Genomic DNA, 57,671 nt, shown 5'->3' with positions numbered 1-57,671 from the left:
GGCTTCGAGCAACCGGGCGCGACCCAGCCATTCATGAGGCTACACTATAACCTGCCGTTCGTTGGAGAGGTCCAGTTCTTCTCCGGTTTTCAGCTCGACCGCAAGGAGACCCTGTTTGCCCTGAGCCTTGTGTTCCTCTTGCTAGTCGTCATCAACGGCCTGTTCAAATTCTACATCAACACCTACAAGGGCCGCCTCGGCGAACGCATGCTGCGGCGTATCCGCTTCGATCTGGTCGACCGTGTGCTGCGTTTTCCGCCGGTTTATTTCAAGCGGGTGAAATCCGCCGAAGTGGCGACCATGGTGAAGGACGAGGTGGAGCCGCTGGGCGGCTTCATCGGCGACGCCTTCCTGCAGCCGGTACTGCTCGGCGGCCAAGCGCTGACGGCCATGCTGTTCATCATGATCCAGAACGTCTGGCTCGGAATGATAGCGGTCGTGATCGTGGCGATCCAGATCGTGCTCATCCCGCGAATGCGGCGGCGGCTGATCGTGCTCGGGCGCCAACGGCAGTTGACCGCGCGCGCGCTTTCGGGCCGGGTTGGCGAAATCGTCGACGGCATCGGCGCGGTTCACGTCCACGATACATCAAACTACGAGCGCGCCGACATAGCTGCCCGGCTCGGGCTCATCTTCAAGATCCGCTTCGATCTTTACCAATGGAAATTCATGGTGAAGTTCCTCAACAATTTTCTCGCGCAGCTCACGCCCTTTCTGTTCTACATGATCGGCGGGTATCTGGTCCTCGAGGGGCGGCTGGACGTCGGCCAGCTCGTGGCTGTGATCGGCGCCTACAAGGACCTGCCCGGACCGATGAAGGAACTGATCGACTGGGATCAGGATCGGCAGGATGTCCAGGTCAAATATCAACAGGTCGTTGAACAGTTCACCGTCGAGGGTCTCATCGCGCCGAAAATCGGGGCATTGACGATCGACGATCCCGATCCGATGACCAAGCCGCTGTCGGCGATCAATCTGTCCGTAGCAGACGATGGCGGTGCAATGCTCCTCAACCGTATCTCCCTCCAGGTCAAGCCGGGTGAGACGGTGGCACTGGTCAGTACCGCAACAGGTGGAGCGGAGGCGCTTGCAGAAGCCTTCGCGCGGCTGACCTGGCCGGACAGCGGAAGGGTCGCTTCGGGCACCGACGACCTGCTTGAACTCCCCGAAGCAGTAACCGGCCGGCGCATGTCGTATGCCTCGTCGGATGTTTTCCTGTTCCAGGCAAGCCTCCGCGACAACCTGCTCTACGGGTTGAAGCATGCACCGCTGACATCGGTGCCTTATGACGGTGCTGCGGCAGATCAGCAACGCTGGAACATTCACGAGGCGCGCCGGTCGGGCAATCCGGATCTTGATATCCACAGCGACTGGATCAACTATGCTTCCGCTGGCGCTACCGGCCCGCACGACCTCTTTGAAGCCGTGCGCCGGGTGCTCGACGCGGTTGTTCTGTCGCGTGACATTCTGGATCTCGGCTTGCGCTCTTCGGCCGACCTCACGCGTCACACGGAGCTTGCCAGGCGGATCGTCGAACTGCGTGCGGCGCTGCGGACCCGGCTGGAACAAGAGGGGCTGAGCGGACTGGTGGTTCCTTTCGAACCGGGCGCCTACAACAAGGAAGCAACGATCGGCCAAAACCTGCTCTTCGGTGCTGCCGCCGGCCCCGAACTGGCCGACAGGGCCCTGGCGGCCAATCCCTATTTTGCTTCCGTGCTGAGGCAAGCCGGCCTCGACCGAACGCTCTACGAAATGGGCTTGGAGATCGCCAAACAGGCGATCGAGCTGTTTGCCGACCTGCCGCCCGATCACCAGTTCTTCCAGCAGCTCGCCTTCATGAGCGCGGAGGAGATACCCGCCTACGAAACCTTGCTGCAACGACTCAAGAACCGTCCCTACGAGGCGGTTTCGGAAAACGATCGCGCCATGATCGTTACCTTGAGCTTTGCCTACATCGAGCCCCGGCACCGCTTCGGCCTGCTGAGCGACGAGCTGATGAGCAAGATCGTCGCTGCACGCAACCGGTTCTATGAAGACCTGCCGCCCGAGCTGCACAATGCGGTCGAACGGTATGATCCTGCCAAATACATTGCCGCGGCCACCGTCATGGATAATGTCCTGTTCGGGCGTGTGGGCAACAATCATCCGGACGCGCCCGACCGCATACGCTCCATCGTCTATGACATTCTTGACGAACTGGGGCTTTATGGCGAACTTCTGGATGTCGGCCTGGACTTCAACGTCGGCTCCGGCGGCAGGCGCCTGACCGGTGGACAGCGACAGAAGCTCGATGTTGCCCGGGCCTTGCTCAAGCGTCCCGATTTTCTCATTCTCAACCGGCCGCTGTCGGCGCTCGATCAGCGCATGCAGGATAAGGTGCTGCGAAATGTGCTCGAGGAAGCCAGGCGCGACGGCCATTCGCCGGCAATTGTGTGGGTCGTGACGAGTCCGGCAATGGCGATGATGTTCGATCGCGTTATCGTCTTCGACTCGGGTCAATTGGCGGAAGACGGAACACACGAGACACTTTTGGCAGGGAACGGTATCTTCAAGGAACTGTTGTCATAGAGCAACGGATATTCAGATGGGATCATTCTGCCGGTGCACGACATCCGGCTCGCCACCTTTCGCGTGGTTTGTCTCGCCATCCCGGAAAGAGAATTGATTCCATCGGGGCGTCCGTTGCTCTAGTCTGGCAAACGCGAATTTTGGAAGGTTTGCGACAATGCTGCTCAAGGATGAAGTTGGAATGCTGCAACGCGTTCCCTTGTTCTCTGCCATCGAGCCGACAAAGCTCAAGCTGCTTGCGTTCACATCCGATCGTGTGAGCTACAGCGCCGGCCAGATCCTTTTCCGGCAGGGCGACGAGGGAGACGCCGCCTATGTCATCCTTTCAGGCAGAGCGGATATTCTTGTCGATTCCGACAGCGGACCGATAAAAGTTGCCGAACTGGAGCCAAATTCGATCGTTGGCGAGATCGCCATATTGTGCAACAGCTCCCGCACTGCCACCGTCAGAGCGGCAAGTCCGCTGGAAGCCCTGAGAATCCGCAAGGATCATTTCCTGAGGCTTATGAGGGAGTTCCCGGAAATGACCATCGAGATATTGCGGGTTCTTGCCGATCGCCTAAGCCATACGACCGCGGATCTGATCGACGCACGAAGCGCCAAATAACGAAGGACGTGCGCTCGATCCTCGCCGTCGTGACGGCACTGTCCTCTCGCTGAGAAGATCACCCGGAGAAAGCCTGTCTGTCTCGCCTAGCAGCAGTTGTTTGGATATGATGGGCGAAGGGGTAGCATGGACGACAACGTTTTCCTGGTCAGGTTTTGGGGTGTCCGCGGCAGCATTTCGGTATCAGGCCCAGAATTCTCTCGCTATGGCGGCAACTCAATCTGCGTCGAGATGCGATGCGGTAAGCACACGCTTCTGTTCGACGCAGGCTCTGGCCTACGGCCTGCCGGCGCGGCGCTTCAGGCGTTGGGCGTGACCGATTTCGACCTGCTTTTCACCCATTGCCATTACGATCACATCATCGGGCTGCCGTCTTTTGCGCCGATCTATGATCGGGGCGCCAAGGTTACGCTTTGGTCCGGGCATCTTGCAGGACACATGACGACCCGGCAGATGGTCGATGAGTTCATGCGGCCGCCGTGGTTTCCGGTGAAACTGGAGGCCTGCAAGGCAAGCCTCGACTATCGCGATTTCGTATCCGGAGACGTGCTTCGCCCGCGCGAAGGGGTGGTGGTCCGAACCGGCAGTCTTATGCATCCGGGCGGCTGCATAGGCTACCGGGTCGAATGGGGTGGCGGCGTCGTGGCGGTGATCACAGACACTGAGCACGACCCGGACAAACTCGATCAGACGGTGCTCGGCCTGATCGAAGATGCCGACCTTGTCATCTACGATTGCACCTACACCGAGGAGGAAATGGAACGCCGCCGCGGTTACGGGCACTCGACGTGGCAACAGGGCGTCAAACTCTGTGAGGCGGCAGGTGCGCGGAGGCTTGCGCTGTTTCACCACGATCCGACACGCACCGACAAGGAACTGGACAAGATCCAGAAACTGGCCAAGGACAGGTTTACCGGCGCTTTTGCCGCGCGGGATGGCCAGACGCTCAACATTCCAGTCTCATTGCGCAAAAAGCGCTGAGCTATTTTCCTCTATCTCTTTGTCTTGACGCAATTCCGGACGGAAACCGTTCACACTTTCCTGGAATTGTTCCACCGGCGCTGCGCCCGATCAATGTCCTGATCGGAAGCCATGCGCAGGCTTCAGTCTTTGCGGTGACTGTGAACAGCCGTTCGAGGAAGAGCCAGGCCGATTCATCATGTACGAGATGGTGGGTGAGCAGGCCCACCGGTTCGCCCCTATCGAATGCATGCTGCAAGTGCGCGATGATAGCCTGAACCAATAGGCCATGATCGCGGCAGCCGTGCGTGCCATGCCAATCCATGATGTCGACATTGCTGTTGATGACCGCAAGTGAAGCCGGCCTTGGCGGCCCATAGACCGACAATGCCGAAAATCCTATCGATCCAAGGTCGGATACCAAGCCGGCGTCGATCCTGTTCCAGGGTGGTACCAGCATCGGAACAGCACGTGCGCCGTGCAGGCCGGTTACGTGCGCCAGCCCGCGAGCCAGATCATCGAGCACCGCCTCGCGTGGCCGATGCGCGCCGAGCTCCTGCTTCTTCTGGTCCTCGGGCGCATGATTTCGGTGCGCCCAGCCATGGATGGCGACCGTGGCATGCGGCGCCTCGTCAAGCCGAACGACAAGCTTCTCGTCAGTCAGGGCGGGAATGACGGCCAGAGTCACCGGAACCGCGAATTCACCGGTGAGGTCGAGCAACCGATCAAGCGCAGGCGTCGGATCCACGGCGTCATCGTCGCGCAGCCAGAACTCTGCCTTACGGTCCGCCCGTTGCCGGCTCGCCAGTTCCTCCACCAAGGGTTGCCAGATCTGATCGGATGTCATGAGACCGGGATCTTTGCAAGAAGTTCGGCCAGACGCGCCGCCGCAGCACCGATAGAACGTTCTTCGAGGATGAAACGTCTGGCTTCTGCGGCCATGATGGATCTTTCGTCGTTACGGGCCAGAAGCCTTTCAATGGCAGAAGCGAACGCCGCCACATCGCCCGGCGGGGTGAGAAACCCGGCCTGGCCATCCCGCACGACCTCCGGCACGCCGGCGATGTCCTGAGCCACAACCGGAAGGCCGGCGGCCTGTGCTTCAAGATAGGCAACGCCATAGGCCTCGCCGAAACCCGGCCAGACGTAAATTCCCCCACTGTAGAGGACATCCGGCACGGCGGCTGGCTCAATCGCGCCAAGCCATTCGATACGGTCGGCGGGCAAGCCGGCGAATTGCGCTTTGATCTCCTCGCGGGCAGGTCCGTCCCCGACGACCGACATCGTCCAGGGCAGGTGACCGATCGAACCGAGCGCCTGCGCCAGCATGCCATAGCTTTCGACTTTGTCGCCCGGGCGCATCATGGCGACGGTAACGAGGCGCGACGGACAACCCCGCGCCGGCGTTTCCCGGAATAGCGATGTGTCGATGAAGGGCGAAAGCATGCCGAAAGCGGCGTCGGGTACCGCATCTGCCAGTCCCTGACGATCCCTTTGCGTGAAGCAGATGTTCAGCGCCGCCTGTTCGACGGCTCGCGCCACCAACGCTTGCGTATCGGCCCACAAACCGGTGTTGCGCCGCCTCGAATAGGAGGCTTCCGCTGTCACATAGGGGACACCAAAGGCCAACGCCAGTTCGGGCCCGATCAGGTCGGGTGCCTTGTAATAGGGATGATAGGTGAACCACAGATCGGGCTTGCCGTCACGATCCCAAAGCCTTGCCAGCCGCGCGGCTTCCTCCCGGGCCTCGATCTTGAGCGCATCGAAACTTTTCGAATCCGGTTCGCGTAGATAGAAGCGCAATTCGGATGCCAATTCGACGCTATGCCTTCCATGCTCCAGTGCCTTGACCAGCATCCGTGCCATCTGGCGGTCGCCGGAGGCAACGGGATGATTGGGCGACTTCAGCGGCGCATAGAAGGCAATTCGCATCGCCGGACCCTATCATCGGAAAGCCTGCGCAAGTCAAATTCGAAGCATGATCGACTTCACCCTCAAGCACTGGAATGTGCTATCTGATACTCATGGAAACAGCTGCCGCGTCCGATCCGTTTGTTGCTTCTCTGCCGGTCTTCGCAAAGTTCGAAAGCGTTGCCGATATCGATAACTATCGGCCTCTCCCCGATGGCTGGGCGCTGGCCACCGCAGACATCGTCGGCTCGACCAAGGCGATCGAGGCGGGGCGCTATAAAACCGTCAATATGGCCGGTGCCAGCGTCATTTCGGCGCTGCTCAATGCGCTGGGTAGGCAAGATCTTCCCTTTGTCTTCGGCGGCGACGGTGCGCTCGTGGCGTTTCCCGGCTCGGCGCTGGAGATCACCCGCAACGCGCTGGCGGCTGTCCAGAGATGGGTGGCGGACGAACTGGACCTGACCTTGCGTGCCGCAATCGTGCCGATAAAGGATATAAGAGCGCAAGGCCTCGACGTTCGCGTGGCGAGGTTCCAGGCCTCCGATGCGGTCTTCTATGCCATGTTCGCCGGAGGTGGCGGCAGTTGGGCGGAAGCCGAGATGAAAGCGGGGCGCTACCGCATCGATCCTGCGCCGGCCGGCGCGCGGCCGGACCTGACCGGCCTCTCGTGTCGCTGGAACCCGATCGAAGCCCGGCATGGCGAAATCGTCTCGATCATAGCCATACCGGGGGCGTCGCGCGACTTGCGCGGTTTTCAGTTTCTGGTTTCCGACATCATCGCCCTTGCCGGCAGGCAGGAACGCGATGGCCACCCGGTGCCGGTGAACGGGCCGGACTACAGTTTGCTGCCCGCCGGCCTCGATATCGAGGCGCGGGCCACGGCGCCGGCAGGACGGCGGTGGCTGTCGAAGCTGTGGATAGTGTTCCTGATGACGCTTACGGCTGTTACGGATAGATATGGCTGGACGATCGGCAGATTCGATCCGAAGATCTACAAACGCGAAGTGGCCAGCAATTCGGATTTCCGGAAGTTCGACGATGGCTTGAAGATGACCATCGACGTTGACGCGGATGTGTTGCAACGGATCGAGGACCGGCTGAAACAGGCGGAAGAGGCGGGCATCTGCAACTATGGCCTGCACCGCCAGAAATCGGCCTTGATGACATGCCTCGTCGCATCGCCGCTGCAGCGCGATCACGTTCATTTCATCGATGGCGCCGCCGGCGGCTATGCGATGGCTGCCGCAAGCCTTAAGGCGAAGGTGCCGGTCTGACGCTTGCGGACATCGATTTTCCGCAATATGCCTCGGGGCTCTTGTGAGCGGTGAACCTCACCATGGAAGCGGACGGCCTGTCCGAATTAACAGAAAGCAGATTGTTGGACGCCTCACGATCGATATATGACCGTCTTCTGACCCGGATTTCGACGCGCGCCGCGCAAGTCGGCGTGATCGGACTGGGCTATGTCGGGTTGCCGCTGGCGGTTGCGATCGCACGCGCCGGCTTCCCGGTTTCCGGCTTCGACATCGAAGGCCAGAAGGTCGAGAGCCTGAACAACGGCCAATCCTACATCGAGGCGGTGACGTCGACAGCTCTTGCCGGCCAGGTGGCAAGCGGACGGTTCCGCGCCACTGCGGATTTTGCCGAACTGGCCGTCTGCGATGTCATCATCATCTGCGTTCCGACACCACTGACGAAACACCGCGAGCCGGATCTCTCCTTTGTCAGGAACACCGCAGGCACCATCGCGAAGCATCTGCGTTTCGGCCAGCTGATCGTGCTGGAATCGACCACCTATCCCGGCACCACCGACGACGTGATCAAGCCCATCCTGGAAAAAACCGGCTTGCAGTCGAGAATAGATTTCTTCCTCGGCTTCTCGCCCGAACGCGAGGATCCCGGCAACCGCAGCTTTGAAGTCGCGACGATCCCCAAGGTCGTGGCAGGTGACGGCATTGAAGCGGCGACGCTCGTGCAGGCTTTCTACCATGGCGTGGTCAAGACCGTCGTTCCGGTTTCCACCACGGCGACCGCCGAGGCGGTCAAGCTGACGGAAAACATCTTCCGCTCGGTCAACGTCGCCCTCGTCAACGAGTTGAAGATCGTGCTCGGTGCGATGGGAATCGACATATGGGAGGTGATCGAGGCGGCAAAGACCAAGCCCTTCGGCTACATGCCTTTCTATCCCGGCCCTGGACTTGGCGGGCACTGCGTTCCGATCGATCCCTTCTACCTGACGTGGAAGGCTCGCGAATACGAACTGCCGACCCGCTTCATCGAGCTGGCGGCAGAGATCAACACGGCCATGCCGCGTCATGTGGTCGATGAACTGGCGAAGGCGCTGGACCGGCGCTGCGGCAAGGCGCTCAGCCGCTCGAGCATTCTCATCATCGGGCTCGCCTATAAGAAGAATGTGCCCGACATCCGCGAAAGCCCCTCATTGCGGCTCATTGAACTCATCGAGGAATGGGGCGGCAAGGCGGAATTCCACGATCCGCATGTTGCCGAAATCCCGGCCACACGGGAGCATATGGCGATCAAGGGGCGTCGCTCGGTCGAATTGACCGAGGCGGCCTTGAAGGATTTCGACGCTGTCGTCGTTGCAACCGACCACGACGCGATCGACTATCAGGCGATCGCGGATCACGCTCTACTGATCGTCGACACACGCAATGTTTTTGGCCGCCTCGGGCTAGCCCGAGAGACGGTGGTGAAGGCCTGACGGCGTCCGAGCCGGCGAATTTGTGGCAGATCAAGGAGATTTCGAGATAGCATGAGCACAGCGCAAGCAGAAATTTCTGCCATTCTCATGGATAAGGTTGCCGATTGGCTGACCCAATCGGCGTTGGCGGGCAACGACCTGGAAACATTGGTAAGGGGCTTTTGTGAACGGCTGGCTGCTGCCGGCCTGCCGTTGAAGCGGGTGCATTTGAGCTTTTCGATGCTTCATCCGCTTTATGACGCGCTCGGCTTCACCTGGCTCCGCGGCCAGGGCCTGGAAGTGGAAGGCTTCCGCAAGGAGAACGGCGTTCATTCCGACAGATTCCTGACCAGCCCATACTACCATCTGCTCAGCCACAAGCTGGACCATCTGCGGCGCCGGCTCGACCCGTCGGTGCCGTCGGAATTTCCTGTTTTCGATGACCTCAAGCTGATGGGCGTCACCGATTACATGGCTTTTGTCCATCCCTTCAGCGGCAACACCAGTCAGGGCATGATCGGGTCTTGGTCCACCGACAGTGCTGCAGGCTTCAGCGACAGCATGATTTCGGCGCTGCTGCGCATCCAGAACCATCTCGCTATCGCAACCAAGATGGCGGTGCTCACCAAGCTTGCCGATAACATGATGACCACTTATCTCGGCGGCGACGCCGGCAGGCGCGTGCTCGAAGGCCAGATCAAGCGCGGCGAGGGTGATACAATCCGGGCGGCACTGGTCATGGGCGACATGCGCGGGTCGTCAAGACTTGCCGAAACCTCCGGCCGCGAAGTCTATATCGATACGCTGAACCAGTTTTTCGACGCCGCTGCTGCACCTTTCAATCGCAAGGGCGGGCAGATCATGAGTTTCATAGGGGATGGCTTCATTGCCGTCTACCCTTGCGCAAGGCACCGTTCGCAGTCCGAGATCGCCTGCCAGGCTGCTCTTGCGGCAGCGCACAAGGCCACCGCGCGCATGATGGATCTCAATCTGCGCAGAAAGCAGCAGGGATTGAGCGACATAAACTATGGTATCGGCCTGCATGTCGGCAATGTGATGTTCGGCAATGTCGGGCTTACCGACCGGCTCACATTCTCTGTCTTCGGCTCGGCTGTAAACGAGGTCCAGCGCCTCCAGACCCTGACCAAGAAATATCCGCACAGCGTTCTCGCCAGCAAAGACTTCGCCAGCTATTGCGGCGCCAACAACTGGCTGGCGCTCGGCATGGAGGAACTGGCGGGCATCAGGCAGAAGCTAACGGTGCTTTCACCCGATTTGTCGGGTGCTCTCGCACTCGATGAAGACGGTGCGCTGGAGCCGATTTACGACCGAATATCGGACGCCGAGCAGGTCATGCTGCTTCATCGCAATGCCGCGCGGCCGTCCGCGGGCGACCCGAGGAAGCTCCAGTAACCGCCACGATCTGATCCGAACGCGTTTGGTATGCAGTTCGGTCGCCGGTTCCGCCAGGGAACTGGCGACTGTTCGAATCCAAGTTGCTCTAGGCTGGCAATGCGTTAGTCTCGCCTTCTGGACGTGCCAGAGTGGGGGCTGGTGTGAGAATGAATTTGGGCGTTGATCTGCTGCGGATCGAGGATGTTGGCATCTCTTTTGCCATTATAGGGGGACCGTTGCATGCTGTCAGGCGTGCAAATCTTCGCGTCCTGCCCGGCAAGGTTACCGCGCTTGTGGGCGAGTCCGGCTCCGGAAAATCGGTTCTCAGCCAGGCAGTGATGGGCATTTTGCCGAACACAGCCCATGTTCGCGGCCGTATCCTGTTTTCCGATCCAAAAAAGCCCGGTACGACGCAGGATATCCTGCAGATGCCGCGTGACGGAACCGAAATCCGGGCGTTGAGAGGCAGCCGCATCGGCAAGATATTTCAGGAGCCGATGACATCGCTGTCGCCGCTGCATACGATCGGCAATCAGGTCAGCGAATCACTGCAGATTCATACGCCCATGGCCCGGGTGGAGCGCAAGGCGCGGACCGAGGAAATGCTCGGCCTTGTCGGCTTTCCCAACCCCAAGCGCGCCTATGACATGTATCCCTTTGAACTTTCGGGAGGATTGCGTCAACGCGCCATGATCGCCATGGCGCTTATCTGCCGGCCCGCCCTGTTGATCGCCGACGAGCCGACGACGGCGTTGGACGTGACCATCCAGGCGCAAATCCTGCAATTGCTGCGCGAGCTTCAGACGAAGCTGAACATGGCGATGCTGCTGATCACGCACGACCTTGGCGTAGTCGCCAATGTCGCCGACGAGGTGGTGGTCATGTACCATGGCGAGATCATGGAAGCGGGACCCGTGGAGGCGATATTCCGCCGGCCGGGCCACCCTTACCTGAAGGGCCTGATGGCAGCCGTTCCGCATTTCGACCTGAAGCCCGGCGAAAGGCTAAAGGCGCTCCGCGAGGTGCCGGTGAATGTCGGGAACCTGCTCGGCAAGCAGACGGCGCCGGCATCGAAGGGGCCGAACGACCTCCTGCTATCGGTCAGCGATCTGACAAAGACCTTCACGATCCGCAAGTCCGGATGGTTCGGCGGAGATCATCAAACCTCTGTTCGCGCCGTGGACGGCGTGAGCTTTGATATCAGGCGGGGTGAGTGCCTGGGTCTTGTCGGCGAAAGCGGCTCCGGCAAAACCACCGTCAGCAAGATCCTCATGCGGGCTGTCACCCCTACCGGCGGCTCTGTGATCTTCAATGGCCGCGATGGTCCGATCGACGTCTTGGAAGCCGAGGGAGACGCCCTGCGCATGCTGCGCGCGAAAATCCAGATGGTATTCCAGGATCCGGTTTCGTCGCTTTCACCCCGCATGACGGTGGAGAACATTTTGAGCGAGCCGCTGGAAATCCATCGACGTGGCAATGCCGCGTCCCGACTCGCCACGGTCAAGAGCCTGATGCAGGCAATCGGGCTCGACCCGCGCTTCATAAAGCGTTATCCGCATAGTTTCTCCGGCGGGCAGCGTCAGCGTATCGGCATCGCGCGCGCGTTGGCGCTGGGGCCTGAACTCCTGATCTGCGACGAGCCGGTTTCGGCACTCGATGTCTCTGTCCAGGCGCAGATCCTGAACCTTCTGAAGGACCTGCAGAAGGAACTGGGCCTGACCTACCTGTTCATATCCCACAACCTCGCGGTGGTGGACTACATGGCAGACCGTATCGCGGTGATGTGCGGCGGGCGTATCGTCGAGCTCGCGCCGCGCGAAATTCTGCTTAGGAAACCGGTCCACCCCTACACGCGCTCATTGGTCGCCGCAGTACCTTTCCCCGATCTCGACAGGCCGATGGATTTCAAGACGCTGAAACTCAGCGGCGCTTCCGACACCAGCGCATGGGGACCGCAATTCCGCGACGAGGGCGACGAGGATATGCTGTCGCCGCTCGATCTTGGCGGCGGCCACCTCGTGCTGGCCCGACGTTCGGCCGATTTCAGCGAGCTACGCCATTGATCAGCCGGCGCACCGTCCTTGGACTCATGGCTTCGGCATTTCTGCCGGGCACGTTGCGCGCCGGCGATCTGGAGCCGGAATTTCTTGAGCCGCAGCTGAAGGCCAGAGCGCTGCCGGCACTCGCCGAACGCCTGCCCAAGCGCCCTCGCGCGTTGAATCTCGCCGCGATGGGCCGGCAGCCCGGCCAATATGGCGGCACGCTGCGCACGATCATCGGCAGCCAGAAAGACATCCGGATGATGACAATCTACGGGTACGCTCGCCTGGTCGGCTATGACGAAAAGCTTAACCTGCAAGCCGACATTCTCGAAAGTTTCGATGTAGCGGATGATCGTGTCTTCACTTTCAAGATACGAGAAGGACATAAATGGTCTGACGGTAGCCTGCTGACGTCGGAGGATTTTCGCTATTGCTGGGAAGATGTCTGGCTTAACGATGAGCTTTCGCAAGGCGGGCTCGCCCCGGCCCTGCTGGCGGACGGCAAGCCGCCACGCTTCGAGATCGTCGATCCGTTGACGGTCCGCTATAGTTGGGATGCGCCCAATCCCGACTTCCTGCCCAAGCTCGCCGCTGCTTCGCCCCTATCGCTTGTTCTGCCGGCCGCCTATCTCAAGCAGTTCCACAAGAAATACCAAGATCCATTCCGGCTCGCCGGCCTAATGAAGGAGAACCGGGCCCAGAAATGGACGCTCTTGCATATCCGCATGTCGCGGCAGTATCGCCCGGAGAACCCGGAACTGCCGACGCTCGATCCCTGGCAGAACCGGACCAAGCCGCCGGCTGAGCAGTTCGTCTTCGAGCGGAACCCGTTCTTTCATCGAATAGACGAGAATGGCCGGCAACTGCCTTATGTCGACCGGATTGTCATGAATGTCAGCTCGTCGGCGATCATTTCCGCCAAGACCGGTGCGGGCGAGAGCGACCTGCAAGGCATGGGAATTGACTTCACCGATTACTCCTTCCTGAAGGATGCGGAGAAACGCTACCCGGTGAAGATGCATCTCTGGAAACGCACACAAGGTTCGCGGCTGGCGCTGCTGCCCAATCTGAATTGTGCCGACCAGGTGTGGCGTGGCCTTTTTCGTGACGTGCGCGTGCGCCGCGCACTTTCGCTCGCTGTGGACAGGCGCGAGATCAATTTGGCTGTGTTCTACGGATTGGCGCAGGAAAGTGCCGATACGGTCCTGCCGGAGAGCCCGCTCTACCGGCCGGAATTCGCGAAAGCCTGGGTCGCCCATGATCCCGACCAGGCCAATGCCCTGCTCGACGAGGTCGGGCTTCAGGCGCGTGACGATGACGGCCTGCGGATACTCCCCGACGGACGCCCGGCGCAGCTCGTAGTGGAAACGGCCGGCGAAAGCACGCTGGAAACCGACGCGCTCGAGCTCATCACCGATCACTGGCGCAAGATCGGCATCGCCCTGTTCATCCGGACTTCGCAGCGCGACATCTTCCGCAGCCGCGCGCTTGGTGGCCAGATCATGATGTCGATGTGGTCGGGCATCGACAATGGCGTGCCGACCGCCGACATGAACCCCTACCAACTCGCCCCCACCGTCGATGACCAGCTGCAATGGCCGCTCTGGGGTGCTCACTACTTGTCCCGTGGCAAGGTCGGCGAAGCGCCCGATCTTCCGCCCGTGGTCGAGTTGATGGCTTTACTCAAGCGCTGGAACGCATCGACCGAAGCCACGGAGCGCGCCGAGATCTGGAATTCAATGCTTTCGATCTATACCGATCAGGTGTTTTCGATCGGCACGGTAAACGGAACGCATCAGCCGATTCTGGCATCCTCGCGGCTGCGCAATCTGCCTGACAAGGCGCTCTACGGCTACGACCCGACCGCCTATTTCGGTGTCTATATGCCGGATACATTCTGGCTTGGAGAGTCCTGAGCGTGCTTCGATATTTTGTCTGGCGTATCGCCGTGATGGTTCCAACGCTGCTGGTCATATCGGCACTGGTGTTCACGATCATCGAACTTCCCCCAGGCGACTATTTCGACAGCTATGTTGCCGAGCTTCGGGCTCAGGGCGAAGCGGTGGATTCCGATCGCATCGAGATGATGCGCAAGGAATATGGTTTCGACAAGCCACCGGTCATTCGCTACTTCTACTGGGTCGGCGGGATGCTGCACGGCGATTTCGGCTATTCCTTCGAATATGAGCTGCCGGTTCGCGACGTCGTCGGGGACCGAATGTGGCTGACGGTGCTGGTTTCCTTCGTCACGATCATCTTTACCTGGCTCATCGCCTTTCCGATCGGCATGTACTCCGCCACGCATCAATACAGCTGGGGCGACTACGGCCTGACTTTCTTCGGCCTTCTCGGCCTTGCGATTCCGAACTTCATGCTGGCGCTGATCCTGATGTATTTCGCCAACATCTGGTTCGGAACGTCTATCGGCCATCTCATGGACCAGCAATATCTCGGCGAGCCGATGAGCTGGGCCAAGGCGAAATCGATCCTCGCCCATCTCTGGATTCCGGTCTTGATCATCGGCACCGGGGGCACGGCAAGCATGATCCGGCGGCTGCGCGCCAATCTGCTCGATGAGCTACATAAGCAATATGTCGTGACCGCGCACGCCAAAGGCCTTCATCCCTTCAGGGCGCTGGTCAAATATCCGCTGCGCATGGCGCTCAATTTCTTCATTTCGGATATCGGCTCTATCCTGCCGGCCATCATCTCCGGTGCCGAAATCACGGCGATCGTGCTGTCTTTGGAAACGACCGGGCCGATGCTGATCAAGGCGCTGCAAAGCCAGGACATGTATCTCGCAGGGTCGTTCCTGATGTTCCTCGCCTTCCTGACGGTCATCGGCGTCCTGATTTCCGACCTGGCGCTGGCGCTACTTGATCCGCGAATTCGTTTGCAAGGCGGCAGCACCAAATGAACACGCAATCGCCGCTGCCCGCTCCGGGTGCCCCACTGCAACACTACGTTTCCATCGAGCCCTTTGACCTGCAGTCGGTCGAGGCGATGACGCCGGAGCAGGAGAAGGTCTTTCAGGCGTCGCAGTTGCGGCTGATGTGGTGGAAATTCCGTCGGCACCGGCTTGCCCTTGTATCCGGCATATTCCTGGCAGCGCTTTATTTCGGGATACTGATCTGCGAGTTCCTGGCGCCCTACGATCTGCACACGCGCAACATGGACTACATCTATTCGCCGCCGCAGCGGGTGCACCTGTTCCACAACGGCGAGTTCGTCGGGCCGTTCGTCTATGGCCGCCAGATGACGCTGGATATGGACACGCTCAAGCGGAACTACATCGAGAAACAGGATGATGTTCAGCGGATCCGTTTCTTCTGCAAGGGCGATAAGTACCGGTTCTGGGGCCTGATCGAAGGTGACAGGCATTTTGTCTGCCCCGCCGAAAACGGCCAGCTCTTTCTGGCCGGCACTGACAGGCTGGGGCGCGATGTGCTCTCGCGCATCATCTATGGCGCCCGCATTTCACTGACAATCGGCCTCGTCGGCATCAGTTTCAGCTTCCTGCTCGGCATTGTCATCGGCGGACTGGCCGGCTATCACGGCGGTATCTTCGACCTGATCGTCCAACGGATAATCGAAGTTCTGCAATCGATCCCCAGCATTCCGCTATGGCTGGCTCTGGCGGCGATCATGCCGATAACCTGGAGTCCGATCCTGATCTATTTCGGCATCACCGTCATCCTCGGGCTGCTCGACTGGACCGGACTGGCGCGGGCCGTGCGTTCAAAGCTTCTAGCTTTGCGCGAGGAGGATTACGTTCTGGCCGCGCAATTGATGGGCGCCAGAAGCAGCCGCATCATCGGGCGGCATCTCATTCCTGGCTTCATGTCGCATCTGATCGCGACGGCGACGATCTCCATACCCGGCATGATCCTGGGCGAGACGGCGCTGAGCTTCCTCGGGCTCGGCCTGAGGGCACCGATAACCAGCTGGGGCATCCTGCTCACCGAGGCGCGCAGCGTCAGCGTGATCGCGTTCTATCCATGGCTGCTTTTGCCGATGCTCCCCGTCGTTCTCGTCATCTTGGCGTTCAACTTCCTCGGCGACGGGTTGCGGGACGCCGCGGACCCCTACAAATGACATCGCTGTTCCGCCGCGCGCTGCGCCGCCGATTCCACCCGGTATGATCCTTGTCGGCAGCCTGTTCGCTTGTTGCAGTGTTCATCGTTCGCCTCTACACGCGGCAAGACTCGATCGGGGTTTAGCTCGTCGGCTTGGGTTTCAGCCGCGAAACGCTCTGGTCGGGGGCAGTTGATTTCGTGAACTGGTTCTGGACATACAATCGCACATGAGTCGTCTTGACAGTTTCATCCGGAGGATGACCGCACAGCGCGACATACTCGATCATGTCTGCGCCGAGGTTGCGAAGATGGAGGGGCCGGTGCTCGAGCTCGGCCTCGGCAATGGCCGGACGTTCCACCATCTGCGCGAGCGCCTGCCCGGACGCCGGATCGTAGCGTTCGATCGCGCACTTGCCGCACACGCCAGCTCAATTCCCGAAGCTGAAAACCTCGTGCTCGGCGAAATACGCGAGACGGCGAGCAGGTTCATTGGCATCGACGCCGCTCTTGTTCATGCCGACATCGGCACCGGCTATGAAGATCGCGATGCAGTGACCTCTACCTGGCTTCCCGATCTGACCGCGCGCCTGCTTCGCGTCGGCGGCATCGCGGTCAGCGGCACGCCGCTCGATCACCCGCAGTTGCAACGCCTCTCGCCGCCACCTTCGATTGCCGCCGATCGTTATTTTATCTGTAGGCGCGTGTGAGGGGCCGGGACGAGCCAACTCTTCAGGGGCCAAGCCTTCAGGGGATCGTGTATACTGCTATCTCCCGGTCAATGCCGCGCAGCGAGACCTCGTGGGGCACGGGCGTCAGCGCGTTCCTATGTAAGAGATCGGCGGTGAGATTGTCGTCGACCACCGCTCGAGTGGCGAAGATCGCCTGTGCGTTGGCAAGGTTCTGGACCCGCGAAGCAATGTTGACCGTCTGGCCGAAATAGTCCTGTCGCTCATTCATCGACACGGCGATGCAGGGGCCGGCATGGACTCCGATCTTGAGCAGCAGATCCTCGCGGCCGCTCTTGTCGTTGAGCGTACGCATGGCATCGCGCATCCTGAGGGCTGCAGCAATCGCACGATCAGGCGTCGCGAAGGTCGCCATCACCGCATCACCGATCGTCTTCACCACCGCGCCTGCCTCCGCCGTGACGATCTCGTGCAGAACCTGGAAATGCTCGCGCACGAGATCGAAGGCTGAAAGGTCGCCCACCCGCTCGTAAAGCTCGGTCGATCCGCGCAGGTCGGTGAACAGGAACGTCAGGCTGGTGATCTTCAGGCGCTGGTTGATGTCGAGTGTATCCGTGCGATAGAGATCGCGGAACGTCTGGTTGGTGAGCAGGCGCTTGGCGGTCAGGAAGGGCCGGCGTTTTCCCAGGAAATCATGCAATGTCTGGCCGGCGATGAAGACTGTCGGCAGCACGCGGGTGTCGGTCCGGTTTTCCAGCGAAATGCGCAACGGGCCGGGTTGCATCTCCAGCGTCTGGTTCTGGACATGGTCGCGGTCGAAGGCCAAAGAGAGGCTCCGGCGCTCCTTTGTTGGTTCGCCCTTCCCGTCGATGAACTGCGCTGAATGGGTGACCGGCTCGAAGACGATGATGAATTCAGACGGAAGCTGTATGGTCAGAACCGCCTTTTCACCGGGCGCAAGCTCGATATCCTCCAGCGAGAACGCTTCCAGCTTTTTCACGAAATCCTCTTCCGGCAGATCGACGCCGGACGCCCAGTAGATCTGGCGGAAATATTCCGCCACCGGCAGTTCGTGTGGATTGTGTGCGGCAATCCTGCGCACGCGGGGACTGACGGTGAATGTCACCTCGACCATCTCGTCGAGAGTCGGTGAATAGCCCTCGGAGCACAGCGCGCAGGTGTATTCGTCCTTTTGCAGGGTTTTCAGCGTGGCGTTGGTGTCGAGCACGCCGCCGCAGCCGGGGCACAGAACATTCCAGGAAATGTCGAAGATGCCCACCCGCGCCGCATGGAGAAAGGCGCCTATTGCGCGCTCCTCGTCGAGGCCATGCTTGCTGGCGAAGGCTGGCGCATTGATGCGGCAAAGTTCGCGGTCCTCGCCCTCCGCGATGGTTCGCTTGATCGCGTCGATCGCCTGCGGATCGACATCGGCCGATCGTCGCAGAAGTGAGAATAGATCCTGAGCTTCGTTCATCGTGCAGGCTCCGGAAAATGCACCTCGAGGCGTTTTGACCGGACCGATCTTTGGTCCGAGTGCTCCATCTTACTTCGAAACGGACCGTACGGCCATTCGAATGGATAAGCCTGGTGACCGTTCAATTTCCATTCGGCGGATTTTAACCGGCCGCAAGCAGCACTATGATGGTCCATGGAGCATTCATCTTTGGGATTTTCTCCCATGCCGACATCAGACGATCCGCCATTTCCCGCGGTCCTGCGCCTTTTTTCTGCGGGGGTCATCGTCGTCCTGATCGTAGGCGCCGGCCTGTTTTTCATGCCTGCGCTGGTGAAACCGGGCTGGCCTTGGGCCGTCACGCCGTTCAATGCGCGCTTCCTCGGTGGCTTCTACACCGCCGAAATGGTCGTGATGGTGGCACTGCTGGTCTGGAATCGCTGGTCGCCCGGCAGGCTCGTGCTCGTCATGGCCTTCATCTTCACCGTCATCGTGTCGGTGGCTTCGTTCATCAATCTCGGCTATTTCAACTTCGAGCGCAAAGCGCCCTGGCTGTGGTTTTTGGTCTATCTTGCTTCGGCCGCGGTATCCGGGCTGTTCCTGTGGCGGGCCAGGGCCCGTCCTTCTGCAAAAGGCGTGACCTTAAATCCCGCATGGCGCGGCTACATGCCGGCGGAATCCGCGATCCTTGGGCTCTATGGCGTCGGCCTGTTGCTGTTTCCCCTGACATTCAGTGGCATCTGGCCATGGCCGATCGATGCCTTCCACGCTCAGGTCTACAGCGCCATCTTCCTCGCCGGTGCGGGCGGTATATATCTCGTCTGGAGAAGCGCGCCGCGCGAGGAACTGCTGGTGCTCGGGTTGGCCCAGTTTCTGGTTGGCCTGCTTGCCATCCTCGGCGTCGTCATCACCGACGCTGCGGTGCACCGGATCGACTGGACGGCGACCGGGACATTGTGCTGGCTCGCCCTTTTCGGCTGGATAGGCATCAGCGGCGTCTTCAAACTCTACGCTGCCTCCCGGTATTTTTAGCCCGCAATCGGTATCATAGGTCAGAGACGGCTGGATTTTCAGGTGGCGTCCGGTGCATCGTACCGGGCCGATTGCCTTCGCCGGGAACGCCATGACCAGCACGACCTCGCCACCCGCCGAGAAAATCCAGCCGCTGCTGCGGTCCGTCCGGTCAAGCGATGCGGAGGCGCTTTGCGCTATCTTCAACATGCCGGGCTTCCGCTGGGGCACGCTCAGGATGCCTTTCGAGATGGTGGAGCAGGTGGCGCGGCGCATTGCCAAGTCCGGCCCGGAAACCACCTGGATCGTTGCCGAGCTGGACGGCAAGGTCGTCGGCCATGGCAGCCTGGTCGTGCAAGGTTCACCGCGCCGTTCGCACATCGGCGAGATCAATATTGGCCTTGACGATGCCTTTGTCGGCAAAGGTATCGGCTCTGCCATACTCGGCGCGCTGCTTGACGTGGCCGACAACTGGCGCGCCCTGAAGCGAGTCGAATTGACCGTCTATGCCGACAACGAAGCGGCCCTCCGTCTCTACAAGAGCCACGGCTTTGAGATCGAAGGCCGGCATGTGAAGGCCGGCTTTACCGACGGGCAGTACCACGACCTCCTGAGCATGGCCCGGCTGCGGTTCTAAGATCCGCTGTTTGCCTTAGCTGTTTAGCCTATCTGACAATTCGTGCCGAGGCAGCGAACAGGTGATTGCTCAAGGAGAACTGCGTAGGATACTGTCATTTCGTCTCACACCATCTTGATCGAGTTGACGATCTATGTAGGCCGGCCGCATCCAGCAAGTCTGGTCTCGCTTGGCGTTTACACCGCAAGCGGCTAGACGGGACCAATGACCGCCGTCTTTGATCCAATCCCTACCCCTCCGCGGGAAATTCTGGCTGTGCTGTCGCTGCTCTGCCCGGAGGTCGTGCGCGACATCGAGCAGAACTGGAATGCACCGGTTTCCGATTACGCCCGCCATCTGTGGCGGCCCGTGGCAAGGCCTGCATCGGGCCCGGCGATCGCTGCCCGCTCGATCCTGCGCGAAGTCCTGCATCAGCGCCTCGGTAGGATCATGCAGCCTGAGGAGATCGGCAAAGCCCTCGACGAGTTCGAGCACAGACCGGTGATTCAGTCCGGCCTGCACTGCCTGCTTCTGATGGACCGGATCACCTTCGATGCCCTTCTGCTTGCCTGGCTCGGGGCGGTCGAAAACGGGCTGTCGGCCTTCGTCGGCTTCATGGGAACGACGATGACCATGGAGACAGTTGGCCGGGAGGGGCCGGGATGGCTCGATGTCGGCGACGACAAGGTCAACCTGTTTGGCATGGGGCGCCACAAACTGTGCCGCAAAAGCGCCTGCGTGGCCGGTCCCGTCTCCCTCAACAAGCGCGCGCTCGAAGCGGTGGGCGATGAAACGGATGGCAGCCGCTGGCTGGGCACACTGCTTGCCAGCCGGGACAAGGTGTTTGAAACCGCCGCCGATGCGCTGACTGAACTGAATGAGGATCTGGTCGCCAATTGGGATCGTGCCAGCATGGCCCTGCCGGTTTTCGTCGATGATCGGGTCGCCGCGGCTGCCATGGCGCGGCATCTAGAATATGACGGCAGCCTTCTTTCCAGGCTGCTGATTGAACCCGCAAGACGCCAGCGTCTCGAACATGCATGGCAAGAGGCCGCATCGAGCCCATTTGGCAGATTCCTGCCCAATGCCACGGACTATTTCTGGGGCATCCGCGAGGAGCGCGTGCGCAAGCTCGTTCTCGAGAACGGGCACCTGATCGAGCCCGACAGGCCGCAAGGTCTTTCCATCCCGTTCGAGCGGCCGTATCTCAGGCAGGCGCTGCTGGACGGCGTGCTGCTGCCGAACTTGTTCCTGACGTTCCTCGTCCTTGCCATATTGCCGCGCGTGCGGGTCGTGGGCGGCCTGAGACAGATTGGCTATGTAGCGCTTTTCCACTCGATCCTCCTGGCCGTGCTGGACGAAAACGTGCCGGAAGAGCGCGATCTGGCCGCGGAACTGCAGGTTCGGGAAAATGCCTGGGGCATGCGGGTCATCGATGAAAAGATCTCAGTCCGCGAGCAGCTTGCCGTCCTGCCGGAAGGAGCGCTCTTCCCGGACCTGCTCCGGCAATACCGATTGCGGACATTTGCCGAGACGACCGACGACCTGAAACTGGTTCGCGAAAACGCCAGATGGCGCAAGATCGGCCAGGCAGAGATCAAGCCGACCTGAGCCTAATTCGCAACCGCAAGCGACGGCGATCCATCGGGGAGCCTCTGGCGTCTGACCCCGCCGCACAGGCCTCACCTGTCATTGCACCACACCGCCCTTGCGGAGCCCATCCACCACGTGTTCGAAATCGACCGGTTCTTGTGGCAGACCAAGACTTTGTAGCGGTATCCAGCGAATAGTCGCGATTGACGCGAAGCACCTCCTGCCATGGCGCGCGGGCCTCGGCGAAGCGGCCCAGATGACCGTAGCTGGCGGCCAGAAACGCGCGCGAGACGTCGGTGACAGCGTTTGCGAGCCAGCCGTTGCATCAGAGGTCATGGGTAGCGGTCTGCCACCGGACCCACACGGATCGCCCGCTGCCGCTTGCCCGCCGACGGCTATCGGTGCATCCTTGTGAATAGCCTGGCCGTGAAGTGCGAGCGAGATCACGCCGTCACGGCCACTAGTGAGGTCTTGTTCGATGGACTGCTCGGGCTGCGGTTTCGAGATTGAGGGCGGTTACGCCTTCTGTCCGAGGTGTGGCAGGCGCCAGCCCGTGCCATGCGCCAGTTGCGGCTACACCTGCGCACCTGATTTCGAGTTCTGTCCGAAATGCGGGGCAAGCGTCGGTGCGCCCGCAAAAGCCGTCGAACGGCCTGCTCCGGCACCAAGCCGGACCATTGTGTCGCCTTCTCGAACTCCGTCGCTGCTTCCGAACATCGAAAGCGAAGAAGGGCTGCATCCCGTCTCTGACGCCGATCGCCGGACGGTAACGGTCCTGTTCGCCGACCTTTGCGGCTTTACGACACTCAGCGAGCAGCTCGACCCCGAGGTCATGCAAGCGCTGCAGAACAAACTGTTCAAGGAATTGACGGCGGCCGTGCGAAACTTTGGTGGGTTCGTCGACAAATTCATCGGCGATGCGCTGCTCGCTTTGTTCGGTGCGCCGGTCGCGCATGAGGACGATCCGGAACGCGCGCTTCGTGCCGCTCTCGACATGATCGCCCGGACGGCGCGGCTCGGCGAAAGCACCCCCCACTCCGGCTCGCCTCTGTTACTCCACATCGGCATAAACACTGGTCCGGTCGTTACTGGCGGATTGGGCATCGGCACCGCCAGATCCTATTCCGTGACCGGCGACACAGTGAATACGGCGCAACGCCTGCAATCGCTGGCCGCACCGGGTGAGGTGCTGGTAGGCGAGCTCACTCACAGGCTGACCCGGCATGCCTTCTCTTATGAGTCGCTGGGTGATGTCGTGTTTCGCGGCAAGGCTGGCAGCGTGCTCGTTCATCGACTGGACGCACCGCTAGCGGTGCCGCGTGCAGCGCGCGGGCTCGAGGCGCTCGGCCTCAGTGCGCCGCTAATAGGTCGTGGTGCGGAGCTCAATAGAATGATGGCGAGCCTTGACCAGGCGTGCGGCGGCTCGGCCCAACTTGTCCGCCTCGTCGGAGAAGCCGGCATCGGGAAATCGCGGCTGGTGAGTGAGTTCGTCGCCCGCGTCGGCGACGACGAGCGTTTTCGCAACGTCGCCGTGCGGCAGGCCACGTGCTCACCGCTGGGTGAACAATCTTTTGGCGCCTTGGGCGCAGTGGTGCGCAGCGCTGCCGGGATGATGCAAAACGACAATGGGGACGAAATGCGGGGGAAGCTCGCAGGCTTGCTTGCCGATCTCGGCCTGCAGGGCGAGGAGGCGAAGCGGCTGATGCCTTTGCTCTACCATGTGCTTGGCCTTGGCGACCCCGATGCCACCTTGCAGCATGTCGAGCCCGAGCAGCTGCGGCGGCAAATTCTCTACGCAGTCCGCACAATCATCGAACGGCGGCTTGCGTTGTCGCCGCTATTGATTGTCGTCGAAGACCTGCACTGGGCCGACGCCGTGTCGCTCGAGGCACTACGTTTCGTGATGGACAGGTTGGAACGCACGCGGTTGATGTTGCTGGTCACGCATCGTCCGGCGCCGGACAACGACCAGCTCGACTCAAGTCGGGTCAGTCACACAGCGCTCAGGCTTCCGCCACTCAACAATGATGACGGACGCAGCCTGCTGGCAGCGCTTTTCGGCGAGAGCTGGGTAAGCTCCGCGGGAGGGCTTCTCGACCAGATCCTCGAGCGCGCGGGCGGCAACCCCCTTTTTGTAGAGGAAATCGTTCGCGGCCTTATCGATCGCGGTGTACTGGTGCGAGAGGGCCAGCGATGGCGGACTGTGGCAGGCGAAGTCGCAACCGGCATCCCCGCCACTATCCAGGCAATGTTGCTTGCTCGCGTCGACCGGCTGCCCCAAGAGGTGCGCCGGTTGGCCCAGGAGGCCGCGGTAATCGGCCCGCGCTTCGATGCCACACTTCTGAAAACCGTGACAGCCGACCCCGGCCGGCTCGAAGCCGGCTGCGAACTGCTTTGCGATGCGGAAATCATCGAGGAAGTTGCCGGATCAGGCTCGGTCTCGTCTCAAAGCTACCGCTTTACGCAAACATTGCTGCAGGACGTGATCTACCAGAATCTGCTCCTGCAACGCCGGACCGAAATCCACGGGCGGATCGGTGCTGCCTTGGAGCAACTGTGCGGCGACGAGCCGGAACGGCTCGAGGATTTGACCGTGCTCGGTCATCATTTTGCACAGAGCGCCGAGCGGGAGAAGGGCGCGCATTACCTGCAGGCGGCAGGCGATCGCGCTCGCATGATATATGCCAACGACGACGCCCTTCGTTTCTACGAGCGAGCACTGACTGCGTTGGGCGCGATCGGGCAAACACCGCTCAAACTGGCAATTGCAGAGCGCATTGCCGATTTGAGCGGCCCGGCAGGCCGCCGCGAGATCGCGCACCACCACTATGAGACGGTGTTGCAGGCATACCGCGAGTCAGCCAATCGCGTCGCCTCGGCGCGAGTTTTGCGTAAGATCGGTCGGCTACTCTGGGATGTCGGCAAGCGGGACAAGGCAGAACCCCGCTATGCTGAGGCGGCAGCGCTCCTCGATGGAGCGGATGCCCCGATCGAGCAGGCGCATCTGTGGCAAGAACGTGGCCGACAGGCGTTCCGTAGCGGAGATCACGCTCTCGCGGCAAAATGGGCAGACGCGGCGCTGGATTGCGTAGGCACACTGACAACGGAGCATGTCTCCGAGATAAGGTGTGATGCCACTCTTGTGACCGCCGAGGCACTCAATACCAAGGCTGTCGCGCTGGCTCGCCTTGGGCGAAACCGTGAGGCCGTGCGTCAGGTTGAGCGTAGCATTGAATTGGCCGAAGCCGCCGGTCTGCTGGGCGCGGCCTGCCGCGGCTACACCAATCTCGGCGTGCTTTACACGACCATCGATCCCGCAAAGGCGATGGAGGTCTGTCGGCGCGGTCTTGAAGTGGCGCGCCGTATTGGTGATTTGGGTTTCCAGGCGCGCCTCCTCGCCAATCTGGCGGTCGCTTGTTGTACTTTCACGGATCGCTGTCCAACGGAGGGCGTACCCGCTGCCGAGAAGGCCATCGAGATCGACCGGGCGCTCGACCAGCGCGAGCACCTGCCGGTGCCTTTGATCGTGCTTGGGCAAATCCACCAGTGCAACGGCCGTCCGGACCTGGCGGTTGGGTTGTTCCACGAAGCACTGGACGTAGCTCGCGAAACGGGCGAACCCCAACTGCTGTTTCCGTGTTATGATGGTCTCGCAACGCTTAATCTCGATCTCGACAATCTGGCCGAGGCCGAACGCTACTTTTCCCTGGCGCAGGGTATATGCGCCCAGCACGGGCTCGACCCGGAAGCGCTTGTGGTGCTGCCTTTTCTCGACTAGCCGGGGTTGGAGGTTGGAAATGTCCGCGCGTAGTGACTTGGTGCCGCTTCAACCGGGCGACCGTGCGCCAAACGTGGTACTCGACGCCATTACCCAGGAAGGCAAGATCGCGCTTGACGATTTTCGCGGCCAAAAACCGGTGCTGGTCGGCCTGTTTCGAGGTCTGCATTGCGCGTTTTGCCGGCGCCATATCGCCGCCCAGGCGCGGCTTGATCCGGAGCTGCGCGAAAGGGGCGTGGAGAGCCTGACGGTGGTCAACACGCCGATCGAACGGGCGCGTCTCTATTTCCGCTACCATCCGATGCCGAATCTGCTTGCGGCCTCCGATCCTGAACGCGCTTCACATCGTGCTTTTGGACTGCCCAATCTCGAATTCACCCAAAACGAGACGAACTGGCCGTACAAGGTCTCGATGGCAGCGGCAAAGGATATGCGGGTCGACATACCAGGCGAGTTGCCCGGTCCTATGGATCCTCTTGCGGCCAGTGAAATGCTCAACAAGAGGGACCATTACGAGCTGACCGAAGCCGACGAGCAGATGCTAGCAACGGGACACGGACAATTGGTCGGTCAGTTCCTGCTGGACCGGCAGGGGATCGTCCGCTGGAGCTTCACGGAGGTTCCAGAGGGTGGGCGATACATGTTTGGGGCGCCAAGCCCGCAGGAGCTGATGTCAGCCGTATCGCAAGTCGCCCAATAGACTTGCGAACGAGGTAAGCGGGCGGGACACGGAATAAAAAGCGGAACCAATTTGTTACGAATCTAGACACTGACAAGTTCACGGTTCATGCGAGCACGGCCTCGACAACGGCAACAAAGTCATCGAGCGAACGATCCCCACGAATCTCGATGCGCGGAAGGTCGATGGGATCGCAATCGAGGTCCGCCGGTCCGTGTCTGCCGCCGAAGCCGATTCGATAGCCGCACTCCTTGGCCAGCCTGCCAAGCCGTCGGTCGGTGACAGAGAAGGGTGCCGCGAACGCCGCGGTTGGCCGACCGGTCCACCGTTCGATGAACATACGAGAGCGCAGGAGCTCGGCGGCCAAGTCAGAGCTCGACAGACCATCGATCGCGCGATGCGTCGCCAGATGGCTTCCGAAGAACGCACCTTCGCCGGCGAGGCGTCGCACCGTCCCGGCGTCCATAAGCTGCGTCGGCGGGCCGCTGTAGGCGTCCCACTGTGCACTTTCACCCACCAAGTCCGTCACCAGGAACACTTCCGCGGTCAGGTCGTTCGCGCGCAAGGCCGGCCAGGCATGGTCGGCAAAGTTCTGGAAGCCGTCATCGAAGGTGATGAGCACTGGGCGGCCAACGAAAGGCTGACGGTTGGCGATGAACCATTCCAGCTGCTCGGAGCTAATCGCGTGAAAGCCATTGGCGCGCAGCCATGTCATTTGGCTGGCGAATGCGGCGGGCGCGAGCCGAAAACGGGCGAGCGCGGCCGGACCTTGATCGGAGACACTGTGATACATGAGGACAGGGATACGCTGCCGCCGCTCGCTATGTGCGACGTCGCGGCGCAAGGCCCGCGCCCCGCCCCAGACGATATTTCGCGCGACTCCGATTTCGATGGGGGCGCGGATTGGCACATGATCTATCGTCGGTTCCGTCGCCACGTCGCCTGGTGACAGGCGGCGGAAGCGGTCTATGCGGTAGAGCTCGGTCTGGATCGATTGCTCGAGAACGAGGCCGTGGGTCGCTGCCAGCGTCTCTGAGATCGCTTGTGCACCGAATGTGTTCCAGTCGAAGCCCGTCCTTTCAACATTGTCTCGTAGCACGAATGCGTGTGCGCTGATGAAACTGCCACCAGGCGCCAACGCCTCAACAAGTTTTTTGGCGATGCGCCGCAACTCGGTGAGATCGTCCAGGTAGTAGAGCACTTCCGAACAGACGATCAGATCCATCTCGCCCGGCAGCGTGTCCGCAGAAAAATCCAGTACGCCGAACTCAACGTTCGGCTGATCACTGCATCGCGCGCCCGCCCGCCCGACGGCTACGGCGGAGATGTCAGTTGCGGTCAAATGGCCCACGCGCGGCGCCAGCTGCCGCGTGAAGTGGCCCTCCGCGCAGGCCAGCTCAAGCGCCCGTCCGATGGGACCGGCAGGCAGAATTTCGAGCTGCCGCTCATATTTTTCCTGCTCATAGGGCGAACCGTAGTTCCAGGGATCCTCGATCGCAAAATGGCGATTCCAGAAAGATGTGCGGTCATTGTCGCGCCCATCCGCGGCCCGTGCACGGCGCGGCGCTGCAAAAGGCTCTTTAGTTTCGGCGCTCGACCGAACCAGCGCCTGCGCTTCCGCGGCCAATCCCGCAAGTTTGCCGAAATGGCTGTCCTGATCAGACCGGCGTCCCGCCATGGACAACAATGCCTCGGCTGCAGACATGTTTGACTTGTCGGCACCGGCGCCCTTTTGCGGTGCATCTACAGGCGATCGCCTCGCAAGTCGCGCGGCACTGTGCATAGGCCGCTCAGAGGGCAGGAAATTCAGGATCAATTCAATCCAATGACGCCTCGTCACTCTCCCGAGTACGCCGAACTGCACGAGAGCCTCGATCTGGCCATCCATCATCAGATGGGCATAGATTTGATCGATTCCTTTCGGTACTTCGATCGAGGCCGGATTTCGCACGTCGACACGAATTCCAAGTGTCCGCGCCAGCCTGCGCGGCGCGGCAAGATCGTCGACATCGAGCAGCATTTGCTCAAAGTGATACTGCACGCGGCGAGCCGCGTCCGGATTATTCCAGACCTTGCCGAGTTCGAGGATCAACTCGGTGAGGGAAGCGCCGAACCTGTCCCACCTGGCAGCCAATTGCGCTGGCACCGACAGGCTTCCTACCATAAGGCCATCGACGGCCACCTTGGCGATCTCACGCGCCCACTTACGTCCTGCTGGGAGCGCGCGCAGGGACTGCGGGTTGATCGAGCGCGAGCCGCAGCCGCAATCCGATGCGGCGTTCCACAACGCGAACCACGCGAGTGCTTCTGAAGCGGTGTGGCCGTTCGCGTCGGTCGCTCCATTGGCGTGAGCCGATGGCGGGTGTTTGACCCTGGGATCGGCGGAAAAGCCGCGAGCGATCACGACTTCGCCATCTGCCAGCATCTGCGCCGAATTGCGGCTGAGCGCGTTGGGGCTGGCCCGATAGAAAGCGAGCGGCTCGTCGACCATCACCCAATTTTTGCCTAGACGTGCGAGGCGCTGCCACAGATCCCAGTCCTCGCAGGTGCGCAGCGACACGTCGAAACCGCCCAACTCGACAATTATCTCCCGATCGACCAGCAGCGCGTGAGTGCGGACGGCACACCGGCGGGCGAACGTTTCGAAGGGTTGAATCGCAACCTCCGTTGCGATGCTCGACGCCGTGAGTTCGCCATCGGGCATCACGCGTCGGGAACCGCAATAGGCAGCCACTGCATCGGGAGCGGATTTCAGTGCGGCCAGCATTTTGGCAAGGAAGCTGGCATCCACCCAATCGTCCGCATCCAGAAACATGAGCCAGTGGCCGCGCGCCTTCGAAATCCCGCTATTGCGCGCGCCGGCGGGGCTATGCGCGCAAGAGCTCAACATCCGAAATCGGGCATCGTGCTCTACATAACCGGCGATGATCGCAGGGGTGCGGTCCGTGGAGGCGTCGTCGACGATGATCGCCTCCCAATCCATTATTTCCTGATCAAGAAGGCAATCGAGTGAGCGCGCCAGCGTTACCTCCGCGTTGTGCGCAGGAACCACGATTGAAACCAAGGGATCATGCGCCACGCCGTCTTACCCGCGCCTGGTTCGAGGTAGAACAAGATGTGTTGATCTTTCTCGGCGTAGGCCGTCACAATCGACGCCGATCAGTCCGTCGACCCATCGTCCATCACCACTATATCCAGTATCTGGCAGGTCTGCCGGCGGATGCCGGCACGCATTGTGCCGACGGTTTGCTCGGCATTGAGCATCGGTACCACACCGCCCTGCGGTAGCATCCTGGATCATCGAGCTTTCGTTTTCTTCGGCAAGAGTTGGCAAATGTCAAAACCGGATGACGGCATCGGCTGGCAGCACTGCCCTGTCAAGATAAGGGCGAATTGGAGGCGGGCAAAAAAGACTTGAACACAGGCTGAATGGCAGCGCGCATGCCCGACGGCTTGGAGCTGGGGTCGATGCGCCAGGGCATCTCCGCTCTCGCATTTCATCTGCATAAAGATGATCGCGGGCGAAGACGCGAGCGCGAGCTGATCCGGATCGAGCCGCATGTCGAAATCTACCCGAATGGGGACGTTCGAACCGACTTAAGCCGCGAAGATTCCGGCTTGCGGGTCGACAATTTTACTGGCAAGTTTACCAGTTGCTAAATTAGCGCTGTGGCAATGTTCAAAAGAAGGGGCATGGGATGGCCAAGGAATCTTCGAGTACCGCTTCTTCGGCAAATAAAGCGGACGCAAATCTGATAAGTAATGCAGACGGAAGCGGGCTGACCTTCATGGCGGGCCAGGCTCGCGAGAGCGGAGCCCCCGGCGACGCTGTAGGTGTCGACAAGATACGTGATCTGCTGTTCGGCAACCAGATGCAGGACTATGACCGCCGCTTTTCCAAGCTTGAAGAACGGGTCTTGCAGCGCTTCAAGGATGTCGAATCCGAGGCCAAGCGCAATCTTGAAATGTACGAGTCAAATGCAAAGAAGCAGGTTGACTCGCTTGCGGCGCAATTGCGGAACGAAAAAGACGCGCGAGCCGACGCCGATAAGGAGATTGATCGGAATCTTCGCGAGCAAAATCAGGCGCTCGAAAAGCAGGTGCGCGCGTTGTCGGATCAGTTGAGCGAGCTTGAGCGGGAAGTTGCGGACCGGATAAATCGAAACGATCATTTGCTGCGTGAGGAAATCAAGCAAAAGAATGAAAGCATTCAGATGCTGATGGAGAAAATGTTTTCCGATCTTGGCAATGTCAAGACCGACCGAAATCTTTTGGCTGGCCTGTTTGTTGAGGTTGCAAAATGTCTAAATCAGGATCCCGTCGGCAGCAAGAACAACTCGGAGCGTACCTGGAAAGTGAGTTGATCGGAACTTGACGTCGACTGTCGACCCAATCAGCCTCCCTCAAAGAGCAGCTTCGAACGATACAGAGATTGATCGCGAGGCGCTGGCTCGCCTTTTGATCGAAATTGCCCGGAACGTTGATCCGGACTATCGTGCGCGTCTCGACGGAATCCCAACCGCCGACCCTCGCATGGAAACGCTGCGCCAGTTGCTGGTCGGCCGCGAAATTTCGGAGCTTTCACGAGTTACGCACCTGCTCGACGAACCGGAGCAGCTTGCGGCTGCAGTGGGGAGCGTTCTCCCCAGTGCAGCCGCACGTGCGCCTCATGCGCAACTCGGAGAGGCCCTTGCGCCAGCTGTCGAGAGGGCCGTGCAACGGTCCATCCAGAAGAGCCCGCGTACGCTGACGGATATATTGTACCCGGTGTTTCTGCCGGCTATTCGCAAGTCGATCGGCGAAAAGATCGACCAGACCTTTCAATCGTTGAATGAAACTTTAAGACATATATTTACCTGGCACGGGCTCAAGTGGAGACTTGAAGCGTGGAGAACAGGAGCAAGCTTCTCAGAAGTTGTTCTTAAGCATTCTCTTGTTTATCGTGTAGAACACGTCTTTCTAATCAATCGCAATTCCGGGCTTTTGATAGCGCATGTAACTGCCGCTAATGCAACTAGCGAAGATCCTCAACTCATTTCTTCTATGCTTAGTGCAATTCAAGATTTTGTAAAAGACTCATTTAACGAGAAAGAACAGAGCGGCCTAGATACCATTCGTTTCGGAGAGCTTCGTCTCTGGTCGGAAGTTGGACCGTTTGCGACCTTGGTTGCGGTGATCCGGGGAAATCCGCCGGAGGAATTACATGAAATAATTCGCGATGTATTGCTTCGCATCCATGATGAATGCTCACAGGCTCTAGAGCAGTTTGACGGCGACAGTTCGCAGTTGGCCGGCGTAGAGACGCAGTTGCAGACCTGCGTTGAACTGAAGCAGGAGGAATCAAACCAGGGATTTCCGTGGCTGGTCGTGGCTGCAGTCCTGCTGGTTTTGATTCCGGCAGGCGGTTGGTTCTTTCTTTCCTGGCAATCCGTGCAGCGCTGGCAGACCTATGTGTCGCGACTGGGGACCCAGCCGGGCATCATCGTTGCCGAACAAAAGGTGCGTGATGGCCAATTCTATATTGCCGGTCTGAGAGACCCGCTTGCCGCCGACCCGCAGTCGCTGTTGGCCGGAACGCAGGTCGATCCCGCCCGCGTTCATTCACAGTGGCAATTCTATCAGAGTCTTGATCCGGAGTTCGTATTGAAGCGGCTAACGGCGTCGCTGGTTCCGCCGGATTCAGTACGACTTTCGATCGTCAATGGTCGCATCGTTGCCGAGGGTGAGGCTCCCAACACCTGGATAGATCGGGCGCGCGCAGCGGCCCAACAACTTTCGGCAGGCGGACCGGAATTCGACATCTCCAGGGTTCGTGATGTGAGCCCCGAAGCACGCGCAGCGGAGCACTGGCAGACTTATGTGTCGCGACTGGAGGCCCAAGCGGGAATCATCGTCGCCCAACAAAAGGTGCGTGATGGCCAATTCTATATTGCCGGCCTGAGAGACCCGCTTGCCGCCGACCCGCAGGCTCTGCTGTCCGGAACGGAGGTAGATCCCGCCCGCGTTCATTCGCAGTGGCAATTCTATCAGAGCCTTGATCCGAAGTTCGTCCTGAAGCGGCTGATGGTATCGCTGACCCCGCCGGATTCAGTACGGCTTTCGATCGTCAAGGATCGCATCGTTGCCGAGGGTGAGGCTCCCGACATCTGGATAGACCGCGCACGCGCAGCGGCCCGACAGCTCTCGGCAGGCGGACCGGAATTCGACATCTCCAAGGTTCGTGATGTGAGCCCCGAGGCACGCGCGGCGGAGCACTGGCAGACTTATGTGTCGCGACTGGAGGCCCAAGCGGGAATCATCGTCGCCCAACAAACGGCGAGGGGGGGACATTTCTATATTTCCGGCCTGAGAGACCCGCAGGCCGCCGACCCGAAGGCTCTGCTGTCCGGAACAGGGGTCGATCCTGCTCGCGTTCATTCACAGTGGCAATTCTATCAAAGCCTTGATCCGAAGTTCGTGGTGAAGCGGCTGATGGCGTCGCTGACTCCGCCGGATTCAGTACGGCTTTCGATCATCAAGGATCGCATCGTTGCCCAGGGTGAAGCTCCTGCCGCCTGGATAGATCGGGCGCGGGTCGCCGCCCAACAGCTGTCCGCGGACGGACTCTCTCTAGAACTCTCCGAGCTGCGTGAGTTGACCCCTCCGCAACTCACTCATTTGAGGGAGGCTATTCAAGCGGTCAACATTTTCTTCGATTCTGGCAAGGCTGTACCGGGACCAGAGCAACTGCCGGTTCTCGACAAATTGGCGAATCAGTTGAAGGAATTGGCCGAGGACGCCCGCAAGGCAGGCGTAACAGCACAGTTCATGTTGACCGGCCATTCGGACGAGACGGGCCGTGAAACGGCCAAGTTGTCGATCAGCGCCGCGCGCGCGGAGACAGTTCGTGCGCTTCTCAAGAAGCGCGGCGTCGATCCGGAGTTGCTCTTGGTTCGCGGCGCGGGCACCTTTGAGCCAGCGGAGATTGAAAATAGCCGAACCGGGAACTCCGCCAACCGCAGAGTTTCGGTTACGGTAAACTTCCACTAGGCGGAGCCCAGGATATTGCAAAAGAAGATCTGTATGTTGGGCGGGTTCGCTGTCGGAAAGACGAGTCTGGTTCGCAGGTTTGTGCAAAGCATCTTTTCAGAAACCTACTTGACCACGGTGGGAGTGAAAATCGACAAGAAGAGTGTCGCATTCCCGGACAAAACCGTGGATCTGATTTTGTGGGATTTGGCCGGCGAAGACGATATCGGCTCATTCCGCGTCAGCTATGTGCGAGGTGCGAGTGGGCTCGTGCTTGTCGTCGATGGAACACGCGCTGCTACTCTTGCCGTTGCGCTCACGTTGCGCGAGCGGGCCGAGGCTGAATTCGGCGCTATGCCGTTTGTATTGCTGTTCAACAAATCCGATCTGGCCGATCGGTGGGCAATATCGGATAGTGAAATTGACGAACTGAGGCAACTTGGATGGCAAATCTATCTGACAAGTGCGCTTTCGGGCGAACATGTTGATGATGCGTTTCGTCAACTTGCTTCGATGGTCAGCAAATAAACCATGAATGTCTTGCCAAGAGAAGTTAAAAGCTGGATTTACGATTTCTTCTACAACGAGCGCTCGGTCGCATATCTGAAAATCGACGCCCAGCTTTGCATAGCTGCGAAGGGCGGTAACGTTAACCATTACGGACTCTCGTCAGTTCGCATAGGTAAGCCTGTTGCCGAGCAGCTTGAATTCATGGAAGGTTTGTTGCCCTGCCCGGAGCTTCCATATGATATGGCCATGGTCGAACTGCCCAGCGGGCGTGTCGCGGACCTCCATCTTTTTGCTGACAATGCCTGCGTGTGGCTGCTCTTTCTTGACGCCACTGCCGAACGCGACAATAGGCAGCGGCTTCAACAGAAGGCTTATGAAATGACGCTTCTGCAAGAGAGGGAGCGTCAACTCAACGAGAAATTACAATCGACAAACGAGGCGTTGAGGGCGAGCCAAGAGGGATTGTCGCGTGAATACCAGCGCGCCGAAGCCCTACTCCTCAACATTCTTCCGGCGTCGATCGCGGAGCGGCTAAAAGCGCACGAACAAATTGCAGACAACCATGCGGAGGTGAGTGTGCTTTTTGCCGACATCGTCGGCTTTACGGAAAGAGCGCGGAGCGTCGGAGCCGTGACGACGCTCGCTATTTTAAATTACTTCTTCAAGGCGGCGGATCTGCTCTCGGAGCGATACGGCTGCGAAAAGATCAAGACAATCGGCGATTGTGTGATGGTGGTCGCTGGCCTGCCCACCGCGCGATCCGATCATGCGGAAGCCCTTGCGCACTATGCACTTGAACTGCGGAAGGCGGTTAAGCGCGAACGCTTCGCAGGAGAACCGGTAAGACTCAGAATTGGAATTCACTCAGGACCAATCGTGGCGGGCGTCATAGGCAAAAGGCGGTTTGCCTATGATCTATGGGGCGACACCGTTAATCTCGCCGCACGTATCCAAACGTCCGCGGAGCCCGATGAAATCCGCATTTCGGATGCAACTCATCAACTGCTTGGACCAAATTTTGCTTGCGACCCACTCCAGGAAACGGAATTGCGTGGTACAGGTCGTGTGCGAATGTGGCGGCTCCCGGCCTGATTTGCCGCATGGCAGTGCCGACCCGGAAGCGCATTGCATCTCAAGCAACATCATGGTTTCGAATGTCCGCAGCGGTGCGCGAAGCAGTTGACCACCGAGTGACCGCCAAAGGTCTGTCTTGGTCATCTCAGGAAACCAGTTCCTGAGATTTAACGTCGATGCCCAGTTCATAGAACGGCCGGAGGCCTGGGCCGAGGTCGCAATGCCCTGCCCCCGGCGGCTAAATAAACACCGCCACGTACCCGGCACAGCGGTCTGGCTCGGAACGATGACGTCTTGCACCGCAACATCGGTTTCTTCAAGGTAGGGCAACAACGGACATAGATGTCGTTGCTCGCCGATCTGATCGGAAGGTTAACAGCACGATGCCACTCATGACTCGACGATTGGGAGCCAGGAACCTGGCGCGCCCGGCACGGCGTCTCGGAGACCTGACTGCGATGTTTGCCCTGATTGCCAGGCCGCTCGTCTTTGGGATCGCCCTTTTGTTGGCTGGTCAGGCGCAAGCGCAGGCGCCGGCGACCGTCCCGCCTGAAAGGGTCAAACAATTGTTCGAGCTTCTCGACGATCCGTCAGTGAAGGCGTGGGTGGCCGAACAGCGAAATCAGGACGCCGGGTCAACGGGAGCGCCCGCCGAGAGAGGGGCTTCGCCGACTGACGCATCGTCCGGCGCCGTGGCCGCACCAGGCCAGATGAATACGATGGCATCCTCGACGCTCGATGGGATCAGGCATCATATCGAAAGAATCGTGCGAACTTTGCCCTTGCTGCCAGGCCAGTTCGCGCGCGTTCGGGCAGAGACGATGGAGGATATGTCCAGCAGGGGGCCCGCCGGCGTATTTGTGCTGATTGCAATGTTCATCGCTGCCGGCCTGGCACTCACTTGGGCAACGTTCAAGCTCACCCGTCCATTTCGTCTTTGGATTATCGCGCAACCGAAGGATACGCCCGTTGGGCGAGCCAAGAAGATTGGTGGCCGCCTGCTTTATTCCAGCATGCTGATAGTCTCTTTCGCACTGGGCAGCGCCGGCGCGTTCATGTTGTTCGACTGGCCGATGCTTATCCGCGAGATTGTACTGACATTTCTGATGGCGGCAGTCGTTACATGGGGTGTGCGCATGTACGTCATGGCCACGCTCGTCCCTTCCTTCATGAACGTCGAGAACGCCGTCGAGGTTCGTGCTTTGCCGATCACCAACGAAGCGGCTGACCATTGGTCCTATTGGCTACCCCGGATCGTCGGCGTCTTCGCCTTCTTCGGCGCCGCGTTTATCCTCTTGCCAGGTCTCGGCATCGATCAGGACGGAATGATGGTCCTGTCACTGGTCGCCGATTTCGTGCTGCTGCTGCTCCTGCTGCTCGCCATTTGGCGTCGGCCAAGAACGCAGCGAGACGGTGCGCGCCACATCGGTCACACGGAAGCGACATGGCTATTGGCTGCTTATTTCGTCGTCCTGTTCCTGCAGCGTATCGCCGGTCTTTATACATACTTCTGGTTCACCTTCGCCGCATTCTTCCTGCCTTTGGCAATCGTGGTGACGCAGCGCGGGGTCAATTTCGTTCTGCGGCCAGGTTCGGAAGATGTCGGCCGGCCCACGATCCCGGCGGTGACGATCGCTGTCATCGATCGCGGGATCCGAATGATTTTCATCCTGGCGGCGGCTTACCTTCTCGCACGTGTCTGGGGTCTGGACATGCAATCCATGCGGGGCAGCGATACGACGACGACGTTCATATTGCGCGGCTTGATCAATGTCGTGGTCATTGCCCTCGCCGCCGACTTCGGCTGGTCGATCATCAAAGCTTTGATCGAACGAAAGCTGGGCATCGAAACACCGCACCCTGTGATCAGCGACGAGGACGTCCCGATCCTCGATCCGCAGCAGGCGCGGCTGCATACGCTCTTGCCGATCCTCCAGAATATTCTGCTCGCATCGATCATCGTGATGGCGGTGCTTATGATGCTCGCCTCGCTGGGTATCCAGATCGGCCCATTGATCGCCGGCGCTGGCGTCGTCGGCGTCGCCGTGGGCTTTGGGGCACAAACCATCGTCAAGGACGTCATTTCAGGCGTGTTTTTTCTGCTCGACGATGCGTTTCGCGTTGGCGAATACATTTCATCGGGCAACTACAAGGGTACTGTGGAAAGCTTTTCGCTGCGCTCGGTGAAGCTGCGCCACCATCGTGGTCCGCTGTTCACGATACCTTTCGGTGAACTCGGGGCAGTCCAGAACCAGAGCCGTGACTGGGTTATCGACAAATTCAACATCACCGTTGGTTATGACACCGATATCGACTTCGCTCGCAAGCTGATCAAGCGGATCGGCCTCGAACTGGCGGAAGATCCCGAGTTCAAACACTGGGTGCTCGACCCGATCAAGATGCAGGGCGTACAGGAGTTCGGCGAATACGGCATCGTATTGAGGGTCAAGGCCACAACCAAGCCGGGAGGCGCCTTCGGTATGAAACGCAAATTCTATGTACGCCTCCGCCAGGTCTTCAAGGAGCAGGGCATCGAACTCCCATTTCCGACCGTCCAGGTCCAGGGGCTACAGAACCAACATGGGGCAGAGAATGCTCCGTTGGAGATCACGCCCGAGTTGAAAATGGCCGTCGCGCAGTCGCACACTATTCGGCGCAGAAAAAAAGCTAGCACAACGGAATAGAAAAGCTGCGACACCTGCTGGTCACAGCGCGGCTTTCCGCGCATCGCCATGGCAGGGACACTCTTTTCGCCACGTAAGCAAAAGGCGCCCCGAAAGGCGCCTCTTAATCGCTTGATTCCCCTCAAGGAAACTGGAGCGGGTGAAGCGATTCGAACGCTCGACCCCAACCTTGGCAAGGTTGTGCTCTACCCCTGAGCTACACCCGCTCGCGCGGCTTTTGGGCCGCAAGCCGCGCCTATATGGCTGAAGAGCGCGGCGATTGCAACAGGGAATTCGCAGGCTTTTTGCTTCGTCGGCAATGCGGACAAGCCTCCTGCGAGACGTCGCAAGGCAATCGCCCCCGCGTTGCGCGACGGGCTTGTCTTGGCCGCATCATTGGCCGTAAACGGCGTTAGCCGAACAAGCCGTTGAAAGCGGGCCATCAGAAGAAAGACCCATGCCGAAGACCGAAGCCGAACTTTTCGCCTTTCTCGCCGGACTCGGGATCGAGGTATCGACGCGGCGGCATCCGCCGCTGTTCACGGTCGCCGATTCGCAGGCGCTGCGCGGCGAGATTGCCGGCGGCCATACCAAGAACCTGTTCCTCAAGGACAAGAAGGACAATTTCTTCCTGGTCAGCGTCGGCGAGGAGGCGATGGTCGATCTCAAGCATATACACCATCTGATCGGCGCTGCCGGGCGCGTGTCCTTCGGCCGGCCGGAGATGCTGATGGAGCTTCTCGGCGTCGTCCCGGGCGCGGTCACGGTGTTCGGGCTGATCAACGACACCGAGCGAAGGATCAAGGTCGTGTTGGACGAGGAGCTGATGAGCCATGCGTTGGTCAATGCCCACCCGCTGACCAACGAAGCGACGACTTCCATCGCTGCCGCGGACCTGGTCAAATTCGTCGAGGCAACCGGACATGATGCTGTTATCTTGAAAGTCTCGGCATGATCGCCACATGGGTGACTGAAACCGGGTTCTAAAGAAGGATGTTGCGCCCGTCCCTTGGCCGGCGGCGCGACCGAAAGGCGACGAGATGAGTGATAGCAACCCCTTTGGCGGCCCATTTGGCAGCAATGGCGGCCGGTATGCCACCACCGTGCAATATGGCGGCACCGATGCCGCGCGTGAGAAGGTCGCGCTTGCGGAGGCGCCGGCCGACGTCATCAAGGACACAACGACCGCTGGATTTGCCGCCGACGTGATCCAGGAATCGCGTCACCAGCCGGTGCTGGTCGATTTCTGGGCGCCGTGGTGCGGCCCTTGCAAGCAATTGACGCCGCTGCTGGAGAAGGCGGTGAAAGCCGCCGGTGGCAAGGTCAAGCTGGTCAAGATGAATATCGACGACCATCCATCGATCGCCGGCCAGCTTGGCATCCAGTCGATACCGGCGGTCATTGCCTTCAAGGACGGCCAGCCGGTCGACGGCTTCATGGGCGCCATTCCCGAGAGTCAGATCACGCAATTCATCCAGAAGGTCGGCGGCAAGAACGGCGGTGCGCCGCAAGTTGCCGAGGCGCTGGCCGCGGCCGCCGAAGCGCGCGACGCCGGGGACGTGCAGACGGCGGCCGACATTTACGATGCCATCCTGGAACAGGCGCCGGAGACGATCGAGGCGATCGCTGGCTTGGGCGATCTGCTGTTCGAGGCCGGCGATGCCGAAGGTGCCGAGGCGGTGCTGGCGCGGGCGCCGGAAGCAAAGAAGGATGCGCCCCAACTCGCCGCGCTGCGGGCCAAGATGGCGCTCGCCGCGCAAGCAGCAGTGCTCGGCAATCCGGCGGAACTGGAACGGCGGCTGGCCGAAAATCCCGGGGATCACCAGGCACGGTTCGAGCTTGCCATGATCCAGAACGCCAAGGGTGATCGCATGGCGGCGGCCGACAATCTGCTGGCGATCATCAAGGCCGATCGCTCGTGGAACGACGACGGCGCCAGAACCCAGTTGCTGCAGCTCTTCGAGGCATGGGGCATGACCGACGAAGCAACGCTGTCGGCACGGCGCAAACTGTCGTCGCTGCTGTTTTCCTGAGCCGGCGCAGACTGTTTTGTCGCGCGGGCTTGCGGTGGGCCGCGGCTGCGCCAGATTAGGTTTTCGGACGGCGTTCGATTTCAGGTTTCCGGTGTTGCGCCTTGTGCCGGCCGGGAGGAGACGGATTTGGTGCGCTTCCTGACAAAGCGATCGGAGGATTGAGGTGCAGGCGGGAAACGCGCATTACCGGCTCGCTGCGGACTTACCGTCGACCATGCCGATCTTTCCGCTTGAGGGCGCATTGCTGCTGCCGGGAGGCCGCATGCCGCTCAACATCTTCGAGCCGCGCTATCTGCAGATGGTCGACGAGGCGATCGCCGGGCCGCGGCTGATCGGCATGATCCAGCCCAGCCTTAACGGTGCGCTGCGTCCCGACGGCGAGCCGGAGCTCTGCAATGTCGGCTGCGCCGGGCGCATCATTGCGCTGTCCGAGAGCGGCGACGGCCGTTACCTGATTTCGCTGCAGGGCGTGTGCCGGTTCCGTATTGTCCAGGAGCTCACGGTCAAAACACCGTTCCGGCAGTGCCGGTTGGCACCCTTTCTCGCCGATCTCGACGAGGAGCAGGCAGACGCCGAGATCGACCGGCCGGCGCTGCTCAAAGCGTTTCGCGCCTATCTGCAGGCTAACGATCTGGAGGCCGACTGGGAAAGCGTCAGCCGCGCCGAAAACGCCATGCTGGTCAACGCACTGTCGATGATGGCGCCCTACGGGCCGGCCGAGAAACAGGCGCTGCTCGAAGCGGCCGATCTGAAGACACGCGCCGAGACCCTGATCGCCATCACCGAAATGGCGCTGGCGCGCGACAATGAGGATTTCGGTTCGAGTTTGCAGTAGGTTCTTGCCTTCTCCCCTTGTGGGAGAAGGTGGATTGGCGCGCAGCGCCAAGACGGTTGAGGGGTGCTGGACGGAGTGTCGTCGGTGCCAAGCTGGAACACCCCTCATCCGACCGAGCTTCGGCCGGCCACCTTCTCCCACAAGGGGAGAAGTAAGTTCGCGCTCGAAACCTTAACCCGATTGCCCTGTGGAAGGACAAACCAAATGGCGGATGGACGTGACGGGAACAGGACTGTCGACCCCAAGCTGCTGGAACTCTTGGCCTGCCCGCTGACCAAGGGGCCGCTTGCCTGGGATCCGGAGCGCGGCGAGCTTATCTCGCGGGTGGCAAAGCTTGCCTATCCGGTGCGGGACGGCATTCCGATCATGCTGCCATCGGAAGCGCGTGTCATCACCATAGATGATGCCATGCCACCGCCGCCGCGCCTGGGTGGAACGCCCTGAGTGCTGCGGTTCAGAGCCGCTCCGTCGCGATCTTTCGCGCCTCTATTGAAAATTGCGCCCTTTGGGCATGACCTTCTCTGCCTTTCCCAATAGTTCCGTTTGCGCGATGCTGCCGGGCTGAGCCTCGTCTGCACTGCTCGACAGTCTGTCCGCCGGCCTTGCCTGCTCAAGCAGCACCGACAGCCACGGCGTCAGATCCTCGACCTTCTCGGCGACGATATGGATGACGTCCGATTCCGATTGCAGCTTGCCGGTGACGCGGATGAGACGCGCGCCCATGACGATGGGGCGGAAGCGGTCAAAAGTCCTTTCCCAGAAAATGATGTTGGCGACCGCATTCTCGTCTTCCAGCGTCAGGAAAATCGCCTTGCCATTGCCCGGCCGCTGCCGCACCAGCACGAGGCCGGCGACCGAAACGCGCCGGCCGTCCCGCACCTGGCCGAGCCGCACATTGGGCGTGACGCCGGAACGATCCAGCCTTTGACGCAGGAAGGCGACCGGGTGCGCCTTCAGCGACAGGCCAAGCGAGCGGTAGTCGTGGACGACGTGCTCGCCGAGCGGCATTGTCGGGAGCCTGGTTGCAGGCTCCAGATCGCGCAAGCGGATCGCCGGCTGGTCGAACAGCGGCAGCTTTTCGGCGGCACTCTTGCCGTCGAGCGCGCGGACCGCCCATAGAGCGTCGCGACGGTTCAATCCAAGCGACCGGAAAGCGTCGGCCTGCGCCAGTTTTTCGATCTCGTCGACGTTGAGGCCCGAGCGCAGCCAGACGTCGCGTATGGATGCATAGCCGGCGCCGCGCCTCGACACAAACGCTTCCATGCGCTCCTTCGACAGGCCCTTGACCTGGCGAAAGCCGAGCCGGACGGCATGGCTGGTCCGGATGACGCCGCGCATCTGGGCATGGCGGTCAAGGATACGATCTGGATCGAAAGGCGATTTCTCCAAGGCGCAATCCCAGCCGGAAAAATTGACGTCGACCTCGCGGATCTCGACGCCGTGGTCATGCGCGTCGCGGACAAGCTGGGCCGGCTGGTAAAACCCCATCGGCTGGGAATTCAGGATCGCGGCGCAGAACACGTCGGGATAGAAGGTCTTGAACCAGCAGGAGGCATAGACCAGCAGGGCGAAGGAGGCGGCGTGGCTCTCGGGAAAGCCGTATTCGCCAAAACCCTCGATCTGCTTGAAGCAGCGCTCGGCGAAGTCTTTTTCGTAGCCCTTGGCGACCATGCCGTCGACCATTCTCTTGCGGTAATTGCCGATCGTGCCGGTGCGCTTGAATGTCGCCATGGCGCGGCGCAGTTCATCGGCCTCGCCCGGCCTGAAGCCGCCAGCAACGATGGCGATCTTCATCGCCTGCTCCTGGAACAGCGGCACGCCCAGCGTCCTGCCGAGTATTTTTTCCAGTTCCGGCTTGGGATATTCGGGTTTTTCCTTGCCTTGCCGGCGGCGCAGATAAGGGTGGACCATGTCGCCTTGGATCGGGCCGGGCCGCACGATCGCCACCTCGATGACGAGGTCGTAAAAGCTTTTCGGCCGCAGCCGCGGCAGCATCGACATTTGCGCGCGCGATTCGATCTGGAAGACGCCGATCGTGTCGGCACGGCAGATCATGTCGTAGACATGCCTGTCCTCGGCAGGCAGAGTGGCCAGCACATAGGGCAGGCCGTACGCGTCCCGCGCCTGCGGATAATGATCCTGGAGCAGGGTGAAGGCGCGCTGCAGGCAGGTCAGCATGCCGAGCGCCAGCACGTCCACTTTAAGGATTTTCACCGCGTCGAGATCGTCCTTGTCCCACTCGACCATCTTGCGCTCGTCCATCGCCGTCTTGACGATGGGCACGATCTCGTCGAGCCGGTCCCGGGTGATGACAAAACCGCCGACATGCTGCGACAAATGACGGGGAAAGCCCATGATCTCGTTGGCGCATTCTATCACATGCCTTGTCGATGGATCGGTCCGATCGAGGCCGCCGGCCTTTGTCTCCTTTTCGCCGAGCTCCGAGGTCGACCAGCCCCAGATCGAACTGGACAGCGCGCCCCGGACGTCGTCCGACAGGCCCATCGCCTTGGCCACTTCCCGCATCGCCGAGCGGCCCCGGTAGCTGACGACGGCGGCGGCCAGCGCGGTGCGCTTGGTGCTGTATTTGGAATAGATGTACTGGATGACCTCCTCGCGCTTTTCATGCTCGAAATCGACGTCGATGTCGGGCGGCTCGTTTCTTTCCTCGGAAATGAAGCGCTCGAAAAGCGTTTCGATCTTGTCCGGGCCGACTTCGGTGATGCCAATGCAGAAGCAGACGATCGAGTTGGCGGCAGAGCCGCGCCCCTGGCAGAGAATGTTCTGGCTGCGGGCGAATTTGACGATGTCGTGGACAGTCAGGAAATAGCGCGCGTAGTTCAGACGCTCGATCAGAGCGAGCTCCTCCTCGATGCGCTGCGTCACAAAAGCGGGCACGCCCGAGGGGTAGCGGATGGCGGCTCCCTCCTTGGCCAGCCTTTCCAGTTCGGCCTGCGGCCCAAGACCCGATTCCGTCGGCTCGTCGGGATAGTTGTATTGCAGGTCACTGAGCGAGAAGGTCAGCTCGCCGGCAAAACGCAGCGTTTCCGCCAGCGCTTGCGGATGCCTGCGGAAAAGCCGTGCCATCTCCAGCGGCGGCTTTAAGTGACGCTCGGCATTGGCCGCCAGCTCCAGCCCCACCTCGGCGACGGGCACATTGAGGCGGATCGCCGTCAGCACGTCCTGCAGCGGGCGCCGTTCCGACGTATGGTAGAGAACATCGTTGGTCGCCATCAACGGGATGCCGGCCAGATCCGCCATCGCCGCCGCCTGCTCGATACGGAAGCGGTCGTTGCCGCGGTAATCCGGCGAAACCGCAAGCCGCAGGTTTTCACCGAAACGATCCCTGAGCCGGCTAAGGAGTGCGAGGCTGGTTTCCGCGTCCGCCGACACATCTGGCAGTATGGCGAGCGACAGGAGATCGCCCCATTCGAGAAGATCGCTCTGTTTGAGGAGCGTCGCCCCTTTTTCGTTCTCGTCACGCAGATTGGCCTGCGTCAGCATGCGGCAGAGATGACCCCAACCCTTGCGATCCTGCGGGTAGGCGAGGATGTCCGGCGTGCCGTCGCAAAAAACCAGGCGGCAGCCGGGATGATAGGAAACACCCTCCACCTTGGCCTGCTGCCAGGCGCGCACCACGCCCGCCACCGTGTTGCGGTCGGCGAGACCGATCCCCGAAAACCCCAGGAATTTTGCCGCGACCACCAGCTCCTCCGGTTTCGAGGCACCGCGCAGAAACGAGAAGTTCGACTGGATGCCGAATTCGGCATAGGGGTTGGCCGTCAGCGCATTCATGCGAAGATCCCATGCATGAACCAGCGCGGCGAGGGCTGCGAGGCGCCGTAAAGCCCCTGGCGATAGAGCCAGTAACGGCGGCCGTCGGCATCCTCGATGCGGAAATAATCCCGGGTCGGGGCATCTTCTCGTCCCGCCGCCCCTCGCCACCATTCCGGCGCGATGCGCTCCGGCCCTTCGGCGCGCGCGACCCGATAGAGCGCGCGCCGCCAGCGGAAGTTCAAAGGCGGGCCTTCCGGCATTTCGGTGGCCGGCACCTCGATCGGCTCGGGCGAACGGAAAAGCCGGATCGGCCGTTCCGGCTGGAAGACGGTCGTGGGAGCGTCCTTCGCCTTGTCCGGCTGCTTCGGCGGCGAGCTTCTCTGCGGCGCCTCCGTGAAGGGAAGGGTGGCGACGGCGCGCTCCGGCAAATGGCTCTCGACGGCGACCGGCTTCAAGACCGCGCCTTCGCCGAGCCGGGCGCGAATGCGGTCGGCAAAAAGCGCGATATCGGCACCGTCGTCGCTCGTCTCGCCGGCAAGGTCGGCCTGCTGCATGTCGAAGGCGGCGGCGGTCAGCACCGAAAGGCGCACGAGATCGAAGCCATAGCCGGCGTCGATATCCTGTTCGAGCGCGGCAAGCCTTTCGTGGAACAATTTCTGGATCAGCCGCGGCTCGCGCAGAGGCCGCGAGGTGCCGACGGCGATGCGGCTGACGCCGCCATCGACGCGGAAAAGCAGCAGCGCCAGCCGCCTTGCGCCCTCGCCGCGACGCTCGAGGTCGCTCTTCAAGGTGGTCGCCAGCATGCCGGTCAGCCGCTCGATGTCCTCGGTCAGCATGATCGGCTCGGCAAGGTGACGCTCGACCGAAAGCGGTGCCACCGGCAGGCGCGGCGACACGGCCTCCTCGAGGCGGCCAAGCGCCTGGTCGAGGCGCAAGAGCAGCGATGCGCCGAAGCGGCGGGCCAGCGGCGCGCGCGGTGCCGCCATGACGGCGCCCGCCGTGCGCAGGCCGACGCTTTCGAGGCTGGCGCGTACCTCCGGGTCGATGCGCAGCGCCGCCAGCGGCAAGGGCGCGAGAAGCGCTTCCTCCCCACCATCGGGCACGATGCGGTCGCCAGCAAACCGCGCCGCCGCCCAGGCAGCACCAGGCGTGGCGGCAAGCCCGGCGCGGACATCGAAGCCCTGATGGAAAAAACGCGACAGGATATCATCCAGCATCGAGCGTTCGCCGCCGAAAAGATGGGTGCAGCCGGTGACGTCGAGATAGAGGCCGTCGGTCCCGTCAAGCGCCACCAGCGGGGTGTAGCGGTCGCACCAGTCGGCGAGGCCTTCGAGCAGGCGCCGGTCGGCCTCCGGATCGGCCTCCACGATGTCGATCGAGGGATGCATGGCGCGTGCGTCGGCTATGCCCATGCCGCGCTTCAGATTAAGCGCCTCGGCCCGTTCGTCGAGGGCGGCGATGCGCTGGGTGTTCCCTTGGCGATGGCTGATCACCAGCGGCAGGTGATCCGACGGCCGGGAACGCCAGGACCGCCCCAGACGCTGCCGCAGGATCCTCTCGGCGGCGAGATGCGGAAACCACAAGGATAGGATTCTTTGGCCGTTCTGGGGCCCATTCCTGAGACCTTCCTTGCTCGCCCCGTCTTTCTTCGAATATGCGTTCATCGGGGTTCCACTCCAGTGTGAATTTTCCGGGCAAGGCCGTGCGGCTCTTGCCGATGGCGACGGTGAAGGCGGGCCGGCCGATCGAGTCGGCGAGCGGCCCGGCAAGCGTCTTACGCGTTGCCGCCGGTGCCGCCGACAGGATGAGGCGGACGGGCGCTGCCGTCGGTTCGGGCTCGCCGGCCTGGCGCAGCAGGAACAGCGGCCGGCCCGCACTCTGCGCGCGGGCGTGCAGCCGCCGCGTCGCGGTGAGGTCAAGCCGCTGCGGGCTGCCGCGGATTTCGAGGATGACGGCGGCCAGCGCCGTCATCCGGGCAGCCTCCTCGGCGATCCACAGCGCATCGAGCAGCCTTGGCGCCTCGGAAAACAGCAATTGCTCCGGCTCGATGCCGAAGAAGGCGTGAAGCCCCCTGGCATAGGGAAAGCCGGCCTCGCGGAAAACCTCGGATGTGCCGATCCACAGCACCGGCAATTGCGGCCCCTGGCTGAGGATCAGGCTGACGAGCGACAAGGCAAAACCGGCAACGGCCCCGGCATCGCGGGTCGCGGCGCCATGAAACTCGCTCACCGCCGCCTTCGGCAGGCCGCCGCTCAGCGCGGCATCGAGGCGCTCGGCGCCGGTGCGCAAAAACGCATCGGGCGGCGCCACGGCAAGGCCGCGCCGGACAATGGTCAGATTCCGAGCGGGTGTCGGATGCCGAGAGGGTGTCAGACTCTGACGAGGGACATCCGCGTCAAACGACGAACTGGCCGGCGCCTCCAGGCGCTCGGGCAAGGTCCCTTCGATCTTCGCGATCTGGCGGCGCAGGGCAAAAACAGTCTCCCGCGCCACGGCGCTTGTCGCCATGACGGTCAGCTCCACTCACACTTGTTCCTGTTATGTTCTCTAGGATTCCAGAGGTCGCCCGAAGAGTCAAGCGGAGTCATGGGGAATTTATTCCTGTAGTGGGGGCATGGCACGGGCACTCCAGCCCGACCATTTGCCGAGTCCGGCCTGAAAGCCTATATGCCGGGATCAAAGGACAAAGCATGGCTCGCATCTACCAAACACGCATCTGGCACGACCAGCTTTCGCCAACGATGGAGGAAATCGAGCTCCTGGCGCTGGAGGCCTATGCCCATCTGCCGGAGGACTTTCGCAAGTTGACCGGCGAGATCGTCATTCAGATCGCCGAATTCCCGACCGACGAGATCATGGACGACCTTTCGCTGGAAACGCCCTTCGACCTGCTCGGCCTGTTCGAGGGGCGCGGCATCGCCGAGCGCTGGAATCCGCAGACCGGCGAGGGGCCGAACCGCATCACCCTCTATCGTCGCGCCATCCTCGACTACTGGGCCGAGAACGAGGAAACGCTGGGCGACATCGTCACCCATGTGCTGATCCACGAGATCGGCCACCATTTCGGCCTGTCGGACGACGATATGGAGAAGATCGAGGAAGCGGCTGAATAGCACTCAGATGACAGAAGCAGAATTTGCCGATCTGATCGATTGCAATTGGCCATATCACGACATTTCAGTGAGCCGGGTACTGATCGAATCCGCAGTGAGGATTTCGCCGAATGCCGCATTCTTAGCACTTAGCGAGCTTTGCCACCTGCCCGCAAGTGCTGCCGTCGAGCCCGCCATTCTCCTAGCTCTGGTCGACTTTTGGCTATCCGAAGTCGACCACCCGGTGGCATCTCTGACTGCAGAATGCGCGATCTCCTTGATCGAACGCAAGCGCCTGCCGGTTCCCGAGATACTTACAAAGATGGGTTACGTCTCCGGTTATCCCGGTCTCCTTGCAGCACTATCGATACTCTATTTCAGCTGCGATGACATCGACGGGCTCGCAGACGCGCGGCTCAACGAAATCAGAGCCGTCTGGGAAAGGCTGCCGTAGCCGGTAGCACCTTACCAATCGCTGAGCTTGGTGTCGGGGCCGTATTCCTGGCCCTCGATGTCCTTCACCACGGCCTGGCCGCAGCGCATGGTCTTGGCTTCCTGGTCATAGGCATAGGTCGGCGAGCCGAACAGGTGCCAGCCCTTGTTCAACGCCGCCGTCACCTTGTGGCAGAAGCTGGAATCGTCCGGACCGGACAGAAAACGGTAGAGTTTCATTCTTCAATCCTGTCGTCAGTTGCGTTAGTCATGCGCGAACAGCGGCGGCCTTCGCCAGCAGTTTTTCGGCCTGCGCCAGATGCAGCCGCTCGACCATCTTGCCGTTCAGCGCAACTACCGCCCTACCGGTATTTTGGGCGAGCGCGAAGGCATCCTTGACCGCGCGCGCCTCGGCTATTGCTTCGGGCGACGGTGCAAAGGCGTGGTTCGCGGCTTCGATCTGAGCCGGATGGATCAGCGACTTGCCATCAAAACCCATGGCGGCCGCTTCCGTGCACTCGCGCGCAAACCCGTCCATATCGCGAAAAGCATTGAAGACGCCATCGAGCAGGTCGAGGCCGCCGGCGCGCGCGGCGAGCACCATCTGCATCAGCCATGGAACGAGATAGCGCCGATCGGCCGTGGCGAGAATGCCGGTGTCCTTGACCAGGTCGTTCGTTCCGGCAACGAAACAAACTAGGCGAGAGGCCGGGTCGCGGCCGAGCTCAGCGATCGGCCCGATATTGAGCAGCGCCCTGGGCGTCTCGATCATCGCCCATAGCTTGACTTCGTCGGCGATAAAATTGTCGTCGAGCACGTCGCCGGCCTCGAGAATGTCGCGCGGCGTGTCGACCTTGGGCAGCAGGATGGCGTCGGGCGAGCATTTTGCCGCGGCCAGCAGGTCGGCGCCGCCCCACTCGCTCGACAGCGCATTGATGCGCACGACCATCTCGCAGCGCCGGTTGGAATGGCCGGCGAAAATCGCCACCAGCTTTTCGCGCGCGGAAGGCTTGTCGGCCGGGGCGACGGCGTCCTCGAGATCGATGACGACGGTATCGCAGGCCAGCGATTGGATCTTGGCCAGCGCCTTGTCGTTCGAAGCCGGGATGTAAAGCACCGAGCGGCGCGGGCGGTAGCTTTCGGTGGTCATCTCCGATCTATGCCGTCTGCAGCCGGCCGAGGCAAGCCGTGCATAAAAACTGCACGCAATTTCGGAAAATCTCCTCGTCTCCGCCCCGCTTGCCACCCGACCGGATGCGACAAGGGCGGCATGCAAGAGCAAACGAACTCCCGTTGGTCCCTGCCGTACCGGCTTCGCCGCGAAAGCTGGTGGCTCGTCGATCCGCCCCGGACTTCGGTAAACCTCCTTCCTTTCGTCCGGAAATCCCCGTCCACCGGCCGCATCAAAGCCGCCGAGAAAGCCCGATCATGATAGTATTCCTCCCGGCGGCGCCGAGCTATTGCAACCGCTTCGGCGTTGCCGTCCTGCTCGTCGCGCTGGCCGATTTTTTCTTCTATGGCCAACCGGCGGGCATCACGCTTTTCCTGTTCGGCGTTGCGATTGCCGCGGCGAGCATGGCTCTCCATCCTCTCGGCTCCTTCAACGATGGCAAATTCTGGTTCAAGCCGGTTGCGCTGCTCATGGCGCTGCTGCCGCTTGTGGAAAATGTCAGCGCACTGTCCGTCTCGATCGCGCTGGCGGGGCTGGCCATCTTCGCGCTTTCACTGGCCGGACGGTTGCGGCGCGGCCTTGCCCGTATTGCCGGCCAACTCTCGCTGTTCCTGGTTGCAACGCCATTTCGGCTCGTTCTTGATTTCTTCCGCTGGCGCATGGCGGCGCGGCGGCTTGGCCGGCGGCGCGTGCGCCTTGCGGCGATCGCCGTCTGGGTCATGCCGCTGGGCCTCGGCGCAGTGTTCCTCGCGCTGTTCGGCGCCGCCAATCCGGTCATCGAATACTGGTTTTCGCTGATTGATCTCTTCGCCCTGCTCAACCTCATGCAGTTGCCGCGTCTTGCCTTCTGGCTATTCGCGCTCGCCGGCGTATGGGCCTTTCTGCGGCCGCGCCTGCCGCGGCTTCTCCGGCATATTCCCCGGTTGGGAACGCCTGCCAGCACACCGACGAGGCCAGCCATAAGTCCCACGATCGAAGACATCGTCTTCGGCAAGGCCGCTATCCTCCGCGCGCTCGTCGTCTTCAACATCCTGTTCGCGGTGCAGAGCGCACTCGACGCCACCTATCTGTGGGGCGGCATCGCGCTTCCCGACGGGCTGACCTATGCCGCCTACGCGCATCGCGGCGCCTATCCGCTGATCGTCACGGCGCTGCTGGCCGCCGGCTTCGTGCTGGCGGCGCTGCGGCCGGGAAGCGCGACCTCCGGCGATCCGCTCATCCGCCGGCTGGTTTATGCCTGGGTGGCGCAGAACATCCTCCTGGTGATCTCGTCGATCCTGCGGCTCGATCTCTATATCGGTATCTATGCGCTGACCTATTGGCGTGTCGCTGCGTTCGTCTGGATGGGGCTGGTGGCGGCGGGCCTTGTCCTGATCATGGCCCGCATCGCGCGCGAAAAGTCCAACGAATGGCTGCTTGCCGCCAATCTTCTGACGCTATCGGCGACGCTCTATGCTTGCTCGTTCATCAACTTTGCCGCGCTGATCGCCAACTACAATGTCGACCATTGCTTCGAAATGACCGGCCAAGGCACCCAGCTCGACGTCTGGTACTTGCGCTCGCTCGGGCCCGGCGCCTTGCCGGCGCTCGATCGCTTCGTCCAGCACCAGAGCAGGACGGTTTCCGCGGAGGATGCCTCCATCCGCGAACTCGCCGGCTGGTATGCACAGGACGAAGCACGCTTCCGCGCCGGCCAGGAGAACTGGCGGGGCTGGAGCTTTCGTGACTGGCGGCTCAACCGCGCCCTCGACAGGCGTGGCCCGTTCGTGGTTCCTCCGATGTCCGAACCCTTCATGCCGGGCCGCTGATTTGATGCCGCACCACATACTGGTCGCCGACGACGACCCGCACATTCGCGAAATCATCTGCTTCGCGCTGGAAAAGGCCGGCATGAAAACGCTGGCGGTGCCGGACGGCGCGGCTGCCTTGCAGGCGATAGAGCGCCATGCGCCCGATCTCGTCGTGCTCGACATCGGCATGCCGGAAATGGACGGGCTGGAAGTGTGCCGGCGGCTGCGCCACACATCCGACCTGCCGGTGCTGTTCCTGTCCGCGCGGGATGAAGAGATCGACCGCGTGCTCGGGCTGGAGATGGGCGGCGATGATTATGTCACCAAGCCGTTCAGCCCGCGCGAGCTGGTCGCCCGCGTCAACGTCATTCTGCGCCGCGCTCGGCCCACGCCGGAACCAGCCGACGACCGGCAATTCTCGCATGGCAGACTGTTGCTGGTTCCGGCAAGCCATACAGCCAGCTTCGACGGCAAGCCGCTGGCGCTGACGTCGATCGAATTCGCGATCCTGAAAGGCTTTTTGGCGCGGCCGGCGCATGTGCTTGGCCGCGACATGGTGATGGCCAACGCCTATGCGGCCAATATCCATGTCGCAGACCGCACCGTCGACAGCCACATCCGCAATATCCGCGCCAAGCTGGCGGCCGTCGGCTGCGTCGATGCGATCGAGACCGTGCACGGCGTCGGTTTTCGGCTGGGCGGATGCGGCGCGTGAGCGCCCAAGAACTGATTGGCAGCAAATGGCGGCCTCGCCTCGCCACGGTCGTCATCGCCATCCTGATCATGGTGATGGCGCTGCCGCTGGCCGGCCTGTTTTTCTTCCGGCTCTACGAGAACCAGCTGATCAGGCAGACCGAGGCCGAGCTGATCGCCCAAGGCGCCGCCCTTGGCGCGATCTATGCGCAAGAGGTCCGTGAGGCCGGCCTTGCCCCGGAAAAGCTCGGCGCACCCGTGCCTTCACCCAACACCAGCGATCGGGCTTCTCCCTACCAGCCGATCGAACCGCGCCTCGATCTTGCGTCCGACAGGATCCTGCCGACCCGGCCCGCGGCCACCGCGGCCAGCGCCGATCCCGCCTTCGCTGCAATCGGCGCACGCCTGTCGGACATTCTTGCCGAGACGCAGAAGACCACGCTCGCCGGCTTCCGGCTGCTCGATCCCAGAGGCGTGGTCATCGCCGGCCGTGAGGAGGCCGGCCTGTCGCTCGCGGCTGTCGACGAGGTTCGCGCAGCGCTTGCCGGCCGCTACGCCAGCGCGCTCAGGCTGCGGGTTCCCGACCAGCCGTCGCCGCCGCTCTATTCGGTCAGCCGCGGCACCAAGGTTCGCGTCTTCGTCGCCATGCCGGTTGCGGTCTCCGGCAAGGTCGCCGGCGTCGTCTATCTGTCGCGGACGCCGAACAACATCGTCAAGCATCTCTATGGCGAGCGCGGCAAGGTGGCGCTGGCGGCAATCGCCATCCTCGGCGGCGCGCTGCTGATCGGGCTGGTCTTCCTGCGCGCCGTCAGCCGTCCGATCTATGCGCTGATGGAACGCACGAAACGCATCGCCGCCGGCGACCGCGCGGCGATCAGGCCGCTCGATCACCACGGCACGCGCGAAATGGGTGAACTCTCTGCTGCTTTCCTCGACATGGCCGAAAAGCTGCACGCACGCTCCGACGGCATCCAGACCTTTGCCACCCACGTCTCGCACGAGCTCAAATCGCCGCTGACGGCGATCCAGGGGGCCGCCGAACTGCTGCGCGATTCGGGCAGCGCGATGGACGAGGCCGAGCGGCGGCGTTTTTCGGACAATATCGTCACCGATGCCGGCCGGCTCAACCTTCTGGTGCGCCGCCTGCTCGACCTGGCGCGCGCCGAAAATCTCGAACCGAGCGGCGAAAACACGTCGCTCACTGCTGCACTGGCGCTGCTGCCGGCCGACGACAGGCTGGCGCTGCGCCTCGAGGCGGGCGCCCAGATCAGTCTGCGCATATCGGCCGAAAACGCGGCGATCGTGCTGGCCAATCTCATCGACAATTCGGCGCGGCACGGCGCAACGCTGGTTTCGATCACGGCCGCAAGCGCGGACGGCAAGGCCACCATCGTGGTCGCTGACGACGGCGCCGGCATTTCGCCCAGCAACCGAGGCCGCATCTTCGAGCCGTTCTTCACCACGCGCCGCGATTCCGGCGGCACCGGCATGGGCCTCGGCATCGTGCTGGCCCTCCTGAAAGCGCATGATGGCACGATCCGGCTGGTTGACTCGGCGAGCGGCACGCGCTTCGAGATCATCCTGCCGGCGGCGTGACTCGGCGATTCAGACCGGAAGGGCGAAAAGGTGCATTACGACATCGTCATCATCGGCGGAGCCATCGTCGGCTCGTCGGTTGCCTATTACCTGCGCAAGGAAGGGTTTTCGGGCTCGATCGCGCTTGTCGAGCGCGACCCGCAATTTTCCCGCGCCGCGACCACGCTGTCCTGCGCCTCAATCCGCCAGCAGTTCTCGATCCCGGAAAACATCCGGCTGTCGCAATTCACGCTGAAACTGTTCCGGCGGCTCAGGGAAGAGTTTGGCGCGGACGCCGATATCGGCTTTCGCGAAGGCGGCTACCTCATCCTTGCCGGCGAGAACGGGCTGCCGATCCTGCGGGCCAACCACGAGGCGCAGATGGCCGAGGGCGCCGACATCGTGCTCGAGGATGCCGAGGCGCTCGTCCGCCGCTTTCCGTGGCTGTCGGTCGAGGGCATTTCCGCCGGCGCCTATGGCCGCAGCGGCGAAGGCTGGTTCGACGCGCATGCGATGCTGATGCTGTTCCGCAAGGCACTGCGAAGCAAGAACATTGATTTCATCACAGCGTCGGTGACCGGTATCGAGCGGCAGGGGAAGCGCGTCGCCGGTGTGACCCTCGACAATGGCGAGCGGCTCGAGGCCGGCACCGTCGTTAACGCCGCCGGGCCGAATGCCGGCAAGGTGGCAGCAATGGCCGGGCTGGCGCTGCCGGTGGAGCCGCGCAAGCGCAATGTCTTCGTCTTCGAGGCGCGCGAAAAATATGACGACATGCCGCTGCTGGTCGACCCGAGCGGCATCTATGTCCGGCCGGAGGGCTCGGTCTACATCACCGGCGGCGCCGAGCCGGAAGAGGGCGAAGGACCGGCCGACCCCGCCGACTTCGACCCCGACTGGCCGCTGTTCGAAGAGGTGATCTGGCCGGTGCTGGCGACCCGCATTCCGGCCTTCGAGGCGATCAAGCCGACGCGCGCCTGGGTCGGCCATTACGACTACAATACGCTCGACCAGAACGCGGTGATCGGCCCGCACCCGGAGGTCGGCAATTTCCTCTTCGCCAACGGGTTTTCCGGTCACGGCTTGCAGCAGGCTCCGGCGGTCGGCAAGGCGCTGGCCGAACTGATAGTACATGGCGGCTATCGCACGGTGGATTGCTCGGCGTTCGGGTACAGCCGGATCGCCGACGGGCGGCCGTTTCGGGAATTGAATGTAATTTAACGCTGGCGCGAAGGGATGCTACCGTTGCTTGGTGGATTGAGCCGCCACCAAGCCGCCCGTACCAAGATACGCCTGAAGCCAGCCCAGCACCCGGGCCCAGCCTTCGGCATGCTTCGTTGCGGCAGCAGCGAGGCCGGCGAAGCCGCCATGGCAGATGGTGACGCGTGTGCCGCCGGCGATCGGCTCCAGCAGCCAGGCGACTTCGGTTTCGCGGCGGCCAAGCGTCGGATGGTCCCAGTCGTATCTCCGCGTCTGCACGATCCGGCGCGGCTCTTCGATCTCCAGGAATTCGCCGCTGGCGGGCAGGTGTCTGCCGGCCGCCGTCTCGACGGTGACGCTCCAGCGGCCGCCGACGCGGAGGTCGGCCGCCCATCCGGTCATCCGGTAGGTCCTGGCGGACCCCCACCAGCGCTCGACCTCGCGTGTAACGAGCGCGTCAAATATCCGCTCGGGCGGCGCGCGAACATCGGCGCTCGCCATGACGGTCTCGCCATTGGTCATGCTGTGCACCGCGGAACCGTGCATCACCTGTCCTCCAGAAGGTTTCGCTATCGAAACGACCTCAAGTTTTCGACGCCGGGCGCGACAGGCCTTTGCCGGTTTCGAGCAGGCTCTTCAGGCTGGACAGGATGAGCGGCCAACCGTTCGCCACATGGCCAAGCAGCTTGTGCGGTCCATCGGCTTCGTGTGTGATGGCGAGCTTCATCATCTCGCCCTCCTGCTCGATGGCGAAGGTGCAGCGTGTGTAGCCGTCCGCCTTGACCTCGGGCATGAACTCGTTGCGCCATTTGAGCACGATGCGCTTGGGTGGATCGATCTCGAGGACCTCGCCGCTGTCGGTGACGCGGCCGTCGGTGTAAACCATCTTCCACGCCGAACCTTGTTTCCAGTCGCTTAGCATCTGAGCGCCGAGGAAATATTGCCGCTGGAACTCCGGCTCGGTCAGTGCTTGCCAGAGTTTTTCGGGCGAGGTGCGGATGTAGGTGACATAAACGAAAATGTTGCTCATCAGTCTTCCCTTTCGAGACGTTTCTTCAAATCGCCGAGGGCGCCCAGTCGCCCCCGCTCGAATTTGCCGATCCAGCGTTCGGCGATCTCGTTGATGGGAACGGGATTCAGATAATGTTGCTTCTCGCGTCCCTTGCGGATGGTGGCGACGAGGTTTGCTTCTTCCAGGATCGCCAGATGCTTGGTCACCGCCTGGCGCGTCATGTCCATCTCACCGCACAGCGCGTTCAGCGTCTGCCCGTTCCTGGCATGAAGGCTGTCCAGCAACCGCCGGCGTGTCGGGTCGGCCAAGGCGCGAAAGACGGCATCCATGCTCATGACTCTAATATGCAACCATTTGGTTGCATGTCAAGAGGCAGAATGCGCGGGTTGAGGTCGCTGGGAGTGGATTTCAGCGCTTGCGGCCGAACCAGAATGCGTTGGGCATGCGCTCCATGCCGATACGCTGATAGAAGCCGACGGCGTCGGGCATGGAGATCAGGCTGATGGCAACGGAAGGTCCGAGTTGCCGGCGTGCCTCATCCATCAGACCCTTGCCGATACCCAGCCCTTGCGCCGATGCAGAAACAGCGAGCTCGGAGATATAGCAGACCCAGGAAAAGTCGGTGATGCCGCGAGCGATACCAACCAGCGGCTTGCCCGGCGCATCGATGCGCGCGGTGAGCACCAGGTCGGCACTCGTGAGCATCGCCTTCAAACGGGCATGATCATCGGCGGGCCGTGTCTCGCCGAGGCCGGATTCCACCAGAACGCGGCGGAACTCGGCGATGCCGAGGCCCGGTTCGCTGGCGTAAAGGATCGTGGATCGCGTTGTCATGTCGACAAAAGTGCACCATGGGCCGGTGGTTTTGAAGCTGTTTGTACCGATTTTGTGTTTCGATCGACGACGGAAGTCCAAAAACAGCCGTCTTTTATTTGCCCGCGGCATTGTGTAAACCGGGCGCCAGCAATTCCCCGCAACGAGAAGAAGACGGGCAAGAACCATGGAAAAATTCACCAAGCTCACCGGTGTCGCCGCGCCGATGCCGATCGTCAATGTCGACACCGACATGATCATCCCCAAGGATTATCTCAAGACGATCAAGCGCACCGGACTCGGCACCGGCCTGTTCGCCGAAATGCGTTACAAGGACGACGGTTCGGAAAACCCGGACTTCGTGCTCAACAAGCCGGCCTACCGCAAGGCGCAGATCCTGGTCGCCGGCGACAATTTCGGCTGCGGCTCGAGCCGGGAACATGCGCCGTGGGCGCTGCTCGATTTCGGCATCCGCTGCGTGATCTCGACCTCGTTCGCCGACATTTTCTACAACAACTGCTTCAAGAACGGCATCCTGCCGATCACCGTCAGCCCGGAAGACCTGGAGAAGCTGATGGACGATGCCTCGCGCGGTTCCAACGCGACGCTGTCGGTTGATCTCGAAGCCAAGGAAATCCGCGGGCCGGACGGCGGCGTGGTCAAGTTCGACCTCGACGAATTCAAGCGCCACTGCCTGCTCAACGGGCTCGACGATATCGGTCTGACCATGGAGAAGGCCGGCGCCATCGCTTCGTTCGAGAAGAAGAACGCTGCTGAGCGCCCCTGGGCCTGAGCGGTAGGATGACCTGGCCGCGACAGGCCGGGTTCGTGGCGGCTGAACGGAGGGGACAGTCATGACACGTTCGCTTCTTGCCGGAGCCTGCGCGCTGGCGTGGATTCTGATGCCGGTGGCAGGCGCGCATGCACAGACCGACATGGTGCTCGTGCCGGCTGACGATGCGTCCGGCGGGGCCGCCGACCAGGGCGCGGTGAGCAATGCGGCCCTAGCCGACAATGACAAACAGGCGCCGGTCCCGTTCGAGGGCGGCCAGCTGACCATCACTCAGGAGGAAGAGTACGGGGAACGGGTGCTCGCCTTCGACGGCAAGGAACTGGCGCGCAATTACGACGTCTTCTTCGACAAGATCGTCGAGGTCGGCGGCGTCAAGGTGGCGCTGGTCGATGTCGGCGACGGCGGCAATCAATGCGGCCCGGCCAAGGTGATCGTGTGGAAGCCGGAAGGCGGCACGATCCAGACGACCACGGTCGAGCAGGATGAATGCGGCGCGCCGCCGGCCGCGATCTCCGACAGCGCCATCTATTTCGTGCCCTATCTTTTGCCGGGCGATTCCAAGCCGGCGCTGCAATGGTCGCCGACGGACGGACTGACGACGTCCGGCAATCTGACCTACATGCCGGAGCTGGGCACCGACTGGAAGGACGTTGATCCGTCGAAATACGACAACATCATCGACGCCTTCCACAATGAAGCGGTCTACAAACTAGCCGAGACACTGCTTGGCAAGGACATGCCCGACATGGCGACCAGCCTGCTGGTCGGCGGCGGCACGGAAAAAACCGCGTCGGGCGCCTTTTTTGCGAGCGGCTGCGTGCCGCATGATTGCGGCGGCAATGACGGCTTCATGGCGGTCGACCCGGTCAACCGGAAGCTCTATTTCGCCCGCCGCGGCGACAAGCCCGAGCCGGACGCGTGGCCAGCGGTGAGTACATGGCCGGCCGACGTCAAGGAAGCGCTGGACAAGGCGCTGGGGTCGGCGAATTAGGTTTTTTGCGCGGCGCGGCGACTACCCTGCTTTCGTCATCCTCGGGTGACCCTAGGATCCATATGTGGACGGCGCCCTGCCTGCAACGGTTGTTTTGCGTCGTTTTCGATCGCTTGCGTCCATATGTCCGGCCTTT

47 protein-coding genes, 1 tRNA gene and 1 pseudogene (1 of these 49 running past the window's edge) are annotated in these 57,671 nt (G+C 61.4%); 34 read left to right on the top strand and 15 right to left on the bottom strand.

Translation table 11 applies throughout. The annotated features are described in order from the left end of the window. The 3 genes from NKH90_RS21410 to NKH90_RS21400 all read left to right on the top strand — a co-directional run. Positions 1–2,568 carry the 3' portion of an ABC transporter transmembrane domain-containing protein gene (locus NKH90_RS21410; protein ID WP_352500819.1) on the top strand. 147 nt of this gene lie to the left of the window's left edge, so only the last 2,568 of its 2,715 coding nucleotides appear in the window; the start codon falls outside the window, past its left edge; its stop codon occupies positions 2,566–2,568. Positions 2,569–2,725: 157 nt separating this feature from the next. Continuing rightward, on the top strand, positions 2,726–3,175 hold the full coding sequence (locus tag NKH90_RS21405) for a cyclic nucleotide-binding domain-containing protein (protein WP_023675957.1): 450 nt from the start codon (positions 2,726–2,728) through the stop codon (positions 3,173–3,175). Between the two features lie 126 nt (positions 3,176–3,301). Further along, a complete protein-coding gene (locus NKH90_RS21400) occupies positions 3,302–4,156 on the top strand; it encodes an MBL fold metallo-hydrolase (protein ID WP_352470894.1) in 855 nt (284 codons plus the stop codon). Between the two features lies 1 nt (position 4,157). On the opposite strand, the gene NKH90_RS21395 is transcribed toward NKH90_RS21400, so the two are convergent. Both NKH90_RS21395 and NKH90_RS21390 read right to left on the bottom strand, forming a co-directional pair. After that, a complete protein-coding gene (locus tag NKH90_RS21395) occupies positions 4,158–4,982 on the bottom strand; it encodes a polysaccharide deacetylase family protein (RefSeq protein ID WP_352820751.1) in 825 nt (274 codons plus the stop codon). Next, positions 4,979–6,067, bottom strand: a complete 1,089-nt coding sequence (locus NKH90_RS21390) for a glycosyltransferase family 4 protein (RefSeq protein WP_352820749.1) — start codon at positions 6,065–6,067, stop codon at positions 4,979–4,981. The genes NKH90_RS21395 and NKH90_RS21390 overlap by 4 nt, the downstream gene beginning before the upstream one ends. A gap of 74 nt (positions 6,068–6,141) precedes the next feature. On the opposite strand from NKH90_RS21390, the gene NKH90_RS21385 reads away from it, so the two are divergent. From NKH90_RS21385 to NKH90_RS21350, 8 genes are all read left to right on the top strand, one after another. Further along, positions 6,142–7,320, top strand: a complete 1,179-nt coding sequence (locus tag NKH90_RS21385; RefSeq protein ID WP_352820748.1) for a DUF3095 domain-containing protein — start codon at positions 6,142–6,144, stop codon at positions 7,318–7,320. A 104-nt stretch (positions 7,321–7,424) separates the two neighbouring features. Beyond that, positions 7,425–8,768, top strand: coding sequence for a nucleotide sugar dehydrogenase (locus NKH90_RS21380; protein WP_352820746.1), 1,344 nt, complete (start codon positions 7,425–7,427; stop codon positions 8,766–8,768). Positions 8,769–8,819: 51 nt separating this feature from the next. Continuing rightward, positions 8,820–10,160, top strand: coding sequence for an adenylate/guanylate cyclase domain-containing protein (locus tag NKH90_RS21375; protein WP_352684409.1), 1,341 nt, complete (start codon positions 8,820–8,822; stop codon positions 10,158–10,160). A 149-nt stretch (positions 10,161–10,309) separates the two neighbouring features. Then, positions 10,310–12,205 carry an ABC transporter ATP-binding protein gene (locus tag NKH90_RS21370; RefSeq protein WP_352614644.1) on the top strand — a complete coding sequence of 632 codons (1,896 nt, stop codon included), beginning with the start codon at positions 10,310–10,312 and terminating at the stop codon, positions 12,203–12,205. Next, positions 12,202–14,100, top strand: a complete 1,899-nt coding sequence (locus NKH90_RS21365; RefSeq protein WP_023675965.1) for an ABC transporter substrate-binding protein — start codon at positions 12,202–12,204, stop codon at positions 14,098–14,100. The genes NKH90_RS21370 and NKH90_RS21365 overlap by 4 nt, the downstream gene beginning before the upstream one ends. 2 nt (positions 14,101–14,102) lie before the next feature. After that, positions 14,103–15,101, top strand: a complete 999-nt coding sequence (locus NKH90_RS21360) for an ABC transporter permease (protein WP_023675966.1) — start codon at positions 14,103–14,105, stop codon at positions 15,099–15,101. Then, the gene (locus NKH90_RS21355; RefSeq protein ID WP_352614641.1) at positions 15,098–16,279 is read left to right on the top strand and encodes an ABC transporter permease; all 1,182 of its coding nucleotides are present in this window, start codon (positions 15,098–15,100) and stop codon (positions 16,277–16,279) included. The genes NKH90_RS21360 and NKH90_RS21355 overlap by 4 nt, the downstream gene beginning before the upstream one ends. 208 nt (positions 16,280–16,487) lie before the next feature. Further along, positions 16,488–16,967 (top strand): class I SAM-dependent methyltransferase, encoded by a 480-nt coding sequence (locus tag NKH90_RS21350; protein WP_352541938.1) that lies wholly within the window; start codon positions 16,488–16,490, stop codon positions 16,965–16,967. Between the two features lie 37 nt (positions 16,968–17,004). On the opposite strand, the gene NKH90_RS21345 is transcribed toward NKH90_RS21350, so the two are convergent. Beyond that, positions 17,005–18,420: an adenylate/guanylate cyclase domain-containing protein gene (locus tag NKH90_RS21345; protein WP_352684416.1), complete on the bottom strand. Its 1,416-nt coding sequence runs from the start codon at positions 18,418–18,420 to the stop codon at positions 17,005–17,007. Between the two features lie 204 nt (positions 18,421–18,624). Here NKH90_RS21345 and NKH90_RS21340 point away from each other — a divergent pair, with 204 nt between their 5' ends. From NKH90_RS21340 to NKH90_RS21330, 3 genes are all read left to right on the top strand, one after another. Continuing rightward, on the top strand, positions 18,625–19,431 hold the full coding sequence (locus NKH90_RS21340) for a hypothetical protein (protein ID WP_352820745.1): 807 nt from the start codon (positions 18,625–18,627) through the stop codon (positions 19,429–19,431). 91 nt (positions 19,432–19,522) lie between these two features. Next, the gene (locus NKH90_RS21335) at positions 19,523–20,047 is read left to right on the top strand and encodes a GNAT family N-acetyltransferase (RefSeq protein WP_352470882.1); all 525 of its coding nucleotides are present in this window, start codon (positions 19,523–19,525) and stop codon (positions 20,045–20,047) included. A 204-nt stretch (positions 20,048–20,251) separates the two neighbouring features. Then, positions 20,252–21,637: a hypothetical protein gene (locus tag NKH90_RS21330; RefSeq protein WP_352684420.1), complete on the top strand. Its 1,386-nt coding sequence runs from the start codon at positions 20,252–20,254 to the stop codon at positions 21,635–21,637. Between the two features lie 78 nt (positions 21,638–21,715). Here NKH90_RS21330 and NKH90_RS21325 read toward each other — a convergent pair. Then, a pseudogene (locus NKH90_RS21325) lies at positions 21,716–21,926 on the bottom strand (adenylate/guanylate cyclase domain-containing protein); the annotation flags it as partial. Between the two features lie 171 nt (positions 21,927–22,097). Between NKH90_RS21325 and NKH90_RS21320 the strand changes: the two are divergent. Together NKH90_RS21320 and NKH90_RS21315 are read left to right on the top strand one after the other, a co-directional pair. Further along, the gene (locus NKH90_RS21320; RefSeq protein WP_352820744.1) at positions 22,098–25,397 is read left to right on the top strand and encodes an adenylate/guanylate cyclase domain-containing protein; all 3,300 of its coding nucleotides are present in this window, start codon (positions 22,098–22,100) and stop codon (positions 25,395–25,397) included. Between the two features lie 19 nt (positions 25,398–25,416). After that, the gene (locus tag NKH90_RS21315) at positions 25,417–26,097 is read left to right on the top strand and encodes a peroxiredoxin-like family protein (RefSeq protein WP_352470916.1); all 681 of its coding nucleotides are present in this window, start codon (positions 25,417–25,419) and stop codon (positions 26,095–26,097) included. An 85-nt stretch (positions 26,098–26,182) separates the two neighbouring features. Here NKH90_RS21315 and NKH90_RS21310 read toward each other — a convergent pair whose 3' ends face one another. Next, positions 26,183–29,155: a trifunctional glycosyltransferase/class I SAM-dependent methyltransferase/polysaccharide deacetylase gene (locus tag NKH90_RS21310; protein WP_352820743.1), complete on the bottom strand. Its 2,973-nt coding sequence runs from the start codon at positions 29,153–29,155 to the stop codon at positions 26,183–26,185. A 362-nt stretch (positions 29,156–29,517) separates the two neighbouring features. On the opposite strand from NKH90_RS21310, the gene NKH90_RS21305 reads away from it, so the two are divergent. The 6 genes from NKH90_RS21305 to NKH90_RS21280 all read left to right on the top strand — a co-directional run bounded on the left by NKH90_RS21305 (position 29,518) and on the right by NKH90_RS21280 (position 37,352). Further along, entirely contained in the window at positions 29,518–29,736 is a 219-nt protein-coding gene (locus tag NKH90_RS21305; protein WP_352500816.1) for a hypothetical protein, read from the top strand. A gap of 38 nt (positions 29,737–29,774) precedes the next feature. Continuing rightward, complete coding sequence (locus tag NKH90_RS21300) at positions 29,775–30,440, top strand: DUF3450 domain-containing protein (protein ID WP_352470876.1); 666 nt, start codon at positions 29,775–29,777, stop codon at positions 30,438–30,440. Positions 30,441–30,447: 7 nt separating this feature from the next. Continuing rightward, positions 30,448–33,105 carry an OmpA family protein gene (locus NKH90_RS21295; protein WP_352820742.1) on the top strand — a complete coding sequence of 886 codons (2,658 nt, stop codon included), beginning with the start codon at positions 30,448–30,450 and terminating at the stop codon, positions 33,103–33,105. A 15-nt stretch (positions 33,106–33,120) separates the two neighbouring features. Then, positions 33,121–33,612 carry a Rab family GTPase gene (locus tag NKH90_RS21290; protein WP_254818889.1) on the top strand — a complete coding sequence of 164 codons (492 nt, stop codon included), beginning with the start codon at positions 33,121–33,123 and terminating at the stop codon, positions 33,610–33,612. Between the two features lie 3 nt (positions 33,613–33,615). Continuing rightward, the gene (locus tag NKH90_RS21285; protein ID WP_352820741.1) at positions 33,616–34,686 is read left to right on the top strand and encodes an adenylate/guanylate cyclase domain-containing protein; all 1,071 of its coding nucleotides are present in this window, start codon (positions 33,616–33,618) and stop codon (positions 34,684–34,686) included. Positions 34,687–35,126: 440 nt separating this feature from the next. Continuing rightward, complete coding sequence (locus tag NKH90_RS21280; protein WP_352820739.1) at positions 35,127–37,352, top strand: mechanosensitive ion channel family protein; 2,226 nt, start codon at positions 35,127–35,129, stop codon at positions 37,350–37,352. Positions 37,353–37,483: 131 nt separating this feature from the next. On the opposite strand, the gene NKH90_RS21275 is transcribed toward NKH90_RS21280, so the two are convergent. Beyond that, positions 37,484–37,558, bottom strand: a tRNA-Gly gene (locus tag NKH90_RS21275). A 230-nt stretch (positions 37,559–37,788) separates the two neighbouring features. Between NKH90_RS21275 and NKH90_RS21270 the strand changes: the two genes are divergently transcribed. The 4 genes from NKH90_RS21270 to NKH90_RS21255 all read left to right on the top strand — a co-directional run bounded on the left by NKH90_RS21270 (position 37,789) and on the right by NKH90_RS21255 (position 40,643). Next, positions 37,789–38,286 carry a prolyl-tRNA synthetase associated domain-containing protein gene (locus NKH90_RS21270; protein ID WP_352684434.1) on the top strand — a complete coding sequence of 166 codons (498 nt, stop codon included), beginning with the start codon at positions 37,789–37,791 and terminating at the stop codon, positions 38,284–38,286. A gap of 85 nt (positions 38,287–38,371) precedes the next feature. Continuing rightward, positions 38,372–39,364, top strand: a complete 993-nt coding sequence (gene trxA / locus NKH90_RS21265; RefSeq protein WP_352458335.1) for a thioredoxin — start codon at positions 38,372–38,374, stop codon at positions 39,362–39,364. A 163-nt stretch (positions 39,365–39,527) separates the two neighbouring features. Then, entirely contained in the window at positions 39,528–40,199 is a 672-nt protein-coding gene (locus tag NKH90_RS21260) for an LON peptidase substrate-binding domain-containing protein (RefSeq protein WP_352470870.1), read from the top strand. Between the two features lie 204 nt (positions 40,200–40,403). Then, positions 40,404–40,643 carry a Trm112 family protein gene (locus tag NKH90_RS21255; RefSeq protein WP_023675986.1) on the top strand — a complete coding sequence of 80 codons (240 nt, stop codon included), beginning with the start codon at positions 40,404–40,406 and terminating at the stop codon, positions 40,641–40,643. 42 nt (positions 40,644–40,685) lie between these two features. Here NKH90_RS21255 and NKH90_RS21250 read toward each other — a convergent pair whose 3' ends face one another. From NKH90_RS21250 to NKH90_RS21240, 3 genes are read right to left on the bottom strand one after another with little or no spacing between them, the layout of a single operon-like run. Beyond that, a complete protein-coding gene (locus tag NKH90_RS21250; protein WP_352820736.1) occupies positions 40,686–43,994 on the bottom strand; it encodes an error-prone DNA polymerase in 3,309 nt (1,102 codons plus the stop codon). After that, the gene (locus tag NKH90_RS21245) at positions 43,991–45,469 is read right to left on the bottom strand and encodes a DUF6504 family protein (RefSeq protein WP_352458333.1); all 1,479 of its coding nucleotides are present in this window, start codon (positions 45,467–45,469) and stop codon (positions 43,991–43,993) included. Before NKH90_RS21245 ends, NKH90_RS21250 begins: the two co-directional genes overlap by 4 nt. Beyond that, positions 45,402–46,484, bottom strand: coding sequence for an ImuA family protein (locus tag NKH90_RS21240; protein WP_352820734.1), 1,083 nt, complete (start codon positions 46,482–46,484; stop codon positions 45,402–45,404). Before NKH90_RS21240 ends, NKH90_RS21245 begins: the two co-directional genes overlap by 68 nt. Positions 46,485–46,666: 182 nt before the next feature. On the opposite strand from NKH90_RS21240, the gene NKH90_RS21235 reads away from it, so the two are divergent. Next, positions 46,667–47,089 (top strand): metallopeptidase family protein, encoded by a 423-nt coding sequence (locus tag NKH90_RS21235; RefSeq protein WP_023680515.1) that lies wholly within the window; start codon positions 46,667–46,669, stop codon positions 47,087–47,089. A 7-nt stretch (positions 47,090–47,096) separates the two neighbouring features. Beyond that, complete coding sequence (locus tag NKH90_RS21230; RefSeq protein WP_352820733.1) at positions 47,097–47,522, top strand: hypothetical protein; 426 nt, start codon at positions 47,097–47,099, stop codon at positions 47,520–47,522. 11 nt (positions 47,523–47,533) lie between these two features. Here NKH90_RS21230 and NKH90_RS21225 read toward each other — a convergent pair whose 3' ends face one another. Both NKH90_RS21225 and NKH90_RS21220 read right to left on the bottom strand, forming a co-directional pair. Continuing rightward, positions 47,534–47,740 carry a DUF1737 domain-containing protein gene (locus tag NKH90_RS21225; protein ID WP_352470863.1) on the bottom strand — a complete coding sequence of 69 codons (207 nt, stop codon included), beginning with the start codon at positions 47,738–47,740 and terminating at the stop codon, positions 47,534–47,536. A 28-nt stretch (positions 47,741–47,768) separates the two neighbouring features. Continuing rightward, positions 47,769–48,650 (bottom strand): HpcH/HpaI aldolase/citrate lyase family protein, encoded by an 882-nt coding sequence (locus tag NKH90_RS21220; RefSeq protein WP_352820732.1) that lies wholly within the window; start codon positions 48,648–48,650, stop codon positions 47,769–47,771. Between the two features lie 278 nt (positions 48,651–48,928). Here NKH90_RS21220 and NKH90_RS21215 point away from each other — a divergent pair, with 278 nt between their 5' ends. From NKH90_RS21215 to NKH90_RS21200, 4 genes are read left to right on the top strand one after another with little or no spacing between them, the layout of a single operon-like run. Further along, positions 48,929–50,479, top strand: a complete 1,551-nt coding sequence (locus NKH90_RS21215) for a DUF4153 domain-containing protein (RefSeq protein ID WP_352820730.1) — start codon at positions 48,929–48,931, stop codon at positions 50,477–50,479. A 4-nt stretch (positions 50,480–50,483) separates the two neighbouring features. Further along, positions 50,484–51,176: a response regulator transcription factor gene (locus tag NKH90_RS21210; protein WP_352594351.1), complete on the top strand. Its 693-nt coding sequence runs from the start codon at positions 50,484–50,486 to the stop codon at positions 51,174–51,176. Continuing rightward, positions 51,164–52,750, top strand: a complete 1,587-nt coding sequence (locus NKH90_RS21205; protein ID WP_352820728.1) for an ATP-binding protein — start codon at positions 51,164–51,166, stop codon at positions 52,748–52,750. The genes NKH90_RS21210 and NKH90_RS21205 overlap by 13 nt, the downstream gene beginning before the upstream one ends. Positions 52,751–52,780: 30 nt before the next feature. After that, positions 52,781–53,947 (top strand): NAD(P)/FAD-dependent oxidoreductase, encoded by a 1,167-nt coding sequence (locus NKH90_RS21200; RefSeq protein WP_352770338.1) that lies wholly within the window; start codon positions 52,781–52,783, stop codon positions 53,945–53,947. Between the two features lie 18 nt (positions 53,948–53,965). Here NKH90_RS21200 and NKH90_RS21195 read toward each other — a convergent pair whose 3' ends face one another. From NKH90_RS21195 to NKH90_RS21180, 4 genes are all read right to left on the bottom strand, one after another. Beyond that, positions 53,966–54,472 (bottom strand): SRPBCC family protein, encoded by a 507-nt coding sequence (locus tag NKH90_RS21195; protein ID WP_352820727.1) that lies wholly within the window; start codon positions 54,470–54,472, stop codon positions 53,966–53,968. Between the two features lie 37 nt (positions 54,473–54,509). Continuing rightward, positions 54,510–54,956 (bottom strand): SRPBCC family protein, encoded by a 447-nt coding sequence (locus NKH90_RS21190; RefSeq protein WP_352820725.1) that lies wholly within the window; start codon positions 54,954–54,956, stop codon positions 54,510–54,512. Further along, positions 54,956–55,267, bottom strand: coding sequence for an ArsR/SmtB family transcription factor (locus NKH90_RS21185; protein WP_352450226.1), 312 nt, complete (start codon positions 55,265–55,267; stop codon positions 54,956–54,958). Before NKH90_RS21185 ends, NKH90_RS21190 begins: the two co-directional genes overlap by 1 nt. 79 nt (positions 55,268–55,346) lie before the next feature. Further along, a complete protein-coding gene (locus tag NKH90_RS21180) occupies positions 55,347–55,772 on the bottom strand; it encodes a GNAT family N-acetyltransferase (protein WP_352820778.1) in 426 nt (141 codons plus the stop codon). 166 nt (positions 55,773–55,938) lie between these two features. Here NKH90_RS21180 and leuD point away from each other — a divergent pair, with 166 nt between their 5' ends. Beyond that, complete coding sequence (gene leuD / locus NKH90_RS21175; RefSeq protein ID WP_352541962.1) at positions 55,939–56,544, top strand: 3-isopropylmalate dehydratase small subunit; 606 nt, start codon at positions 55,939–55,941, stop codon at positions 56,542–56,544. 61 nt (positions 56,545–56,605) lie between these two features. After that, positions 56,606–57,535, top strand: coding sequence for an Ivy family c-type lysozyme inhibitor (locus NKH90_RS21170; protein ID WP_352748975.1), 930 nt, complete (start codon positions 56,606–56,608; stop codon positions 57,533–57,535). Positions 57,536–57,671 lie beyond the last annotated feature (136 nt).

The organism is Mesorhizobium sp. M0898 (genome assembly GCF_040319695.1).
In the GTDB taxonomy this organism is placed as follows: Bacteria; Pseudomonadota; Alphaproteobacteria; order Rhizobiales; family Rhizobiaceae; genus Mesorhizobium.
This window is presented reverse-complemented; position numbering and strand designations above follow the sequence as displayed.

What these genes read in the sequence shown, in the direction of transcription:
- NKH90_RS21280 (WP_352820739.1), top strand. Translation starts at nt 35,127, where the DNA reads ATGTTTGCCCTGATTGCCAGGCCGCTCGTCTTTGGGATCGCCCTTTTG.
- NKH90_RS21210 (WP_352594351.1), top strand. Translation starts at nt 50,484, where the DNA reads ATGCCGCACCACATACTGGTCGCCGACGACGACCCGCACATTCGCGAA.
- NKH90_RS21185 (WP_352450226.1), bottom strand. Translation starts at nt 55,267, where the DNA reads ATGGATGCCGTCTTTCGCGCCTTGGCCGACCCGACACGCCGGCGGTTG.
- NKH90_RS21195 (WP_352820727.1), bottom strand. Translation starts at nt 54,472, where the DNA reads ATGCACGGTTCCGCGGTGCACAGCATGACCAATGGCGAGACCGTCATG.
- NKH90_RS21270 (WP_352684434.1), top strand. Translation starts at nt 37,789, where the DNA reads ATGCCGAAGACCGAAGCCGAACTTTTCGCCTTTCTCGCCGGACTCGGG.
- trxA (WP_352458335.1), top strand. Translation starts at nt 38,372, where the DNA reads ATGAGTGATAGCAACCCCTTTGGCGGCCCATTTGGCAGCAATGGCGGC.
- NKH90_RS21335 (WP_352470882.1), top strand. Translation starts at nt 19,523, where the DNA reads ATGACCAGCACGACCTCGCCACCCGCCGAGAAAATCCAGCCGCTGCTG.
- NKH90_RS21370 (WP_352614644.1), top strand. Translation starts at nt 10,310, where the DNA reads ATGAATTTGGGCGTTGATCTGCTGCGGATCGAGGATGTTGGCATCTCT.
- NKH90_RS21375 (WP_352684409.1), top strand. Translation starts at nt 8,820, where the DNA reads ATGAGCACAGCGCAAGCAGAAATTTCTGCCATTCTCATGGATAAGGTT.
- NKH90_RS21315 (WP_352470916.1), top strand. Translation starts at nt 25,417, where the DNA reads ATGTCCGCGCGTAGTGACTTGGTGCCGCTTCAACCGGGCGACCGTGCG.
- NKH90_RS21235 (WP_023680515.1), top strand. Translation starts at nt 46,667, where the DNA reads ATGGCTCGCATCTACCAAACACGCATCTGGCACGACCAGCTTTCGCCA.
- NKH90_RS21250 (WP_352820736.1), bottom strand. Translation starts at nt 43,994, where the DNA reads ATGAATGCGCTGACGGCCAACCCCTATGCCGAATTCGGCATCCAGTCG.
- NKH90_RS21340 (WP_352820745.1), top strand. Translation starts at nt 18,625, where the DNA reads ATGCCGACATCAGACGATCCGCCATTTCCCGCGGTCCTGCGCCTTTTT.
- NKH90_RS21190 (WP_352820725.1), bottom strand. Translation starts at nt 54,956, where the DNA reads ATGAGCAACATTTTCGTTTATGTCACCTACATCCGCACCTCGCCCGAA.
- leuD (WP_352541962.1), top strand. Translation starts at nt 55,939, where the DNA reads ATGGAAAAATTCACCAAGCTCACCGGTGTCGCCGCGCCGATGCCGATC.
- NKH90_RS21345 (WP_352684416.1), bottom strand. Translation starts at nt 18,420, where the DNA reads ATGAACGAAGCTCAGGATCTATTCTCACTTCTGCGACGATCGGCCGAT.
- NKH90_RS21285 (WP_352820741.1), top strand. Translation starts at nt 33,616, where the DNA reads ATGAATGTCTTGCCAAGAGAAGTTAAAAGCTGGATTTACGATTTCTTC.
- NKH90_RS21205 (WP_352820728.1), top strand. Translation starts at nt 51,164, where the DNA reads ATGCGGCGCGTGAGCGCCCAAGAACTGATTGGCAGCAAATGGCGGCCT.
- NKH90_RS21330 (WP_352684420.1), top strand. Translation starts at nt 20,252, where the DNA reads ATGACCGCCGTCTTTGATCCAATCCCTACCCCTCCGCGGGAAATTCTG.
- NKH90_RS21300 (WP_352470876.1), top strand. Translation starts at nt 29,775, where the DNA reads ATGGCCAAGGAATCTTCGAGTACCGCTTCTTCGGCAAATAAAGCGGAC.
- NKH90_RS21215 (WP_352820730.1), top strand. Translation starts at nt 48,929, where the DNA reads ATGATAGTATTCCTCCCGGCGGCGCCGAGCTATTGCAACCGCTTCGGC.
- NKH90_RS21320 (WP_352820744.1), top strand. Translation starts at nt 22,098, where the DNA reads ATGGACTGCTCGGGCTGCGGTTTCGAGATTGAGGGCGGTTACGCCTTC.
- NKH90_RS21230 (WP_352820733.1), top strand. Translation starts at nt 47,097, where the DNA reads ATGACAGAAGCAGAATTTGCCGATCTGATCGATTGCAATTGGCCATAT.
- NKH90_RS21405 (WP_023675957.1), top strand. Translation starts at nt 2,726, where the DNA reads ATGCTGCTCAAGGATGAAGTTGGAATGCTGCAACGCGTTCCCTTGTTC.
- NKH90_RS21395 (WP_352820751.1), bottom strand. Translation starts at nt 4,982, where the DNA reads ATGACATCCGATCAGATCTGGCAACCCTTGGTGGAGGAACTGGCGAGC.
- NKH90_RS21225 (WP_352470863.1), bottom strand. Translation starts at nt 47,740, where the DNA reads ATGAAACTCTACCGTTTTCTGTCCGGTCCGGACGATTCCAGCTTCTGC.
- NKH90_RS21220 (WP_352820732.1), bottom strand. Translation starts at nt 48,650, where the DNA reads ATGACCACCGAAAGCTACCGCCCGCGCCGCTCGGTGCTTTACATCCCG.
- NKH90_RS21255 (WP_023675986.1), top strand. Translation starts at nt 40,404, where the DNA reads ATGGCGGATGGACGTGACGGGAACAGGACTGTCGACCCCAAGCTGCTG.
- NKH90_RS21305 (WP_352500816.1), top strand. Translation starts at nt 29,518, where the DNA reads ATGCCCGACGGCTTGGAGCTGGGGTCGATGCGCCAGGGCATCTCCGCT.
- NKH90_RS21170 (WP_352748975.1), top strand. Translation starts at nt 56,606, where the DNA reads ATGACACGTTCGCTTCTTGCCGGAGCCTGCGCGCTGGCGTGGATTCTG.
- NKH90_RS21355 (WP_352614641.1), top strand. Translation starts at nt 15,098, where the DNA reads ATGAACACGCAATCGCCGCTGCCCGCTCCGGGTGCCCCACTGCAACAC.
- NKH90_RS21240 (WP_352820734.1), bottom strand. Translation starts at nt 46,484, where the DNA reads ATGGCGACAAGCGCCGTGGCGCGGGAGACTGTTTTTGCCCTGCGCCGC.
- NKH90_RS21385 (WP_352820748.1), top strand. Translation starts at nt 6,142, where the DNA reads ATGTGCTATCTGATACTCATGGAAACAGCTGCCGCGTCCGATCCGTTT.
- NKH90_RS21390 (WP_352820749.1), bottom strand. Translation starts at nt 6,067, where the DNA reads ATGCGAATTGCCTTCTATGCGCCGCTGAAGTCGCCCAATCATCCCGTT.
- NKH90_RS21180 (WP_352820778.1), bottom strand. Translation starts at nt 55,772, where the DNA reads ATGACAACGCGATCCACGATCCTTTACGCCAGCGAACCGGGCCTCGGC.
- NKH90_RS21400 (WP_352470894.1), top strand. Translation starts at nt 3,302, where the DNA reads ATGGACGACAACGTTTTCCTGGTCAGGTTTTGGGGTGTCCGCGGCAGC.
- NKH90_RS21350 (WP_352541938.1), top strand. Translation starts at nt 16,488, where the DNA reads ATGAGTCGTCTTGACAGTTTCATCCGGAGGATGACCGCACAGCGCGAC.